Annotated in this window: 41 protein-coding genes (2 of these 41 only partly in view); 20 read left to right on the forward strand and 21 right to left on the reverse strand. The window is 53.3% G+C overall.

Annotation, left to right across the window (positions count from 1 at the left end):
• The 4 genes from ppk1 to panC form a co-directional block, all read right to left on the reverse strand.
• Positions 1-481 carry the 5' portion of a polyphosphate kinase 1 gene (ppk1, locus tag J7I43_RS18445; RefSeq protein WP_209147330.1) on the reverse strand. 1673 nt of this gene lie to the left of the window's left edge, so only the first 481 of its 2154 coding nucleotides appear in the window; its start codon is at positions 479-481; its stop codon lies beyond the left edge, outside the window.
• Positions 482-642: 161 nt separating this feature from the next.
• Positions 643-1671 carry a lysylphosphatidylglycerol synthase transmembrane domain-containing protein gene (locus J7I43_RS18450; protein WP_209147331.1) on the reverse strand — a complete coding sequence of 343 codons (1029 nt, stop codon included), beginning with the start codon at positions 1669-1671 and terminating at the stop codon, positions 643-645.
• A 27-nt stretch (positions 1672-1698) separates the two neighbouring features.
• A complete protein-coding gene (gene panD, locus J7I43_RS18455; protein ID WP_209147332.1) occupies positions 1699-2043 on the reverse strand; it encodes an aspartate 1-decarboxylase in 345 nt (114 codons plus the stop codon).
• A gap of 46 nt (positions 2044-2089) precedes the next feature.
• Positions 2090-2938, reverse strand: coding sequence for a pantoate--beta-alanine ligase (gene panC / locus J7I43_RS18460; protein ID WP_209147333.1), 849 nt, complete (start codon positions 2936-2938; stop codon positions 2090-2092).
• 110 nt (positions 2939-3048) lie between these two features.
• Here panC and J7I43_RS18465 point away from each other — a divergent pair, with 110 nt between their 5' ends.
• The 5 genes from J7I43_RS18465 (at position 3049) to J7I43_RS18485 (ending at position 13899) form a co-directional block, all read left to right on the forward strand.
• Positions 3049-3870: a glycogen/starch synthase gene (locus J7I43_RS18465; RefSeq protein ID WP_262898778.1), complete on the forward strand. Its 822-nt coding sequence runs from the start codon at positions 3049-3051 to the stop codon at positions 3868-3870.
• A gap of 114 nt (positions 3871-3984) precedes the next feature.
• On the forward strand, positions 3985-5367 hold the full coding sequence (locus J7I43_RS18470) for a DUF4270 family protein (RefSeq protein WP_209147335.1): 1383 nt from the start codon (positions 3985-3987) through the stop codon (positions 5365-5367).
• A gap of 19 nt (positions 5368-5386) precedes the next feature.
• Positions 5387-6640, forward strand: coding sequence for a methionine adenosyltransferase (metK, locus tag J7I43_RS18475; protein WP_209147336.1), 1254 nt, complete (start codon positions 5387-5389; stop codon positions 6638-6640).
• Positions 6641-6747: 107 nt separating this feature from the next.
• On the forward strand, positions 6748-7767 hold the full coding sequence (locus tag J7I43_RS18480; protein ID WP_209147337.1) for a polysaccharide deacetylase family protein: 1020 nt from the start codon (positions 6748-6750) through the stop codon (positions 7765-7767).
• A 258-nt stretch (positions 7768-8025) separates the two neighbouring features.
• Positions 8026-13899: a PKD domain-containing protein gene (locus J7I43_RS18485; protein WP_209147338.1), complete on the forward strand. Its 5874-nt coding sequence runs from the start codon at positions 8026-8028 to the stop codon at positions 13897-13899.
• Positions 13900-13972: 73 nt separating this feature from the next.
• Here J7I43_RS18485 and J7I43_RS18490 read toward each other — a convergent pair whose 3' ends face one another.
• The 11 genes from J7I43_RS18490 to J7I43_RS18540 form a co-directional block, all read right to left on the reverse strand.
• The gene (locus J7I43_RS18490; RefSeq protein WP_209147339.1) at positions 13973-15133 is read right to left on the reverse strand and encodes an acyltransferase family protein; all 1161 of its coding nucleotides are present in this window, start codon (positions 15131-15133) and stop codon (positions 13973-13975) included.
• Complete coding sequence (locus J7I43_RS18495; protein WP_209147340.1) at positions 15133-15960, reverse strand: carboxylesterase family protein; 828 nt, start codon at positions 15958-15960, stop codon at positions 15133-15135. Before J7I43_RS18495 ends, J7I43_RS18490 begins: the two co-directional genes overlap by 1 nt.
• A 13-nt stretch (positions 15961-15973) precedes the next feature.
• Positions 15974-16621, reverse strand: a complete 648-nt coding sequence (locus J7I43_RS18500; RefSeq protein ID WP_209147341.1) for a TolC family protein — start codon at positions 16619-16621, stop codon at positions 15974-15976.
• A gap of 62 nt (positions 16622-16683) precedes the next feature.
• Complete coding sequence (locus tag J7I43_RS18505) at positions 16684-18150, reverse strand: O-antigen ligase family protein (protein ID WP_209147342.1); 1467 nt, start codon at positions 18148-18150, stop codon at positions 16684-16686.
• Between the two features lie 123 nt (positions 18151-18273).
• Positions 18274-19476, reverse strand: coding sequence for a glycosyltransferase (locus tag J7I43_RS18510; protein ID WP_209147343.1), 1203 nt, complete (start codon positions 19474-19476; stop codon positions 18274-18276).
• Positions 19473-20822, reverse strand: a complete 1350-nt coding sequence (locus J7I43_RS18515) for a lipopolysaccharide biosynthesis protein (protein WP_209147344.1) — start codon at positions 20820-20822, stop codon at positions 19473-19475. The genes J7I43_RS18510 and J7I43_RS18515 overlap by 4 nt, the downstream gene beginning before the upstream one ends.
• 26 nt (positions 20823-20848) lie before the next feature.
• Positions 20849-21940: an acyltransferase family protein gene (locus tag J7I43_RS18520; RefSeq protein ID WP_209147345.1), complete on the reverse strand. Its 1092-nt coding sequence runs from the start codon at positions 21938-21940 to the stop codon at positions 20849-20851.
• A complete protein-coding gene (locus J7I43_RS18525) occupies positions 21940-24126 on the reverse strand; it encodes a GumC family protein (protein WP_209147346.1) in 2187 nt (728 codons plus the stop codon). Before J7I43_RS18525 ends, J7I43_RS18520 begins: the two co-directional genes overlap by 1 nt.
• A 110-nt stretch (positions 24127-24236) precedes the next feature.
• Positions 24237-30821: a fibronectin type III domain-containing protein gene (locus J7I43_RS18530; RefSeq protein WP_209147347.1), complete on the reverse strand. Its 6585-nt coding sequence runs from the start codon at positions 30819-30821 to the stop codon at positions 24237-24239.
• 405 nt (positions 30822-31226) lie between these two features.
• Positions 31227-32414, reverse strand: a complete 1188-nt coding sequence (locus tag J7I43_RS18535; protein ID WP_209147348.1) for an acyltransferase family protein — start codon at positions 32412-32414, stop codon at positions 31227-31229.
• Positions 32411-33625 carry a glycosyltransferase family 2 protein gene (locus J7I43_RS18540; protein WP_209147349.1) on the reverse strand — a complete coding sequence of 405 codons (1215 nt, stop codon included), beginning with the start codon at positions 33623-33625 and terminating at the stop codon, positions 32411-32413. Before J7I43_RS18540 ends, J7I43_RS18535 begins: the two co-directional genes overlap by 4 nt.
• A gap of 509 nt (positions 33626-34134) precedes the next feature.
• On the opposite strand from J7I43_RS18540, the gene J7I43_RS18545 reads away from it, so the two are divergent.
• The 9 genes from J7I43_RS18545 to J7I43_RS18585 all read left to right on the forward strand — a co-directional run bounded on the left by J7I43_RS18545 (position 34135) and on the right by J7I43_RS18585 (position 42724).
• The gene (locus J7I43_RS18545) at positions 34135-34518 is read left to right on the forward strand and encodes a response regulator (RefSeq protein WP_209147350.1); all 384 of its coding nucleotides are present in this window, start codon (positions 34135-34137) and stop codon (positions 34516-34518) included.
• Positions 34519-34758: 240 nt separating this feature from the next.
• Positions 34759-35694, forward strand: coding sequence for a sugar transferase (locus J7I43_RS18550; RefSeq protein ID WP_209147351.1), 936 nt, complete (start codon positions 34759-34761; stop codon positions 35692-35694).
• A 53-nt stretch (positions 35695-35747) separates the two neighbouring features.
• A complete protein-coding gene (locus J7I43_RS18555; protein ID WP_209147352.1) occupies positions 35748-36668 on the forward strand; it encodes a glycosyltransferase family 2 protein in 921 nt (306 codons plus the stop codon).
• 18 nt (positions 36669-36686) lie between these two features.
• Positions 36687-37718, forward strand: a complete 1032-nt coding sequence (locus tag J7I43_RS18560) for an NAD-dependent epimerase/dehydratase family protein (protein WP_209147353.1) — start codon at positions 36687-36689, stop codon at positions 37716-37718.
• Positions 37718-38881 carry a glycosyltransferase family 4 protein gene (locus J7I43_RS18565; RefSeq protein WP_209147354.1) on the forward strand — a complete coding sequence of 388 codons (1164 nt, stop codon included), beginning with the start codon at positions 37718-37720 and terminating at the stop codon, positions 38879-38881. Before J7I43_RS18560 ends, J7I43_RS18565 begins: the two co-directional genes overlap by 1 nt.
• Positions 38862-39629, forward strand: a complete 768-nt coding sequence (locus tag J7I43_RS18570) for a class I SAM-dependent methyltransferase (RefSeq protein WP_209147355.1) — start codon at positions 38862-38864, stop codon at positions 39627-39629. Before J7I43_RS18565 ends, J7I43_RS18570 begins: the two co-directional genes overlap by 20 nt.
• Positions 39629-40831, forward strand: a complete 1203-nt coding sequence (locus J7I43_RS18575) for a glycosyltransferase (RefSeq protein ID WP_209147356.1) — start codon at positions 39629-39631, stop codon at positions 40829-40831. The genes J7I43_RS18570 and J7I43_RS18575 overlap by 1 nt, the downstream gene beginning before the upstream one ends.
• A gap of 66 nt (positions 40832-40897) precedes the next feature.
• On the forward strand, positions 40898-42421 hold the full coding sequence (locus tag J7I43_RS18580) for a carbon-nitrogen hydrolase family protein (RefSeq protein ID WP_209147357.1): 1524 nt from the start codon (positions 40898-40900) through the stop codon (positions 42419-42421).
• A 3-nt stretch (positions 42422-42424) separates the two neighbouring features.
• Complete coding sequence (locus tag J7I43_RS18585) at positions 42425-42724, forward strand: thiamine-binding protein (protein ID WP_209147358.1); 300 nt, start codon at positions 42425-42427, stop codon at positions 42722-42724.
• A gap of 77 nt (positions 42725-42801) precedes the next feature.
• Here the strand turns inward: J7I43_RS18585 and J7I43_RS18590 are convergent, their stop codons facing one another.
• Together J7I43_RS18590 and J7I43_RS18595 are read right to left on the reverse strand one after the other, a co-directional pair.
• Complete coding sequence (locus tag J7I43_RS18590) at positions 42802-44061, reverse strand: YeiH family protein (protein ID WP_209147359.1); 1260 nt, start codon at positions 44059-44061, stop codon at positions 42802-42804.
• Positions 44062-44073: 12 nt separating this feature from the next.
• Positions 44074-45312 carry a nucleoside recognition domain-containing protein gene (locus J7I43_RS18595; protein ID WP_209147360.1) on the reverse strand — a complete coding sequence of 413 codons (1239 nt, stop codon included), beginning with the start codon at positions 45310-45312 and terminating at the stop codon, positions 44074-44076.
• 150 nt (positions 45313-45462) lie between these two features.
• Between J7I43_RS18595 and ychF the strand changes: the two genes are divergently transcribed.
• Entirely contained in the window at positions 45463-46566 is a 1104-nt protein-coding gene (ychF, locus tag J7I43_RS18600) for a redox-regulated ATPase YchF (protein ID WP_209147361.1), read from the forward strand.
• A 97-nt stretch (positions 46567-46663) separates the two neighbouring features.
• Here ychF and J7I43_RS18605 read toward each other — a convergent pair whose 3' ends face one another.
• A complete protein-coding gene (locus tag J7I43_RS18605) occupies positions 46664-49546 on the reverse strand; it encodes a TonB-dependent receptor (protein WP_209147362.1) in 2883 nt (960 codons plus the stop codon).
• 277 nt (positions 49547-49823) lie between these two features.
• The gene (locus J7I43_RS18610) at positions 49824-50918 is read right to left on the reverse strand and encodes a homoserine O-acetyltransferase family protein (protein WP_209147363.1); all 1095 of its coding nucleotides are present in this window, start codon (positions 50916-50918) and stop codon (positions 49824-49826) included.
• A 164-nt stretch (positions 50919-51082) separates the two neighbouring features.
• Here J7I43_RS18610 and J7I43_RS18615 point away from each other — a divergent pair, with 164 nt between their 5' ends.
• The 4 genes from J7I43_RS18615 (at position 51083) to J7I43_RS18630 (ending at position 55783) form a co-directional block, all read left to right on the forward strand.
• A complete protein-coding gene (locus J7I43_RS18615) occupies positions 51083-51502 on the forward strand; it encodes an OsmC family protein (protein ID WP_209147364.1) in 420 nt (139 codons plus the stop codon).
• Between the two features lie 14 nt (positions 51503-51516).
• Positions 51517-52713 carry a trans-sulfuration enzyme family protein gene (locus J7I43_RS18620; RefSeq protein ID WP_209147365.1) on the forward strand — a complete coding sequence of 399 codons (1197 nt, stop codon included), beginning with the start codon at positions 51517-51519 and terminating at the stop codon, positions 52711-52713.
• A gap of 140 nt (positions 52714-52853) precedes the next feature.
• Positions 52854-53207, forward strand: a complete 354-nt coding sequence (locus J7I43_RS18625; protein ID WP_209147366.1) for a hypothetical protein — start codon at positions 52854-52856, stop codon at positions 53205-53207.
• Between the two features lie 74 nt (positions 53208-53281).
• Positions 53282-55783, forward strand: coding sequence for a DUF5686 and carboxypeptidase regulatory-like domain-containing protein (locus J7I43_RS18630; protein WP_209147367.1), 2502 nt, complete (start codon positions 53282-53284; stop codon positions 55781-55783).
• Positions 55784-55837: 54 nt separating this feature from the next.
• Here the strand turns inward: J7I43_RS18630 and trhO are convergent, their stop codons facing one another.
• The gene (gene trhO, locus J7I43_RS18635) at positions 55838-56872 is read right to left on the reverse strand and encodes an oxygen-dependent tRNA uridine(34) hydroxylase TrhO (RefSeq protein WP_209147368.1); all 1035 of its coding nucleotides are present in this window, start codon (positions 56870-56872) and stop codon (positions 55838-55840) included.
• 275 nt (positions 56873-57147) lie between these two features.
• On the opposite strand from trhO, the gene J7I43_RS18640 reads away from it, so the two are divergent.
• On the forward strand, positions 57148-57291 hold the full coding sequence (locus J7I43_RS18640; RefSeq protein ID WP_209147369.1) for a hypothetical protein: 144 nt from the start codon (positions 57148-57150) through the stop codon (positions 57289-57291).
• Between the two features lie 87 nt (positions 57292-57378).
• Here the strand turns inward: J7I43_RS18640 and J7I43_RS18645 are convergent, their stop codons facing one another.
• Positions 57379-57671 carry the end of a LytR/AlgR family response regulator transcription factor gene (locus J7I43_RS18645; protein WP_209147370.1) on the reverse strand. It continues 400 nt past the right edge of the window, so the window shows 293 of its 693 coding nt (coding positions 401-693); the start codon falls outside the window, past its right edge; the stop codon is at positions 57379-57381.

The following is a 57671-nucleotide window of genomic DNA, read 5'->3' on the forward strand; positions in this document are numbered from 1 at the left end:
CTTCGTTGAAATAATTCTGCACGAACTTCTGCTGCTCGCGGTTGAGCTGTTTTTCGGTATGAAGGATGATCTTTTCGTGTTTGAGCTCTTCTTCGATCTCGTGCCAGATGCGGTTGAATTCGGCCTGCTGGCTGATCACGGTGCTTTGGATGTCTGCCAGGATCTCGTCCGGGTTTTCTTCGAGATGCATTTTGGCGGAACGGCCCATGATGTCCATCCGTTTGAGCGTGGCTACGCGCACGCGGAAAAATTCATCGAGGTTGTTTGAAAAAATACCGAGGAAGCGGATCCTTTCGTAGAGCGGCACCGTGGTATCGGCGGCTTCCTGCAGTACCCTGGCGTTGAAGGAAAGCCAGCTGATATCCCTGACGATCGTTTTTCTTTTGCTATGGATGGGTTTGCTGGTCTTCGTATTTTTTTTCACCGGTGTCTTTTTTGATTTTACCGGCTCTAAAGTGCTGGCGGCTGAATCCAATTTCATATTCACAATGATTTGAGGCGCGGGTATAGCCGCTCAACGGAAGGTATGAAAAACTCGTCACCCGCTGCCAGGAGCCAGTGTTATCTTTTCATTAAATTACATAATTCCCGCCGGATTGTTCAGAATGCGGGCGGGCAGGGCGTATCGGCTGAACGGGAAAATTATTTTGTTTTCGGCGGCGGCGGTGTGGGGTGATAATGTTTGTTGTAAACGGGAAAACCAAGTATGCTGAGCAGGCCGAGCACGATCACCAGCAGCGTTTGCGCCACCCAAATGATCCAGCTGAATGCAAAACCGATCACTTCCGGGATATGATAAAGCGCGAGGGTTTTTTGCACGATGAGCTGGTAAGCGCCGATACCGCCCTGGGTAGCGATCATGCCGATGCTGCCGAACGCGAGGATGGAAAGGCCGGCCTTCACGCCGAGGCCCATGGTTTCGGGAAGACAGCTGAACGCGATATAGACCTGCGAGAAATACAGCAGCCACATGGCCACGGTATAGAACATGAACCAGCCTTTCTGTTTCATTTTAAAAACGGAAAAGATGCCTTCCATTACGCCGCGGAGAAAGGCGCGCAATGCGATGGCCGCTTTGGTGCGGGCGAAACGGCGCAACAGCCAGAAAAAGATCAATATCACCGCCACGATCACGGCCAGCACGATCAGCAGGCGGCTGGCGCTGGCGTTGGCGTACATGTTATGCAGCGGATCGGTGAGGTAAGTCGCCACAAAGCCGGCCACTACGTCTGCCTGTACCAGGATGGTAACGGTAATAAGAACGATCAGGCAGATAAGGTCGAAGGCTCTTTCGGCGATCATGGTGCCCACGAGCTTGTCTACCGGTATTTTTTCATACCGCGCCAAAATGCCGCAGCGCGTTACTTCGCCGAGGCGGGGCACGGCGAGGTTTACGAGGTAACCGACCATTACGGCGAAAAAGGTGTTGAGCTTGCGGGGCTGGTAACCGAGCGGGAAAAAAAGCAGCCGCCAGCGCATGGCGCGCACCCAGTGGCTGAGAAACCCCAGTACGGCGGCGGGCAGCAATATCCAGTAGTTCGCCCGGCGGAAAGCGTCTTTGATCTGTTCCGCCTGCGAGGGGGTGATGTCTTTGGTAACCAGCCAGATCAGCAGAATGCCAATTCCCAGAAAACCCGTGAATTGTAGAATGGTTTTGAGCAGTTTAGGCATTTTCAGGCTGATGAGGGTGAACCAATCTTATAATTTATTGCCTTCTTTCGGAAAGACGGCGACAGGGTCGAACTTTTTGGCTTCTTCGAAGTCGAGCGTGCAGTAGGCTATAATGATCACCACATCGCCCACGGCTACCAGGCGCGCGGCCGGGCCGTTCATGCATACCACTCCCGAACCTCTTTTGCCTTTGATCACGTAGGTTTCCAGGCGTTCGCCGTTGTTCACGTTCACGACCTGCACTTTTTCATTGACGATGATATTGGCCGCCTCCATCAGGTCTTCATCAATGGTGATGCTGCCTACATAGTTCAGATTGGCTTCCGTAATAACCGCCCTGTGAATCTTGGATTTTAATACTTCGATCAACATATTTCTGGTGTAGTCCGCAAAGGTAGAGGAATTTTAAATGAAAAGGTTAATTTGTCACCATGTTATCGATCAGCCGTATCTCGCCCAGTTTTGCTGCGATCAGCATCACCATGGGCCCGCCGGGCAGCGGTTTTTCCAGCAGCTGGAGGTTATTTGCGTCCGCGATCTCCACATAATCCGGCTGAAAACCAGCATCTTCCAGCTGTTTATGCGCATTCCGCTTAATTTCACCGAACGGCAGCTTTTGCAGGTTTTCCTTCATGTACAGCAGCGTGCGGCTCACCTGTGGGGCGACGGCCCTTTGTTCGGGGGTAAGCCGCATATTTCGGCTGCTCATCGCCAAACCGTCGGTTTCGCGCAGGGTAGGGCAAATGTGTAATTTTGCCGGAATTCCCGTAATTTCCAATAACTTCTTGATTATCATGCACTGCTGGAAATCTTTCTGCCCCATGAACAGGTCGTCCGGCTGAACGGCGTCCAACAGCTTGTGAACGATCATTCCAACCCCCTGGAAATGCCCCGGGCGGTAGGCGCCCTCCAGCACGGTTTCAAGGTAACCAAAGCCATAGTGGCGATGTTCGCCGTTTACACCCTCGGGGTACATCTCCTCCACGGATGGTAAAAAAAGAATATCCGTGCCGGCGGCGGCGAGGCCGAGGATGTCTTCCTTGATAGTGACGGGATATTTTTCGAAATCTTTAGGGTCGTTAAATTGCGTAGGATTTACAAAAATAGAGCTGACTACAATGTCGCACTGCGTTTTAGCCGCATCGACGAGGGAAATGTGACCCTGGTGCAGGGCGCCCATGGTGGGAGCGAAACCAATCCGTTTTCCTGCCTTTTTTTCCTGCCCGAGCGCCTCCCGGAGATCCGCTACCCGTTTGAATAGATACATAAACCTTTGCTTAAAAGGATGTTAAAAGTGACAATTTGGCCCTTTTTACCTAAATTTTTCGTAGTTTTGCAAGCCAAATTAAAAATAACTGCATTAATAATCAGCAATAAATGTCCACAAAGAAAAGAATTCTTTTTATTGCCCAAGAAATGTCGCCATACCTGGATCTGAGTGATTATGCGGCGATGGTCAATAAAATGGCGATTAAATCTAATGAGGCCGGTCTTGAAGTGAGGGTTATCATGCCTAGGTTTGGGAACATCAACGAACGAAGGCACCGGCTGCATGAAGTGGTGAGATTGTCCGGCATTAACATCGTGATAGACGGGGACGATTACCCCCTGATCATCAAGGTGGCTTCTTTGCCGAATGCAAGGCTCCAGGTCTATTTCCTGGACAACGAAGATTATTTCAAGCGGAAAGCCGTGTTTAACGACGACGACGGCACGTTTTACGACGACAATGCCGCGCGCATGATATTTTTCTGTAAGGGAGCGCTCGAGACCGTGAAAAAATTCGGCTGGCCTCCGGACATTATCCATTGCAGCGGCTGGATGACCTCGCTCATCCCCGTTTATCTCAAGACCGCCTATAAAAAGGAACCGGTCTTCGCCCATTCCAAGACCGTTTTCTCCCTTGAGCCGAACTCCTTCAAGGAAAAACTGGGCGCCAGCTTCCTCAAAAAAGCCGTGATCAGCAACCAGATCAAGGAAAAGGACCTTGATTTGTATAAGGACGGCACCAACGCGGCCCTCAATAAAGGAGCCGGTAAATACGCCGATGCCGTGGTGCTTACCAGCGACAAAGCGGATAAAAAGATCGTGGAGGAGCTGAAAGCAGAAAAAGGAAAGATCATTCTCCCCTACAAAAAGGACAATGAAGATCTCGCGGATTACATCCAGCTTTATCACCAGCTGTTAGGCGCTAAATAAGACGGAAAGACAAAAAATGAAAAGTTAAAACTGTAACGTGTTCATCGTTTCCTGCGTTTAACTTTCTATTTTTAGTTTTTCATTATAAGTCAACAAACCGTTCAATTCAATTACGTGAAGATCAATTTCAGGAACCTGGGCTTTGCCGCTGCTTTTTTAACTGCCCTTTATGCATTTTCCGGTTGTAATGAAGCTACCGTGCTCGGTAAGGACCTCATTCCCGGCGCGGACAAAGTGGTGGTAAAAGATACAACCATCAACACCCTGATCACCCACAATATCGCCAACACCGATTCCAGCATCTTCACCGGGCAGGATAATTTCGTAGGCGCGCTGGGCAGCTTTTATGACCCGCTGTTCGGCAAAAGCTCCGGCTTTTTATATACGCAGGTGGGCCTTCCCAAAGCGGAGTTCACTTTCGAAGGCACCGGCTGGACGGTCGATTCCGTGGTGCTGTACATCGGCTGCGATACCGTTTGGTACGGCGAGAACGCCCCGCAGAACCTGAAAGTGTACAGAATGAACGAGCCGGACTTCAAGATCGATTCCAATTACCGGTACGACCGCGCATTGTCTTACGACCCTACCAAACTGCTGGCTTCCGCCATGGTATACCCGGTTTACCCGAAAGACTCCATCGATATTTACGGCACCAAACAGGGGCCGCAGCTGCGCATCAAGCTGAACAACTCCTTCGGCAACGAACTGTTCCAGCAGCGTGCGGACGGTGCGTTTTTGTCCGATTCCGCCTTTAACAAATGGCTGGGCGGCCTGGCCATCGTGCCGGACACGACCCAGGGCGTCAGCAAAACCATGCTGTTTCCGAACCTGAATACGGGCGATACGCGCATCGCGGTATATTATAAAAACACCGAAAAAGATTCCATCATCGCCAACTTCCCGTTTGTGGGCAGCCCCGGCGTAGGCGGCAGCGCGCATGCGAACTTCTTCACCCGCAATTACACCGGCACCGAAGCAGGGAACAATATCAACACGAACAAACCCGGCGGCGACAATGTGCTGTACCTGCAGGAAGCGCCCGGCATTTACGCGCAGATCCAGCTGCCTGAGATAGAGAACATCCCGAAAGCCGTGATCAATAAGGCGGAACTGGTGATCACCGAGATCAACAGCGGCAACGCCGGCAGGGACGACCTGTTCTCCGAGCCGGACCGCCTGTTCCTCATGCGTTACATCACGCACGACAGCCTCGGGTTCATTATCGATTACGGCAATCCTTCACAGCCCGACCTGACTTACTTTGGCGGTAATAAAACTGTCATTAGTGACCTAGGCCCCTTCAAAGTAGTTCAATATAAGTTTAATATTGCACGGCATCTGCAGTTCATCCTGGACAAAAAACTGGAAAACTCGGTGCTGAAACTGGAAGCACTGTCCGGCCGTTACCCGATGGACATGAGGAGACTGAAAGCGGGCGGCGGCAACGCGACGCCTCCGGCGAACGTGAAGTTAAGGATCATATACACTCAACTATAATCATAAGAATCCAACTTTTATGCCTTATTTATTTACCTCAGAATCGGTGTCCGAAGGGCATCCGGACAAAGTGGCCGACCAGATTTCAGACGCCCTTATCGATAACTTCCTTGCATACGATATTACTTCAAAAGTAGCCTGCGAAACGCTGGTGACCACCGGGCAGGTGGTGCTGGCGGGAGAAGTGAAGTCCGACGCCTATCTCGACGTACAGGACATTGCGCGCGACGTGATCCGCCGCATCGGTTATACCAAAAGCGAATACATGTTCGAGGCAAATTCCTGCGGTATTTTCTCCGCGATCCACGAACAGTCTCCCGACATCAACCAGGGCGTTGAGCGCAAAAGCCCCGAAGAGCAGGGCGCGGGCGACCAGGGCATGATGTTCGGCTACGCCACCAAAGAAACTGAAAACTATATGCCGCTGGCGCTGGACCTGGCCCATAAGCTCCTCATCGAGCTGGCTGCCCTCCGCCGCGAAAATAAAGACATCAAATACCTGCGCCCCGACGCAAAATCGCAGGTAACCATCGAATATTCCGACGATAACCAGCCCATCCGCATCGACACCATCGTGATCTCCACCCAGCACGACGACTTCGACAAAGAAGCGGCGATGCTCGAGAAGATCAAAAAAGACATGATCGAGATCCTGATCCCCCGCGTGAAAAAAGACCTGAAGCCCGAGCTGCAGCAGCTGTTCACCGACAAGATCACTTATCATATCAACCCGACCGGCAAGTTCGTGATCGGCGGCCCGCACGGCGATACCGGCCTCACCGGCCGCAAGATCATCGTAGACACCTACGGCGGCAAAGGCGCACACGGCGGCGGCGCATTCTCCGGTAAAGATCCTTCCAAAGTAGACCGTTCGGCTGCCTACGCAACCCGTCACATCGCTAAAAACCTTGTAGCGGCAGGCGTTGCAGACGAAGTGCTCGTGCAGGTTTCTTACGCCATCGGCGTGGCCAAACCCTGCGGCGTGTTCGTAGATACTTACGGCACCGGAAAGGTAGGCCTGAAAGACGGCGAGATCGCGCGTAAAGTGGAGGAGATCTTCGATCTCCGCCCGTACGCCATCGAACAGCGCCTGAAACTGCGCAACCCGATGTACGGTGAAACCGCCGCTTACGGCCACATGGGCCGCGAAAGCAAAGTGGTGACCAAAGTATTCAACGCGGGTAAAAAGAACGAAAAGAAAGTAGACGTGGAACTGTTTACCTGGGAGAAACTGGACTATGTGGACAAAGTAAAAAAAGCGTTCGGGCTGTAAAGCCTTGCACCGCGAAACCATATGGAAAGAGAGGCCTGCACAGGTCTCTCTTTTTTTATGCGAATAGATCTGTTTGATTAATTTTACTGCCGTTCAATCCCCGCTTCATGCAATTCAAAAAACGACTTTTTTATACCCTTTCCACCGCCTGCCCCATCGGCCTGCTGCAGAAAGCGCCCGCTTCGAGGTTGTTATTGCCTTATCACCACCTGGTGAGCGACCGCGATGTGCCGCATATCGCGCATTTATATCCATATAAAGGCACGAAAGCATTTGAGGAAGACCTCGATTACCTGTTGAAACATTTTAATCCCGTGAGCCTGGAAGAAGTGATCGCCGCGAAGCGGGAAAACCGGCCGATGCGCGGCAATTCCTTTTTGCTGACGTTCGACGACGGTTTGCGGGAAGTGACGGAAACCATCGCGCCGATGTTGCGGCGCAAAGGCGTGCCGGGCGTGTTTTTCCTGAACAGCGCATTTTTGGATAACCGTTCGCTTTTTTACAAGTTCAAGGTCAGTCTTGCGATAGACGCGTTGCGGAAACAAACGCCGGGCCGTTCCGTTGAGACGGCGCTTGCGGAGGCGTTGCAGGCGCCGCAGGGGGAAGACGCGGAAATTTCGTTGCGGCGGATTACCTGGCGCAGCAGAACGTTGGCGGACAAGGCGGGTGAAATATTGGGCCTGGATTTTGACGCGTACCTGAAACATGAGAGACCTTTTATGACGCTGGATGAAGTAGGAGAGCTGGTGAAACAGGGCTTTTCGATCGGCGGGCATAGTATCGACCATCCCTATTACAAAGAATTAAGCCTTGAAGAACAAGTCGGACAAACCCTGGGGTCGGTAGACGTCCTGGCGAACCGTTTCGGTATCGGCTACCGTGTGTTCGCATTTCCGCATACGGATGCGGGCGTGAGCAGGGCGTTTTTCAAAACCGTTTTGGAGGGTGAAAACCCGCTGGACCTGGTGTTTGGCACCGGCAACCAGCAGCGTGACATGTTACCCGGTATTTTGCACCGTTTTAACTGTGAGCGGCCGTACGTGCCGATCGGTGAGAGCGTAAAGGGCATCTTATTGCTGAACGGTTTGAAAGCTCTTGCGGGCCGTGACGTGGTGAAAAGAAGGTAATATACATTAAGGAATTGTGAACTCTAACTCATTTAAGCTGAATCGACTATAAAAATGTTTGTTATTTAGTGTTATATGCATTATATTTAATTATGAATTATCGGAATTTTTATATTTGTTTTTCCGATGCCCTGTGGTATTAATTATTATTTTTGCAAACAGACGAATTTGAGAACAGTAAAATAGGTATGAGGATTTTTTACTAATTGTGTCCAAATTTTAACCGACTTGAAGAACCACCTGAACTTAAGCGCTGTATTGAAAAATACTGTAATCGCCGTTATTTCTATCCTTTTCCCCTATGCCACTGTATCCGCGCAGGGTAGCCAGGAGAAGATCACAGTAAACATCGCCCCGGGGAACACGACCGGTGCATGGTTGCATCTGCCGGGCGACTACGGTCAAACGACAACCAAGTACCCTTTGTTGATCTTTCTTCATGGCGTAGGCGAAGGCGGTACTGATGTGAACAAGGTATTAACGCATGGCGTACCGAAAGAGATTGCTGCAGGAGCCAACATGGAGTTCACCGTTGGCGGAAAACTTTTCAAATTTATCGTGGTGTCTCCCCAGATCCCCAATGGATGGGCCAGCGCCGGCATGGTGCAAAGCGTGCTGGACGACATTAAGCAGAGATACCGCGTGGATGCGTCGCGCATATACCTCACCGGCCTGAGCGCGGGAGGGTATGGTGTGCTGAATTATGTCGCTTCCGGGAAAAGCTATTCCGATAATCTTGCCGCTATCGTTCCCGTATCCACCGCTGCAATCGATGCCGATAAAGTGGCCGGTTTGTGTAACGTCGCCGCCAGCAATGTGCCCGTGTGGATGTTGTGCGGATCGTCTGACGGGTTTCTTTCCAACCAGGAAAAATACGTTGCGCAGATCAACAGCTGTAATCCGGCGGTAAAACCCAAAGGCACTACCTTCGCCGGCGGGCACGACGGCGCGTTCTGGTCTAAAGCCTACAACACCGCGCATACTTACCAGCCGCAGAACATTTACGAATGGATGCTGCAATACCAGCGCGGAAACGTAGATCCCGACCCGGAACCCACGCCACAGCCTCCTGTGGTTACTTTTGTTTCTTCCAGCATTACGATCAGGCTTCCCACTACTACGGCCGTAGGCGACGGCTCCGGTTCCACCGTACCGGGGAGCACTATCAGCAAATATGCATGGGCGCAGGTTTCCGGTCCCACCACCGCCACCATCCAAAGCCCAACCGCCGCAAAAACCAATTTCAGCAATCTTGCGGAAGGCACGTATAAATTTTCCCTGACGGTTACCGCCGCAAACGGTCTCAGCACCAAAGGAGAAGTGACCGTTACGGTTCAGCCCGCAACGGCACAGCCGCCCGTGGTCGCTTTCGCCGCTTCCAGCATTTCGATCAAACTTCCCACCAATACGGCCGCGGGAGACGGCTCCGCCTCCACCGCACCGGGAAGCACCATCAACAAATACGCATGGGCACAGGTTTCCGGTCCTTCCGGCGCAGCGATCGAAAGCCCCGCCGCCGCGAAAACCAATTTCAAAAACCTTGCGGAAGGCACCTATAAATTTTCACTGACCGTTACCGACGCGAATGGTCTCAGCACCAAAGGGGAGATCACCGTAACCGTTCAGGCGGCAGCGCCCGCTCCGGGCAGCGGCGGCTCCGTAGCCTGCGCAAGCTGTAAGCTGTTGATAGAGCCGGGCGCAGACGGCGGCGCGTATATCAGCGGCGATGGACGTGGCATCGGGCCGGGCGACACCGTATGCATCAAAGCCGGTAATTATTCGTACATCCAGTTCTTCAATTTCACCGGCTCCGCCGATAAACCGATCGTGTTCATCAATTGTGGCGGCCAGGTGAAAGCGGGCAACGGCGGTAACTACGGTATCATTTTCAACAACGTAAAATATTTCAAGCTGACCGGTTCCGGCAGTGGCGATAAATACGGGTTCCGTGTGGACGGTGTAACCAAAAAGATCAATACCGGCGTGGCCATGGGTAAAGGCTGTACCGATTACGAAGCCGAAAGGATCGAGATCACCGGTTCGGAAGCCGGCCTGATGGCGAAAGTAAACCCGGACTGCGATCCCGCCAACCAATACCCGAACTTCGCCATCCGCAACGTAAAACTGCACGACCTGTATATCCACGACGTGATAGGCGAAGGCATGTACATCGGCAACACCGCGCCAAACGGAACGCCTACCGATTGTAACGGTACCACGGTAGACCTGCTGCCGCCGCGCATCTACAACCTGAAGATATACAACGTGATCACGGAGAACACGGGCTGGGACGGCATCCAGGTGGCTTCGGCGCCGGAGAACGTAGAGATCTACAACAACAGCGTGTACAACTACGGCACCGTGAATAAAGGCAGCCAGCAGGCAGGCATTATCCTCGGCGGCGAATCCAACGGCCGGGTGTACAACAACAAAGTGATCAAAGGCACCGGCAACGCGATCGAAGTATTCGGCGTGGGGCTGTGTTATGTTTACAACAACATCGTGAGCGAAGGCGGCTTTGACGGCACCGCGGAAGGGCAAGACGCCGTTTTCGTGGACGACAGGCCCACAAAATACAACAACAAACCGCTGCAGGTTTACATCTTCAACAACACTGTCGTAAACTCAGCCAGGGATGCGATCCGCATTCTTAATTCCAAAGGCACCATCGGCTCGGGCAACCTGCTGTACAACAACCTGGTGATCAATGCCGGCTCTGTGGCGAAATACGGAGACCGCGGTTATATCAACATCGAAGCCGGTATCGATTATACTTCGGAGGACAATATTACCGGGGCGAACATCAATGGTTTCGGTTTTGTAAATCCAGGCGCAAAAGATTTTCACATCGGCGCAGGCTCGCCTGCTATCGATAAAGGACGTGACCTGAGCGCGTATTTCACTACGGACTACGACAGCGATCCCCGCCCGATGGGCGCGGCTTTCGACGTGGGCGCAGACGAATATACCGCGGGCGCGCCGGTGAACAAACCGCCGGTAGCCAGGGCGGGCAACGATATCACTATCACGCTGCCGGCTTCCACCGCAACGCTCGACGGCACCGGCTCCGACGATCCGGACGGTTCGATCTCTTCTTATCTCTGGGAGCAGGTTTCCGGCCCGAAGACCGCTACTATCGGGAACGGCTCTACGAATAAAGCGGCTATCACGAATATGACCGTAGCGGGCAGTTATGTTTTTAAACTGACTGTAAAAGACGATAAAGGCGTTTCCGCTTCAGACCAGGTAACCGTGACCGTTAACGCCGCTGCGGCGCCGCCCACCGCGAATGCCGGGCAGGACGTAACGATCACTCTTCCCGCGAGCACCACCACGCTCACCGGCAAAGGCACGCCCGCTTCCGGCAGCACTATTTCAACTTATGCGTGGACGCAAACCGCGGGCCCGGTAACCGGCACTATCGCCGCAGCTGGCAGCGCGAGCACTTCCATCAGCGGTTTGACGCAGGCAGGCACGTATACTTTCCGCCTGACCGTAAAAGACGATAAAGGCCTGACCGATACGGACGATGTGACGGTAACGGTGAACGCCGCGGCCAGCCAGCCTCCGGTAGCGGATGCGGGCAACAATATCACCGTAACGCTGCCCGCCACGCAGGCAACGCTTTCCGGCAAAGGCACGCCCGCTTCCGGCAGCACCATTTCTTCTTATGCGTGGACGCAAACCGCGGGCCCGGTAACCGGCACTATCGCCGCAGCCGGCAGCGCGAGCACTTCCATCAGCGGTTTGACGCAGGCAGGCATGTATACTTTCCGCCTGACCGTAAAAGACGATAAAGGCCTGACCGATACGGACGATGTGACGGTAACGGTGAACGCCGCGGCCAGTCAGCCGCCCGCAGCGGATGCGGGCGCGAACATCAGCATCACGCTGCCCGCCACGCAGGCCACGCTTTCCGGCAAAGGCACACCCGCTTCCGGCAGCACCATTTCATCTTACGCGTGGACGCAAACCAGCGGCCCGGTAACCGGCACCATCACCGCACCGAACAGCGCCAATACTTCCATCAGCGGTTTGACCGAGGCAGGCACGTATATTTTCCGCCTGACGGTAAAAGACGATAAAGGCCTGACCGATACGGACGATATGGTCGTAACCGTGAACTCGGCGGCCAGCCAGCCACCGGTAGCGGATGCGGGCAACAATATCACCGTAACGCTGCCCGCCACGCAGGCAACGCTTTCCGGCAAAGGCACGCCCGCTTCCGGCAGCACCATTTCAACTTATGCATGGACGCAAACCGCGGGCCCGGTAACCGGCACTATCGCCGCAGCCGGCAGCGCGAGCACTTCCATCAGCGGTTTAACGCAGGCAGGCACGTATACTTTCCGCCTGACCGTAAAAGACGATAAAGGCCTGACCGATACGGACGATGTGACGGTAACGGTGAACGCCGCGGCCAGCCAGCCTCCGGTAGCGGATGCGGGAAACAATATCACCGTAACGCTGCCCGCCACGCAGGCCACGCTTTCCGGCAAAGGCACGCCCGCTTCCGGCAGCACCATTTCAACTTATGCGTGGACGCAAACCAGCGGCCCGGTAACCGGCACCATCGCCGCACCGAACAGCGCCAATACTTCCATCAGCGGTTTAACGCAGGCAGGCACGTATATTTTCCGCCTGACGGTAAAAGACGATAAAGGCCTGACCGATACGGACGATATGGTCGTAACCGTGAATGCCGCGGCCAGCCAGCCACCGGTAGCGGATGCGGGCAACAATATCGCCATTACGCTGCCCGCCACGCAGGCCACGCTTTCCGGCAAAGGCACACCCGCTTCCGGCAGCACCATTTCATCTTACGCATGGACGCAAACCAGCGGCCCGGTGAACGGTACCATCGCTTCGCCCGGCAGCGCAAATACTTCCATCAGCGGTTTGATGCAGGCTGGCACTTACACTTTCCGCCTGACGGTAAAAGATAATAAAGGCCTGACCGATGCGGACGATGTGACCGTAACGGTGAACGCAGCGCCCAGCCAGCCGCCCGCGGCCAATGCAGGCGGCAATATCACCATTACGCAGCCCGCTTCGCAGGCGACGCTTACAGGCAGCGGTACCGCCGCTTCCGGCAGCACCATCGAATCGTATGCGTGGACGCAGACCAGCGGCCCCGCGACAGCCAACATCCTGAGCGCCGGTTCCGCTTCTTCCGGCATCAGCCAGCTGACGGAAGCAGGGCAATACACTTTCCGGTTAACCGTAACCGACGACAAAGGCCTTAAAGGAACAGACGATGTGACCGTGACCGTACAACCCGCTGCCAACCAGGCGCCGGTTGCCGATGCGGGAAGCGACCGCGAGATCGTGCTGCCCGTATCCACTTCATCGCTCGACGGCTCCGGCTCCCGCGATGCAGACGGGACCATCGCGTCTTACCGCTGGGTACAGATCTCAGGGCCGGTAACCGCTACCATCGTGAATAACGCGGGCGTTACCACAAACCTGCAAGGCCTCACCGCAAGAGGCACCTACGTATTCGAACTGACCGTAACGGACAATGATGGCGCGACTGCCACAGACCGGGTGACCGTAGTGGTAAATCCCGCGCTGCCCGTGTATGTTACCGCGCATGCGGGATCAGACAAAGTGCTGGTGCTGCCCGATTCGAGGGTTACGCTCAACGGTTCCACCTCCACCGGCACTAACACCACCATCACCAGCTATTCCTGGATCATTGCGGAAGGGAATGCGGACGGTTACCTCATTTCCGGCGGCAACACCGCAACGCCCGTGATCGACTTCACCAGGCGCGGCAGGTACGTGTTCAGGCTCACCGTGAAAGACGCGGCAGGCCACGAATCGAGCGACGACGTGGTGGTAGAGGTTACGGACAACGACAACGACAATCATTCGGAAGTGACGTTGAACATTTACCCGAACCCTGTGTCTACACAGCTTCGCGTAGAGATCAACTTGCCATCGCCGACTTTCGTTACCATACAGATCTTCAGCATTGGCGGCCGCAAGGAAATGGAAATTTCCCTGGGCAACATCCAGAACGTTCAGCGTTTCATTGATGTAAGCGGGCTGGCGGACGGATTGTATGTGTTGTACGTAACGGACAACAAACATTTCAAGGAAATGAAGAAGTTCGTAAAAGCGAATTAATACCGTCTTTTTTATAAACAGCGCGGCCATGCATCAATTGCATGGCCGCGTTCGTTTGGGATGTTCATTAAACTTACAGGCGCGTTTGCACTACTGCGTACCGGGTTTTGATCTTCAGGAAACGTTTTTCAAACATTTCGTAAGACACATAAGCCACGGCGCAGGTGAGCACAAGGCATGCCAGCGGGTATGATATTTCGTAAATGATCACATCGGGCGTGCGCCCGAAAAATTTCAGGAACACGATCAGCACGAGCTGGCATACAGGTGTATGGAAGAGGTAAATGCCGTAGGAAACTTTGCCGAGGGTTTTGAACAGCGGCTGCTCCAGGTGCAGTATGCTGTTGGGCGCCACGGCCATCAGCATCATGTAGCCGAACAGAACGGCGTGGATAAAATGATCGAAATATGTATTGCTGAGCGCTTCGATCTTGATGACGGAAAAAACGAACAGGAACGTGATGACCAGCACCACCAGCTGTACGACTTTGTTCATCAGTATGCTGAACAGCTTTTTGTATGATTCTTTGTGGAAAAGGAGATAAGCCGCGAACATGCCCGTTCCGAACAGCTCCAGCTTGTCGAACAGCAGCACATAATTGATGCCGAAGAGTTGGGGTGTGGTGAGGGAAGGGAAAAAATACGGCAATACGAGGCAGAGCAATTTGCTGAGGAAACCGATGCCGAGCATCAGGATAAATAATGTTTTCAGCCGGTTCCTGAACAGGGTGATGAGCAGCGGCCAGACCAGGTAAAACTGTTCTTCGATACAAACCGACCACGAGATCTCGACGATGCCTTTATTATAGGGGAAAAACGCCAGCTGGATATTCACTGCGAACAGCAGCAGGAATACCAGGTTGGTGATGATCGTGGCGAGACCGTAATCCGGGGCGACGCCGAGCATATGCAGCACGTAAGGCGCAAATAACACCATTGTGAGCCCGAAGGCAAAATAGAGCGGCCATATACGAAGGATCCTGCGGATGTAAAAGTTCCTGAAGTTAAGCGTGCCGGTGTCCTGGCGTTCTTTCATCAAAAGATAGCTGATCAGGAAACCGCTGAGCACAAAAAAGAGATTAACGCCCATTCTCCCGGTTTCGGCCAGGGCGCCGTCCATGAATTTCCACACATCCACGTTGCTTTCTTCCTTGAAAAACTGCGCGTGATGCAATACGACGAGGAATGCGGCGATAAAACGGATCGCATCCAGATTTTTGAAATAAACTCTCATTATTGGTCTTTAACTTTTCCCTGGTATCTGTCTACCCTGTGATATTGCAACATCCATTCGTAGATCGTATGAACACCGTCTGGTTTGGTCCTGGGGTCGTACAGCGTTCTCCAGGAATGATGTGTGAATCCTTCTATGACGGTCATTTTCGCCAGGCCTGGCGCATAAATGTTCGTACTGTCCGCATATGCCCGCGTATCTTCCATGAACCGGCCTTCGGAAGAGCCGGCGATATACCAGCAGTGTGTACTGGCTCTTGCCACGTTAGCGAACTGGCGGAGGTTCTTTTTGTCTATCGCGGCAACAGACATCGGCACCGCCGCGGCGATCCTGCCGGAAATAGCGGCCGATTCGGTGATGGCGGACACTACGCTCCAGCCGCCGGCGCTGTAGCCGGTCAGGTAGATCCTGCTACGGTCTACCCGGTATCTTTTTTCCAGGTCGTTCAGCAGCGTTATCACTTCACTGGGCCTGAAACCCCAGCTGGGAGACTGCGGCGCCACCACGATGAATTTGTAGGTTTTGCCGTCTTCCGGGCTGGCCGCCTGTATTTTCGACCCGTGGCTGATCCAGTAGGGAATGCCCTCGATGAGCAGTTTTCGCAGATCGTTGCCCGATTTGCTTTTCCCGTGGAAACAAATGATCAGCGGGTAATTTTTTTTGCCGCTCCGCTCATAGTCGTCCGGCAGATGGACCAGCGCGCCCACTTTTGTACGCTGCAGCAATTGTATCTTGATGCTGTCCATATTGATCTGGCCCAATGCGCTCAAAGGGCACAGCATACTGCAGATAAAAAATACCCGCAGGATATTGGTCGATATTTTCATATAGGGATTGTGCTTACTTGGCATTAATAACGTCGTCCAGGTTCACGCCGATGATCTCTTCCACCTCGAGTTTTGCGATGGCGATATCTCTTTCCAGCGTGATGATCTTGGCCTGGCCTTCTTTATACCGTTTAGAGGCGGCGTTGTATTCTTCGTAAGTAATGCTGCTGGTGGAATATTTGGCTTCAGCCTGTTCGAATGCGGCCTGGTCTTCGTCTACCGATTCCTGTTGCAGCTGCAGCAGCGCTTTGCTTTTTTCGTAATCCCTGTATTTGGAAAGCACCATCGCTTTGATCTGGCGGCGCGCGGTTTCCTGCTGGGCGGTGGCGATGTCCAGGTTCCTGCGTGCGATCTTTACATCGGAGCCTTTGCCGAAAAGGGAGCCGAGCGGTACATTAACGCCAACGTTCCACAGCGGGTAATACAGCTGGGTGCCGAGCTCGGCCTGGTCTACGAGTTTGAGGGTAACGGCGTTGAAGTTCGCGCTGGCGGTTATGTAGTTCAGCCAGTTAGACCCGGCTTTGTTCAGTTCAGAAACGGTTTTAGCCCTTTCGTAATCTCTTACTTTAACGGCAGGGTTGGCCATCGCCAGCTCCACGAGCCGGTCTTCGATGCTGGGTTTGCCTGCCGCGGGCTGGGTTGGTTGGGTTTGAGCGAACATAGGCAGGGAACATAACAAAAATGCTGTCACTAGAATGCTATTTTTCATGAGTTGCTGTTTTTTCAGGTTGTTTTATGTTGTTGTTTGCTTTCGATATTTCCCATGTTGATAATGACGGCCATGGCGCTGTAAAAGAACAGGCTTCCGGGCATCTGGCCGATGGCCACCTGGGCGTAGTTGGCTACGATATACGAGTAGAGGCTGGCCACGATACCGAGGTATAGCAGCCTGTAATCATTGTTTTTACTCCGGTAATAATTTCTCACGCCCATGTACAGCACGATAAAATAGATCAGGCAGGTAAGGCCCAGGCCAACGTAGCCGGTTTCGATGGCCGTGCGCAGGTAACCGCTGTCCGGCGGGAAGCCCGCCAGTGGATGGCCGGGGTTGTATTCAAGCCCCAGCACGCCGCTCGTGCAAACGCCCCCGCCGATGGGGTGATTAAGTATATAAGGCTGTATCCTCGCGCGGTTCTCGTCCCGCACGTTCAGCGATTCGTCGTCGGAGAACTCGAAGGTGGACCTGATCCTGTTGATCGTGCTGTTGCCGTAGAACGGGCCGAACACCAATGTGCAGAACATCATCAGGAAACCGATGGCGAACAGCATCGTTTTTTTGTTGGTGATCGTCATCAGGATGTAGACGGACAAACCTGAAGGGATCATAAAAAACGCCGTGCGCGTACCGGAATACGCCATGCCAAGGCTCATAAAAAGGATCGCGGCAACCAGGCCGATGCGGTATTGTTTATTGGTCGTATTCAGCAGCAGGATCACGCAGAACACCACGGTGTTGGCCATCAGGATGCCGTAAGCCGTGGGGTCGGAGAGGAAGGAGAACTTGCGGAAGTCTCCCCCCTGGAAATACAGTTTGTACCGGATCGGGTCGGACATTACCCAGTCAAGCTCGAAGCCCAGCAAACCGTGCCATTGCTGGAAGCAGCCATAGGCGCCGGCCAGGCCCGACAACACCACCCAAAGTTTGATGTATTCGATAATATCCTGCCGCGTTCTGAAAAGATGCAGCCCGATGAAATAAATCATCAGGAAGTTGAAGAACTTCCGCACGGTGAAGATCCATCCGTCGATGGAATCCATGGCCGGGTTGAACGCCTGCATGAACAGGTAACCCACATAGATCAGGTAGATGTAGGTGATGGGGTTTCCCGAATACAGCCAGAGACGTTCTTTGTACACGGATTTTTTCAGATAGATGCCGAGGAACGTGACCGCGATAAGCAGGTCTACCGCAACACCCATCGGTAATGCATCGTTCGTGAACCTTTTGATATAAAACACGAAGAAGCCGATCACCGTGGTAATGAAAAAACCGAGCTTGGTGTTGAACAGGCAGATGCTGGCAGCGGTAAGACCCAGTAATCCGCCGATAATGCCCAAACCGATCAGCTCGTTCTTGAACACGAGAAAACCGATCACGCCGGCCATCAGCGCCATCAATATGTACATCAGCGGCGTGTGGAGGAACTTCGCCGCCTCGAATGTTTTTTCTCTATATAACAATTTGTTCATCGGTCCGTTTTCAGAAAAAGATTGTTTTCAGGAAAAGGAAGATCATCGTAAACGCCAGGAAAGTAACCACCATGGCCGCCATGATCTTGTCGTTCGAAAATTTGTCGTCCTCTTTCATATCGGTCAGTTTGATCGGTTCAATGCAATAAATTTTTCACCCAGCGCCGCAATGCAGTTTTCCCAGGTATGGGAAAGCGCAAAATTCTTCCGTTTCACGGCCATCCCGTTTTCACGCCCCTGCTCGCCCAAAGCCGCGTCTATGCCCTGCTGGTACGATTCGGCGCCGTTGCAGAGGTATACGTAATCCGCAAACATGTGCATGGCTTCGGTATCGGTGGCCACCACGGGTTTGCCGAAAAAAAGATATTCGTCGATCTTCCGCGGATAATTGCCGATGGTCATTTCATTCACGGCCTGCGGGTTAAGGCATACGTCGAAACGGCTGATGTAGTCGCCGAGCTCGCCGGCCGGTTTGCTTCCGAGGAAGTGCACGTTGGGCAGCCGGTGAAGCCCGCTTGTTCTGAAAGTATCGTCTTCAGGGCCTACCAGCACGAAGCTGTACCCCGGCTTCGCCCGCGCGACATTTTCGATCAGGGTTACATCGAGCCTGCTGGAAATAAGCGCGCCCACGTAGCCGATCACCGGCCGGGAAATATTTTGCATGTCCCGGGGCAGGGGCCTGGGAGCGGTTTCGGTACCGAAGTCGCAACCCTGGCCGATATCATACGAATGTGCGTTGTATTGCCGCGCATAACGGGCGAGGTAGGCGGAGTTGGCCGCTACCATGGTGGCTTTGCCCATCAGCTGTTTTTCGAGCCGCGCGCCGTGGCGCTTGAAATACGGCTGGCTGGTAAGATTGTCCCTGATATAATAGATCGTTTCCGTTACGCCTTTCAGCATCTCGGGCAGGTAAAACGCGCGGAAAAAGTCGTTGTCGATAAACAGGATCGGGTCGCGGAAGCCCAGCCTGGCGGCCGCGCTGTTGATCTCGCGGGCGAGGCGTTTGTTGTTCACGCGGTTCAGCATGTCGAACAGGAACGCGAAGGGCACCTTGTTGATGGATTCCAGCACGGTCCTGGGGTCCAGTGTAAACAGCGAGCCGTTCACCACCTGGATGTCTGTCGTTTCGCCTTTCAGGCTGCTTTTCCGGCGCAGCGTTTTGGCGTCGTTGCCGGCGCGGAGAGCGGTGATGCGGTCCAGCGCGCGGTTCACATACAATACTTTGTTGTGGCGGGAAAGCTCCAACGCCATGTTTTTGCAATTGCTGCCGATCTCAATATCCCAGGGCTGCAGGCCCACCACGATGATATGACGGTTCCTGATCATTTTGTGCCTGGTTTAAGGATGAAACGTTGTCTGAATATGCGATACATTTCGGGGTAAAAACGGAACATATATTTCCAGATATTCACGGGGTTTATTTTCAGTTTGCGGATGAGGATCGTTTGTGTGATAGCGAGGCAGACCGCGTAAGAAAGCATGCTGCCGTACGCCGCGCCCATGATGCCGAAGAAGTGGCTCAAAGTGATGCAGCTCCCGATATTGAACACCGCGGTGAAAGTGATCACAAAAAAGTTCAGTTTCGGCTGGCCGATGGAATCCATGATGGTGCCGAACTGTTTGATGAAGGGGAGGAAGAGCCCGTAAAAAATGGTGACCTGCAGGATGGCCGCAGCTTCCTGGTATTCTTTCCCCGCGATGATGGTGAGCACCAGCCTGGGAAGCATCATTATGCAGAGACTTGCAGGCACTGCCAATGCCAGGATGACGCCCACCGCTTTTTCATAATAATATTTAACGCCTTCGAGATTGCCGGTTTCCATCATCTTCGCACTTTTGGGGAAAAGGATGTCGCCCAGTACCTGCGAAGGCACGTCTACCAGGTTGGAGATGCGCACGCATACGCCGTACAGCGCCACCGCCGAAGTGGAAACCATGGAGGCTACCACCACCTGGTCGGTGTTCCTGAAAATACTGGAACTGATGTTCGTTCCGAACACGTATTTACCGAAATGCCAGAGTTTTTTAACCCATTCGCCCGTGAGGTTCATACCGGTATGTAGGAATTTGCGTGCAAAGATAAACGACAGAACCGTTCCTCCTGCAATACCAAAGTTGTAGTACCAGATAAGATTTACGAGCTGGATATGACGTACCGTGAGCAAGTGCGCCACGATCAGGAAAAACGACAGACCCTGCCGCAGGCTGTATGCCCAAAAGATGCCCCGGAAGTCCGCATGTGCGTTCTGCAGCCATTCGAAGTGGGAGAAGGGGATGAGCAGCAGCAGGCCGGGGAGGAAAATGTAAATGATCTCGGACAGCTGCGGGGCGTTCAGCATCCGGCTGGCGGGGAAAATGAGCGCGGCCAGCAGCAGGCCGATCAGCAGGGTCACTACAACGTTGATGGCAAGCGCGGCCGACTGGATGCCGGGGTGCTCTTCACTGCCATGACTGTTGATATATTTGATCACCGCGTTTTTGATCAGCGACTGGCGTACGATCTCGATGATGCCTGCGAACAACAGGAACAGGTTCCAAACCCCCATGTCGGATTTGGTCAGCGACCTGGTGAGCAACAGCACGCTGCCGATGCCGAAAAGTAATACGGCAACTTTCTGCATCCCGCTGTAAATGCCGGATCTCAGCCAATAGGTGTATTTTGGTTCGCTCATTTTACTTGTTTCCATCTCAGTTCTAGTCAATTCATTGCCGGCTTCGCCTGGGGGCGCTCAAGACTGTACAGCCACCACATGCCGGCTTTCATCGCCATCCGGTAGATCAGCACCGGCACCGTTACCGCAAACAGGAGGCATACGATCAGCAGCCAGGGCAGGTATGTTACGCCCAGCACTTTCACCATCACCATCCGCACGGCCGAAGCCACCAGTACATGCGATACATAAATGTAGAGGGAATGGAATCCCGCTACGCGCAATAGTTTCAACACGTCGTACTTCTGGAGGATGAACGATATGCTGATCATAAAAGCGCAGCCCGAAAGGGCGATCAGCGCAAACAGCAACGGCTGGTGCTCTTCCACGAACAAGGTGCTGTTGTGCGACAGGTTAACCACCAGGAAATATGCCTGCCCCGCCACGAACACAGGCAGCAGCATCAGCATGAGTTTCCAGGAGCTGAACAGCCGGAAGTTCGCGCCGTTCAATATTTTATCGGATACGAGCTCGCCAATGGCGAAGAACATATAATAATGCAGGATGTCGTACACAAAACCGAGGTCGATGTGTTTTACCGCTACGTAGCTGGACAGCAGGTACATGGCCCCGCCGAGCGCCAGCTGGTGCCATACGCTGAAGCGGAGCTTCTCCCGCGTAAGGATATACAGCACGGTTACGTTGAAAAGCGCGTAGAGGTACCAGAACTGGTCTATCCGCCGCGGGAACGCCAGCACGTAGGCATAGTCCACCAGCCCGCGGTCCGCGTTCACATAGCCGCTCAGCACGATCTGTATCGTGATCTGTATCGCCGACCACAACAGGTAAGGGTACAGCAAAATGTTCACCTTGTTCAGTATCAGTCCCTTCACCTTCCGTTTGGCAAGGCTTTTGGCGATAAACACGCCGGAGAGGATAAAGAAAAGCGGCATCCGGAAGCTGTAGAAAATGATGTTCGCGTTTTCGAGCCACTGGAAATTCGAGGCGTCCACGCCGGAGCGCGAAATACCTTCGAAGATGTGGCGGTACAGCACCAGGATGATGGCGATGCCGCGCGCATAATCGATCCACGCGAGCCTGTTGGCTTTCAGCTCTAAACCCGGCAACTCCCTGCTCATCAGATATCGATGTTTTCGTGTTCAACCATGTTCAGCACCGCGCCGCTGAATTTCCCGTTGAGACTGGTCAGGAACCCGATGCTTTCCTTGTCGGTCTGCTTCACGCTCGATTTGGCGGATACCACGGCGATGATCGTTTCCACGTATTCCATCAGCTCCTTGGAATCTGACCGCTTATTCAGCGGCGCGCCTTCCAGGAAAATAAAATCGTAGCGTGTTTTGAGCAGGTCCATATGATCCAGCAGGTTGCCGGGCTTCAGGATCTCGTCCGGCGTATATTCGCCGCCCTGGCAGCCGATGATGTCCACATTGGGAATACCGGTGGCGCTGATCAGCGACTGCAGCTGCTGCTCCACGGAAGCGGAATTGGTGGAGTGGAACGTTTCCAGGTTGGGTTGCGCTTCAAACTGCGCGGTAAGCGTGTTATGAGAGAAATGCGTATCGATGATGAGCACCTTTTTGTGACTAAGGCTCAGGCTGTGGGCAAGGGCGGTGATGATGGACGATTTGCCTTCGCCGGGCCTTGCACTGGTGAAAAGGAATACCTGTTTGCCGCTATGGTCGATCTCGTAACGGAGCTTGCGCAACAGCTCACGGAATACCACGTTGCCTTCCTTTTCATTTTCTTCCTGGAAGATATTTTCGAAAGTGATCTTTTTGAGATTGATGCTGTTCACCACGCCCAGCAAACGCAGGTCGGTGAGCTTCTGGAACTGCGACGGCGTTTTGATGGACAGGTCGATGTATTCCATGAAGATGATCACGATGCAGCAGAATACGAACATAGACATGGCGGAGAGCGCGAGAATGATCAGCCTTTTGGACGGTTCGGGCTCTACCGCGGGCTGGCCGTACAGCAGCTGGCGGAAGCTGTCCATCGGCGCGATCCGGTTGTTCAGCGCCGCGTCGTAGCGGGTTTTAACGCCTTCATATTCCTGTTGCGCCAGTTCCACTTCTTTCTGCAGCGCGAGGTTATTGGCGTTTCTTGACGCCGCCGCCCCGATGCTGGAATTTAACTGGCGGATCTTTTGTTCGTAGTCCGAGATGTTCCTTTCCGAGCTTTTGATCTGCAGCTCGAGCTCGCTTTTTTTCTGGTTCAGATCAGCCTGCGAAACGACGCCTGACGAAGTAGGAGCGGCGGATGCCAGCGAAAGCAGCTTGTTCTTATATTCCGTTTTTTTCTGCTGGTATTTGTTGTACAGCTCCTGGTTGTTGGAACCTTTGGAGGTATAATCGTTGTACGCATCGTTCATCTGCGCTTTCGCAATGGCCAGATCGTTGCTGAGGGCTTTGGCGGCGGAAGCGTTCTGCGTCGTCGTTTTTTCCATCTCCGTCAGTTTGCCGTTGAGCTGCTGCAACGCCAGTATGGCGCTGTTGTAGATGCTCTTTTCGTCCGCCAGGCGGTTTTCGAAATTGCTCACCTGCTCCAGTTTGCTGGAACTTTCAACAGACACGTCCATGGTGCCCATCGTTTTGATGTTGCCGATCTTCAGGTCCAGTTCTTCTCTTTTCTGGTCCACCAGCTTTTTCAGCGTTTCGATGTTCTGCACGTTCTGCTGGCTGCGGGAAGATTCGTGGTTCCTGAAAAATTCGGTAACGATCTGGTTTACGATGTAGGCAGACAGTTCGGGATTGGTGGAACGGTAGGTGATGTCGATGAAATCGGTACGCTGCACCCTGGCGGCGTACAACACGTAGCGGAGCGTTTCGAGGTCGTATTTATAGAGTTTCAGCAGCTCGAGCACTTTCCGGTCTTCGGGATCGTAGGAGCTGAGGAGCTTTTCTTCGTTATACTTTTTTGTAAGCACCTCTATTACTTTCGCTTTGTTCATCGTGCGGTAAACATCGCTTTTTTTGTTCTCCGCGGTAAGCTCCCTGAACTCTTTTCCCGGGTTCTGCAGGTCGTGCAGCAAAAGGTTGTAAGAGGTCATGCTCAGTACACGGGGAGATTTGAGCGATTCGATCACGTTGCTAAACTTGGAATCGATCTCGTAGATGTTAAAGCTCTCGTCTTTCAGCTTCACCTGTTCGGTGCTCGTAAAACCAGTCGCGATCTGCGCGGTGGATTTGTACAGCAGCTCCTGTTTCATTGTCAGCAAAAAGGCCACAGCAACGGCGATCAGCGTACTGATGATTATCAGCCACTTTCGCTTCATCAATGCTTTGAACAAATAAATCAGATCCATATTCTCTCTTTCATTAAAGTGTAAAATAATTTAATCTGAGTAGCCCGAAAAAATCCGGTGTTGAGCCGGATTTTTTCGGTAACAAACCTTAAGTCTGGTCAGAAGGTGCGCTACTTGCTCTTAACTAGTTTAACAGTTTTTACAGTATTGTTTCCATCAACAAGGCTCAGTACAAGCATGCCGCTCGGGATGGATTCGCCGCCCAGGTCAAGCGTAACCCTGTGGTTGCCCGCGGGCAGTTTGCCGAGCATCTTCGTATACAATACCCTTCCGCTAACATCTGATACGTTGATCAGCACATTGTTATTGGATTTGCCGTTGGAAGTCACATCCAGGTTCACGGTGCTCACGAAGGGGTTCGGGTAAGCCCTGGTCACTTCGAAGTCCGTTGCGCCGGCAGTGGTTACGGCATTGGTCAGTCCGCCTTTCGCCATCAGGAGCGACGGGTCGATCTCGCCTGCTTCCGGCGTGTAAGACTGGATCACCAGTGCGCCAATGTAACCGTAGATGGATGCGCCGCCGTTGGTTACGGAGATCACCACTTCGCCGTTCTGGTCGGGCGATACGTCGTTGATCTGCGTGGTATTGTTGATATTGAAGGCTGCGTTCAGCGATACCGTGGTGGTGCCGATAGTGTAGTTCGTGGTTCTGTCCCCGCTACCGTCGCGGCTTGCAAAGAATACGAAGTTGTATTTTTTGGCGAGGTTCAGGCCTTTGATCTTCAGTTCGGCGGTCTGCCCGGCGTCTACCCAATAAGTGCTGCTGATCACGTTGTCCGGATAGATACCGGAGTTGTTGCCGGTGTTCATGCCGAACGGATTGTCGCCGGTAAACGCTTTCTGGATCACCATGGTCATACCGGTGTTGTCGTTGTTGTCGTCTTTCAGGTTCGGGAATTCAAGACCCTGTGCAGGAGGATTGTTCGTGTTGTTCCACGGAGCGCCTGCGGGGTTGAATACGTTCATGTTGATGTACACTGCGTTCCTGAAGGTGGCAGCGGAAGCAACATTGCTGAAGTCTGACTGAACCGCGTTCTTCAGCGCCCTTACTTTATAGTAGTAGCGGGAATCCACTGCGAGGCCGTTGTCTGTGAACGTGGTCACATTGTTGCCTACGGTGCCGCGGAGCGTGAAGGTCGCGTTGTCTGTTGAACGGTAGATCTCAAAACCGGTCTCGTTGTTGGAGTTGTCCATCCAGTTCAGCTGGATGCTGGTCTTGGATTTAGCCTGTGCTTTTGCATCGGCGGGAGCCAGCGGCGTACCGTCGTCCAGGTAGTATTGCAGCACGATGGCGTTGATGTAACCGTATTGGGCGCCGGTGGCTTTGTGTACGGTGAACTCGATGTTACCGGATGCGTCCGCGGCGATACCGTTGATCTTGGCGGTATTGGTGCTGTTGTTGGCAGCGTTCAGCGTCACGGATTGCGCGCCTACGGTAAATACGGTGTTCTTGTTATCGTTGCCCTGGCGGCTGTTGAAGAACGTGATGTTGTAGCGGTAGTTGGTCGGCAGGTTAGACAGCCTGATCCTTCTCGCGGTAGCTTCACTGGTGTAGTAGTTGGTGGCTATCACGTTGTCTGGATATACGCCGCTGTTGTTGCCGGTGGTGGCGCCTACGGCGTTGGTGCCGGTGAAGCCGTCCAGCAGCTGGATCCTGATGCCGCTCAATGCGCCGGTTTCATCCGCCAGGTTGGCGATGGCTGCGTTAGCGCCCGGGTAGCTGTTGAAGTTATTCCAGGGTGCGTCTGCAGACGGCGACTGGTTGAAGTTCACGTATACGGACGTGATATTTTTGTCGCGGATCTGGATCGTGAACGTACGGGTGCTGCTGCCGCCCTGGTTGTCTGTCGCAACCACGTTTACGTTAGCGTACCTGCCCACATCGCCCGCTGAAGGAGTGATGCTGAGGGTGCCGGTACCGTCGCCGTTGTCGGTCAGGTGAGCGAAAGACGGCAGGTTGGTAGACTTGAGGGTAATGATGTCGCCCGCATCATCTTTAGCCAGCAGGTTGATCGAGAACGTTTCGTTGTTTTTGATCGTTACGTCGGCGATGCTGTCCAGTTTCGGGTTGTTGTTGCCGGTCTGGATGCTCAGGGTATCGGTGTACGCTGATGCGCCATGATCGTTCGTGGCCCTGATGGCGTAGAAGTATTGTTTGTTCGCTTTGGCAGACGTATCCAGGTAGCTGGTTGCGTTTGCATTGCCGCCTGCGGGGTTCAGCAGGGTGAACGGACCGGCTGCGGTGGTAGCGGAGCGGTATACTTCGTATGCGGTTTCGTTGAAGGCTACGTCTTTCCAGGTTACGTTCACACCGTTGCTGGTGGAAGCGAGCGCCAGGTTGGCCGGTTTAGCCGGGGCGTTGCCGTCGTCGTAGCTCACCTGGATCACGAGCGCGTTAATGTAAGAGTAAACGGAACCCGTGCCATTTTTCAGTTTCACCACGATCTCGTTGTTGGCGTCGGGTGAAATGTTGTTGATGGAAACGGTGTTCGTTTTGTTGTTGGCGCTCTGGAGAGACACGGTGGTTGCACCAACGGTGTAGTTGGTCATCCTGTTGTCGCTCACGTCTCCGCGCGCGCCAAAGAATGTCAGGCTGTATTTGCTCGTCGTGCTGAGGCCCACCAGTTTGAAGGTCTGCTCCCTGGTGTCTGACCAGTAAGCGGTCTTCATTACGTTGTCCGGGTATACGCCGGAGTTGTTGCCGGTAGTGGTGCCAAAGTAGTTGGAACCATTGCCCAGCGCCTGCCATGCGCTTACGATGCTGATGCCTACGGTGGTAGCCACATTGTTGTGGTCTTTCAGGTTGGCAAAAAGATCGTTGGCCACAGGCTGTTTGTTGGTATTGTTCCACGGAGCGGGCGCCGGGTAAGAACCATCGGTGAAGTTCACGTAGATGGTGCGGCTCGGGTTCACATCGTTTACAGTGATGGTGAACGTTTTGGTATCGATGCCGCCGCGGCCGTCGTTTGCTTCGAGGGTTACGTTATAGGTGCCTGCGTCGATGAAGGTGGGTGCCACGTTGATCGTTGCGCTGTTGCCGTTCGGCGTCAGCGTAGCGAAGCCGGGCAGGCCCTGTGCGCTCCAGGTTACGGTTTCACCGGCGTTGTTGTCTGTCGCGGTGAGGTTCAGCGCCTGGGTCGCGTTTTCAGCAACGGTCACGTTGGATACCGCTCCGATAACAGGGCTGTAGTTGTCGTTCACGGTCAGGTTGAATGATGTGGACGCGCTGCCGCCGTTCTGATCGGCTACGGTAACGGTGATGTTGTTGTATACGCCTTCATGCGCCATCGTCGGGTTGAAGGTAAGGGTGGCTGTGCCAGCGGAAGTGCTGAATGTGCCGAATGCTGCAGGCACATTGGCAGACGTGATGGTCAGGTTGCCGCCGTCTGCATCGGTTGCGGTCAGGTTCAGAACCAGCTGGGTGCCGTAACGAACGGAACGGTTAGACAGCTGCGTGATCACCGGAACGTTGTTCAGCGTAGCGGTGCCGGCGGTATTGCTGAATGCTGAGCTGCCGCCTTCGTTTTTGGCGAGCACTTTATAGAAGTACTGCACGTTCGCGAACAGCGCGGTATCCGTAAAGCTGCCCTGTGCGGTGCCGTTGGCACCCACAGTGGTGAACAGCCTGAAGTTGTTCGCGTCGTTTGCGGAGCGGTGGATCTCGAACGCGGTTTCAGTGGTCGAGTTATCCGCCCATGTCAGCTGGATCTGGCTGGAGCTGAGCGCCGTTGCCGCAAGGGTAGTGGGCGCCGGGGGAGCGGGAGGCATTGCCAGCGTGGTGGCTTGCGAATTTTTATTCGCGAACACGCTGTCGGGAATAATGCGTTTGCTGATGCCCGGGCCTGCATAGCTGGCGGAAAGGGTTTCGCCACCGTTCTTTTCAAAGAAAGTAACGTAGAACGGATGTTTGCCCACTGCCAGGGTTTTGGTGCCTGACCTTTCGGTCGGGCCCTGCAGGTAGTCGTTGTTCACCACGCGGTCTGCTTCTGTGAAACCGCCCACATACAGCTTGCTGCCGTCGTCGGAAGTAGTGTAGAACGTGTAGGTGCCTGCTGTGGAAATATTAATGTACCCGCCAAACTTCAGGGCGAAATAATCGTCGCGGTCTCTTACGCCCAACGTAATGTTCGGCGTAACGCCGGTTTTGGTCGGGGTAAGCGTGCTGAAGTTGGGCAGTGCGCCGATGGAGGTCGGTACTGCGTACACGGAGTACTCAAGGCCGCCTGCTTCCGCGGCGCTGAAACCGGAAGGACCGTATTTGTTGATCGCCTGGATGCGGTAGTAGTAAGTGGTCTGCGCAGTCAGGTTGCTATCCAGGTAAGACACTTTGTTCGCACCGGTGGTAGCTACAATGTTGTATTCGCCGGACTGGCTGTCTGCACGGTAGATCTCAAAGCCGCTTTCGTTGTTGCTGTTGTCGTTCCAGGTCAGCTGGATCTTGCTGTAAGATACCGTGGTGGCTTTGATGTTGGTTGGAGCAGCCGGAACAACGCCGCCGATACCGGAAATATCTTTAAAGTATTCCGCGGGGATCAGCTGTTTGGTGCTGCCTACGCCGCTCGCTGTATTCCTCCAGTAAACGCCGCAGCTTTCGCCGCCGCCCTGCTCGAAGAATGCCACAGCGATCTTGTGCATACCGGCCGTGAGGTATTTGGTGCCTTCACGGTCTTGTGCGCCATGCAGGCCGTCGTTGTTCACGAGCGGCGTGGCAGCTGCATTGTAATCGGTATCCAGCCACAGTTTGCTTCCGTCGTCAGAGTTGGTAACGAAGGTATAGTTGCCGGTTACGGGGATGCGGATCATGCCTTCCCAAACGATACCGAAGTTGTCGTTCTGGTTTTTAACGCTTACGTCCACGATCGGGGAGTTGCCGGTTTTAACAGGCGTGAGCAGGTTAAAGTCGGGCAGCGCAGACCATGTGCCGTTGTATACTTTGTAGTTCAGGCCGTTTGCAAGCGCTTTGGAGCTTACCTGGTTGCTTCTCGGGGAGATGTTGCCGGCAAGGTCGCGGGCTTTTACTACGAAAGTATAGAGCGAATCTTTGTTCAGGTTGAATACGGTGAAGTCCGATTCGGTCGGGTCTACCGTGTAGGATTTGATACCGTTCACGAAGATGTCGTATTTGAAGATGCCGACATCGTCGAAAGACGGTCCCCATGACAGGGACACGGAAGAAGCGGTAGTACCGGTGATGGTGAGGCCGGTCGGAGCGGTCGGCGGGTTCGCATCTACCTGCGTGGTAGCGGTGGCTTCGTTGCTCAGGCCTGATGCCGCGGTGGCATTTACCGCTCTCAGTACGTAAAAATATTTGGTATTGGGAGCCAGTCCTTCGTTAGTGAAGGAGGTAGCGTTAGGATCGGTGATTTTCACCAGCTCGTACGGGCCGCTTGCGGCGCCGCCACGATAGATCTCGTAGCCGGTTTCGTTGTACGGAGCGTTCGGGTTATCCGTCCAGTCGAGGGTGATGGCAGTTTTTGATATAGCCGTCGCCGTGAGACCGGATGCGGGAGCCGGCGCGTTGGGGCCGTTCGCGGGGATCACGGTGAAGGGGGCAGACCATGCGCTGGAGCAGCCGAACTGCTCGGTCACTCTTGCCTGGTATTGGCCGGTGGTGGTGGCGGTGAGTGTTCTGCTGGTGCCGAGTACTTCGGTAGAACCTACCTTCTGCCAGGTGTAAGAAGTATATCCTTCCGGCAGCGACAGCGTTACATAGTTTTTGCCATCGGCGGCGGGCAGCACTTTACTCATCAGGCCTTCAATGCTGATAGGCGGAGTTTGCGTAGCTGCTTTTTCTTTTACGACTACGGGTTTGGGAGACCAGGGAGACCATTCCGTGCCTCTTTTGATCCTTGCATCGTAGGTGCCGTAAGAAGTAACCGTGTATTCGTTGGAGTTAGCGCCTGGGATCACCACGCCGTCTTTCCTCCATTCGTAACCATCGAAGCCGGCGGTGAGGCCGAGCACCACGTTTACGGTTTCGCCGGGGCAAAACTCGTTATGGCCGTTGCGCGGCCAGGGGTTGGCTTTATGCTGCGCAACCAGGAAAGGCCAGAAGCCTGCATCATCCCATGCATTGTTCCAGATACCGTGACCGCCGTTGGGGTATAGCGTCTGTTTTGCGTTAGCGCCGATAGCCAGCGCTGCGTCTACTACAGCCTGGGTGGTGTTGGGGTGGGGGTTGTTGTCCAGCCCGCCCTGGAAGATCCACATGGGGATATAACGGAAAACATTTACCTGGTCGCGGTATGCGATAGAGCAACCGCTGATAGGCAGGAAACCGGCGATCATTTTGGGATAACGGAACATGAACTCCCATGTTTCGGTACCGCCGGCGGAGAGGCCGTTTACAAAGATCCTGTTCTCGTCGAGCTTGTTGTTGGCGATCAGCTCGTCCAGGATCTGTTTGATAAAATCATACTGGGGATTACCAAAAAAACCGGAAGTGCTCTGCGGAACAAGAATAAACCCGTCGAACTTACCGTTGTCTACAGCTGCGCAGAATTTGCCGCCGCCGTGGTAAAGGGAATACTCGTTGTCGTAGATGCCACCGGATTCGCCACGACCGTGCAGGAAGATCATGAGGGGATATTTTTTCCCGTCACTTACGCCCTGTACATAGGTTTTAGGGAATTTCAAACGGAAGGGCATCCCGCTCAGGTAATAAGCCTTGTAGGAATCCTTGTTTGAAAAGTTCACTGCGCTTCGGGGGGTTCTAACCCACTTTGCAATAGTGCCCCAAGCCGGGGTAGCAGGGGGATTGTTGGGGTCATAGTTAACTACATTATCCCCTGAATTGAATATCTGCGCAAGGCCGTCGTGGAAAAAGCCAAGGCAGAATAAAAGGAGAAATAAGTAAAGTTTACGCATATGGTAAGTGTTTCAGTTATAAACCGATTTTTGCTTACCCAGCAACGAATTGAAAAGATTTTATTCCACTCAATGCTGAGTGGCTTTTCATGAGAGGATGGTCAAAAATAAATGTGTGCAGGCTTTAAACGAGGATAAGGTTGGGGTATATTTCAGGATGTAAAAGTAGATAATTTTTTGGATCGTACAACTATTTTTAGGCAATTAACAAATAATTTAAATATATAGCGCAGACTAAGCCTCCTTCACGGTTACAGCCACGCTTCGTTTTCTCGGCCCGTGCAGGTAGTTGCCGATGATCGTATACCGTACCAGCCAGTGATAGCTCAAAAGCCCCGCGGCCAGGGCAATCGCAATGCTGATAAAAAATTTCCCCGGGCCCCATAACGGCATTGTTCCCAGCCAGGGTTCCACCGCGTTCAAAATACCCACATGCACCAGGTAGATCCAGTACGAAGAATCCGACAGGTAACGGAATGCCGGCTTCTCGGCATTCACCCACCGCAGAAATACGCCCATAATGCCCGCTACCAGCAGCACCGTGGCCGCGGTGGCCAGTACTTTGATCACGACAACCGGCGTATGCAGATGCGCGGCGGCTTCCGTCAATCCCAGGTATACAGCAATGGCGGCGCCGGCGAATGCAAGCGGCAGCGCGTATTTTTTCAGCAGCGGGAAATAGGTTTTCATGTCCGCATGCAGCACCCAGCCCGCGTAAAAGAACAGCCCGTAATACAACAGGTATTCGATCTTCGGCACCAGTCCCGGCGCATATTGAATGAACGGCGTATTAAAAAGCAGCAGCGTTAAAAAAGACAACACTGCCAGCAACAGCAGTGCCGCCGCGGGTTTCATGCGGAACATCACGAAGTTGGCGATAACTTTATTTTTGCTGATCACGGGCCAGCACCATTTTACCATGGCGAGCCCCGCGAGGTACATCAGCATCAGGTAATACAGGAACCACAGGTGCAGCGGCCCGCGCCAGATAATAATATCCCTGAAAATAGCTGCAGCATCGGCGCCGGTAAAATGCGCGCCGCCGTCTGTTACGCGGTTGTAAACACCCGGCAGGTAAGTTAAAGGGAGGATCACGATCAGCCCGGCGATAAACGGAATGAGAATGCGCTGCGTCCGGTGTCTCAGGAAAGGGCGGGCGCCGATCTTCAGGTACAGCAGCCGGAAAAAGAAACCTGCGATCAGGTAAAACAGCTGCATCCTGAAGATATGTATCAGGAAATAAGTAAGGTCAAACGCAATGTTGCTATATGCCGGGTCGTGGTAAAAACCCGGGAAATCCTTTACGGTAAAGGGCATGGCGGCATGCAGGGCAATGCCGAGGAACATGGCGAGCGCCCTGAGCGCGTCCATGCTGTATATGCGGGCCTGGTTGCCGGACGGGCCGGAAGGAGTTTGTGTCATATGCTTCGGGTGGCGGGCGTTCTTGCTGCTTTCGCCCAAACAGACGATTGCGTTTTCGTGATGTAACGGTAAAAGCCGTGGAACACCGCCAGGTTCATGAATGTAAAATAAAACGGGACGTACAGCAGTTTTACTTTCTTTTCGCGCAGCGCCATGGCGTAACCCAGTGCGGAAGCGGCATAGAAGCCGGTCTGCAACAACAGCAGCAGGGTATAAAAACCGCCTGCCTGCTGCAGCACCAGCACAATGTTGGCAACCAGCGCCAGCACGAGGCTGAGCGGCGCCAGCGTCCAGCGGAGCACGCGGTGGCCGATGTATTGAAAAGAAAGTATGCCGTAACGGAAAATATTCAATAGGGGAGAAAGCATCACGATGGACTGGAAACCGCCCGCCGAGATGCGCACCTTTCTTTTATATTCTTCCCTGATAGACGCCGAAGGCGCTTCCATCGCATATGCGCCGGGCTCGTACGCGATGCGGTAACCTTTCATGTTGGCGCGCAGGGAGATCACAAAATCGTCCAGGATCACTTCGGGCTCTACCGGGCTGTACAGTTCCCTGCGGATGGAGAACAGCTCCCCGGCCGCGCCCACTACGGAATACAGCGCGGCGTCCAGCCGTTTGAGCGCGGATTCGTATTTCCAGTATACGCCTTCCGTGCTTTCCGCGCCGTTGCCGTCTGCGGCGATCACTTTCTTTTCGCCCGCCACGCCGCCGGTAAGCGGGTCGCCGTAATGCCGGGCGATATTAATAATAGCATCGCGGTTGAGCAGGGTATTGGCGTCGCAGAAAATTACGACCGGGGCGGTCACTTCTTCCATCGCCCGGTTGAGCGCCGCGGTTTTCCCGCGGCGGAACGGTTCGTGCATGAGGTGAACGGCGGGGTATTCGCGGACGACGTCCGGCGTGCCGTCGGTGGAACCGTCTGTTATAAATATAATATGCAGCAGTTCCGGCGGGTAATCCAGCGCCAGGGTATTTTCGATCTTTTCACGGATCACCGGCGCCTCGTTGTATGCCGCGATAATCAGCGCTACGGGCGGGATGAAAGGAGCGGCGGGCTGCTGCGGGCCGGCGAACAAACGTTTGATCTTCACCAGCGCCCACAGGAGGATGCCATATCCTATGTAGCTGAAAAAGAGGATAAATAAACCGGAAAATAATATGATCTTGGTAATGCTCATGTAAGGCAGGGGTAAATCAGGCGGCAAGTTAAAAAACAATTTTGAAACGGAATTTTAAAACGGCAGCCTTCAGGAATGGTTTCCCGGCCGTTTACGAATGATATTACACCATTCACCCGGAAAATGTGCGCACTTGCCAAATTCAGGTATTAGAAATAAATATTTATTATACTTTTACATCCGGTTAGACACTTTAAAGGGATTTAATACCAGAATTAACACCGGGCACGTACTGAAAAATAATTTTTCTTGCGCCGTTCAAAAAAATTCAATTAAATTTACCTCGTTTTTAACCAAGACCTCATTAGCCATCTCCTCTGAAATTCTTCATTAACTATTACCTGGTTTGCTGACTGACTGACTTCGTTTGGCTTTTTTTTTGCCTTCCGGTCACAAAGCATACCTCCATTTTCGACCTATCCCCTGGAAAATCAAAGATGACCGTTAACCGCTTGCGCATCTTAAAAAAAACAACAAAAGATGTTCGCGGCAATGGTGAAAAAGTTAGTCTTTAATTTTCTAAACATAAGAGAACGATGAAGAAATTAGTACTTGTAGTAGATGATAGTCCCGCATTGAGAATGTTACTGGAAGCGATGTTAAAGCAGCAATACAAGGTAGTGGCTGCGGGAGACGGATTGAGTGCTCTGATGTGGTTGAATAATGGAAATACGCCTGATCTGATCATCACAGATATACAAATGCCCCAAATGGATGGTTGGGAACTGACCGGCATCCTGAACGACAATCCGCTGTACAACGACATCCCCGTGATGGTATTGACCGGCACCCGTGTAGACAACCTGACGATGGTTCCCTCTAACGTCGTAAATGTTATTCAGAAACCGTTCGACCCTACTCATCTTGTGAACTTGGTAGATGTGCAATTAAATTCAACACCTATTGAAGCGATGTCCTGACCCCGCGGTCTCGACGGCGCAATTTAAGAACCCATAAATCGAATCGGCATGATGTCAATTTTAACAGTACCTGTACCAGATTCGCAAAAAATTGGACCCCGAATCATTAACATCTCGAGAAGCGCAACACAATCGTACATTCTTTGTATCGGCAATAGTGCGTTCCTGCACGAAGTGGCCGACCAGAGTGAAGAGAGGATGCTGACTGCTCAAACTTATCAGGCTGCCCGCATTATATTAATGGAGCAGCTGATGCTGGGTCTCAGGCCCGCTTTCGTGATCTGCAACATGACCGCAGGCATGGAAGCAAAAACATACCTGGCGCTGATCCGCAGTTTCAACGAGCTGCAGGACACGCCGTTTATGGTATATGTGGAAACGCTGGATGTGAGTAAAAAACAACAGCTGAGAACCATGGGCGGGATCGATCATGTGTTTACGGCGGGTTTCAGCGCCGATGATTTCCTGGACAGGGTGAAGTCTGTTAAAAGAGTGAAGGAGCTGGTAAAAAGCAACCGCCCGAAAAAAGTGCATTCCCGCAACCTGGGCAGCATGGTAAACTATTGCCTGAAAAGAACGCTGGACATTTCGATCGCCGCGACCGGCCTGCTGCTCGCAAGCCCGGTATTGATCGGCATCGCCGTAGGCATCAAACTTGAAAGCCGCGGCCCGGTATTTTATATTTCAAAACGGGCCGGCCAGGGTTACAGGATCTTCAAATTCTATAAGTTCCGTACCATGGTAGCGGAGGCAGATAAACAGGTGAGCCAGCTGAGCCACCTCAACCAATACGATGCCAACGCCGCCGGCCCCGTGTTCTTTAAAGTGAGCAACGATCCGCGGGTAACGCGTTTCGGCGCATTCCTCCGCAATACCAGCCTCGACGAGATCCCGCAGCTATTGAACGTGATCCTTGGCGATATGTCGCTGGTAGGCAACCGCCCGCTGCCGCTGTACGAAGCCAAATCGCTCACCACCGATTCGTATGCCGGCCGCTTCCTCGCGCCCGCAGGCCTTACCGGCCTCTGGCAGATCAAAAAAAGAGGCAGCAAGGAAATGAGCGTAGACGAACGTATTAAACTGGATATCGAATATGCAGAGAAACATTCCGTGATGTACGATATGTGGATACTGGCGAATACGCCGAATGCCCTGTTGCAGAAAGACAATGTATAGTCGTATAGATGATTGTTAGCCGTCAGAAAAGATTTAATTTATAACCGAGTACAATGAATAACACCGTAGACAAGCAGGCCGCCCCGCTGGTTTCAATCATTGCATTGAACTATAACCAGACGACGGTTACCTGCGAATTCCTGGAAACTACCAAACAGCTTACTTACAGGAATTTTGAGACCATTGTTGTAGACAACGGCTCCTCCATAGACCCCAGCGCGCAGATTGCAGCGGGGAACTACCCTAACCTTAACCTGATATTGAGCCCGGTGAACCTCGGTTTTACAGGCGGAAATAACCTGGGCATGCAACATGCCTCAGGCGATTTTGTGTTTATTGTCAATAACGATACCGAAATGACACCCGACCTGATCGAGCGGCTGCTGGCGCCTTTCGCGGAAGATCCCTCCATCGGCGTGGTTTGCCCCAAGATCCGGTTCTACCATCACCCCAACGTGATCCAGTACGCGGGCTTCCACCCCATGAACCTGCTCACCGGCCGCACATGGGCCGTAGGCAGCAAGGAGGAAGACAACGGGCAGCATAACACTTCCGGCCCCACGCATTGCGCGCACGGGGCGGCCATGATGGTGAAACGCGAAGTGATCGACAAAGTGGGCCGTTTTGCGGACAAGTTTTTTATCTATTACGAAGAATCCGACTGGTCTGCCAGGATACTGCGGGCCGGGTACAAAATATACTACACGGCACAGGGATTGATCTACCACAAAGAATCGATCACCATGGGCAAGGAAAGCCCGCTGAAAGTATATTTCCATACCCGAAACCGCATACTGTACATGCGCAGGAACACCAATAAACAACAGCTGGCCGTGTTCCTCCTGTTCTTCAGTTTCCTGACCTTTCCCAAAGCCGTGGCTTCGTATACACTGAAAGGACAGTTCAAACACCTTAAATCTTTCCTGAAAGGCACGTTCTGGAACTTTACCAATTCGAGCTATTCACCTGTTTAAACCGTAAAAATCATTATAATGGCAAAAATAGTTTCCCTTGTTACCGGCGGCGCCGGATTTATCGGCTCACACGTAGTAAAACATTGTCTCGCGCTCGGGCACGAAGTTGTAGTGCTCGACGACCTCAGCGGCGGCTTTGAAGATCACATCCCCGCGGGCGCGATCTTCGTGCAGGGCTCGGTTTCAGACGAAGTGATGGTTACCAGCCTGTTCGAACAATACAAATTCACCTACGTTTATCACCTCGCGGCATACGCAGCGGAAGGGCTTTCCCACTTCATCCGCCGCTTCAATTATAACAACAACCTCATCGGCAGCATCAACCTGATCAACGAATCGGTAAAACATAAAGTGAAATGTTTTGTGTTCACTTCTTCCATCGCTGTATACGGCGCAGGCCAGCTGCCGATGCGTGAAGAAATGACGCCCATGCCGGAAGATCCGTACGGTGTGTCCAAATACGCAGTGGAGCTGGACCTTAAAGCCGCGCATGAAATGTTCGGCCTCGATTACATCGTGTTCCGCCCGCACAACGTGTACGGCGAAAATCAGAACATCGGCGACAAATACCGCAACGTGATCGGCATCTTCATGAACCAGATCATGCAGGGCCTGCCGCTGACCATCTTCGGCGACGGCGAGCAAACGCGCGCTTTCAGCTATATCGACGACGTGGCCATCCCCATCGCGCACAGCGTGAACACGCCGGCCGCTTATAACGAAGTGTTTAACATCGGCGCGGATAAACCCTACACCGTGAACGAACTGGCGAAAGTGGTAGGCGGTGTGTTCGGCGTAACGCCCGACATCAAATACCTGGCGGCCCGCAACGAAGTGATGCACGCTTATTCCGACCACTCCAAAGCGCACCGCGTATTTGGCGAAGGCACCGGCATCAGCCTGCAGGAAGGCATCGAGCGCATGGGCGAATGGGCGAAGGTAGTAGGCGCCCGCAAAAGCAAGGAGTTCGGCGAGATCGAAATATACGAAAAGCTGCCGCAGGGCTGGGAGCGCAAGATTGATCAACCCGTTCCAGCAACCGCAGGCTAATGGCAGCTTCCAGAAAAATAAGAATATTGCAGGCCATCCGGCAGGGCCAGATCGGCGGAGGCGAATCTCATGTGCTGAGCCTCGTGGCCGCGCTCGACAAGGAACGTTTCGAACCGGTGGTACTTTCTTTTACAGACGGCCCGATGATAGACCGTTTGCAGCAGATGAAAATCCCCAGCCATGTGATCAGTTCCGCCAAACCGTTCGATCCCGCCTGCGTCAGCAAGGTAAGCGCCCTGCTGAAAAAGGAGGAGATCGATCTCGTTCACGCGCACGGCACACGTGCGGCCAGCAATCTTTTCCTCCCGGCGAAGCTCAACAGCCTGCCGATGATCTATACTATTCACGGTTGGTCTTTTCACCAAGACCAGCCGTTTTTCAAAAAACATCTCAGAATATTGTCCGAGCGCATGCTCACCGGTCTTGCCAAAAAGAACATCTCTGTTTCCGCCAGCAACCGCGAAACCGGCACACGCCACTTTTCCGGCTTCCGTTCGGAAGTGATCAACAACGGCATCGACCTCGATCATTTTAACCCGGCCCGCCAAATAAAAGACCTGCGGGAAGAACTGAACATCCCCGCAGACCACACCGTGATCGGGTACATAGCGCGCATTACGCTGCAGAAAGACCCGCTCACTCTCATCCGCGCTTTCAGCCTGGCTTTGCAGCAAAACAGCAACCTGACGCTGCTGGTGGTGGGAGACGGCGACCTGAAAAAGGAAATGGTGGAACTGGCGGAACAGCTGGGCATTTCAGCGAACGTGCGTTTCCAGCCGTTCAGAACAGACGTGCCGGAAGTGCTGAACGCGATCGACGTGTTCTGCCTGCCTTCCCTCTGGGAAGGAATGCCCATCGGCCTGCTCGAAGCCATGGCTATGGCAAAAGCGGTGATCGTAACGGCGGTAGACGGCTCGCGGGAGATCGTGCAGCACAACCAGAACGGGCTGATCGTGCCCGTAAAAGACCCGGAAGCGCTGGCCGCGGCAATGACGCTGCTTCACCACGACGCTTCGCTGCGCGGGCGTTTGCAGGTAGCGGCATCCGCCACCGTAAGCCGCGAGTACTGCATGAAAAAAATGGCGAGGAAAGTGGAAGGCATTTATTCAGGGATTATACAAACACCTCAACGCATCAACATTCATGAACCGAATCACATATGAATACGACCGCCTGGCAGACAGGAAACGGCTCGATTTTATCGCCGGCGCCGTGCAGAGCAGGTTTTCGGATAAAGCCCGCATTCTCGACGTAGGATGCGGCAACGGCGTGATCAGCAGGCACCTGGGCAAGCTGGGATTTAACGTGCTCGGCATCGATGTCAGCGAAGCGGCCATCGAAAAAGCGAGGCAGCTGAACAATATGGGCAACGTGAAGTTTGAAGTGCTCAGCGCCGAACAGCTCGTAGCCGACGGTCAGACTTTCGACGCCGTGATCTGCAGCGAAGTGCTCGAGCATCTTTCTCAACCTTCCGCATTGCTGAAAGTATTGCACCAGTCCATCAAACCAGACGGTATCCTGATCGTGACCGTGCCCAACGGCGCCGGTCCGCGCGAGCTGCTGGTAACGAGGCCGGTGCTGAAAATGCGCGAGCAAAACGGTGTGGTTTGGAAAATGGTGCAGAAAGTGAAAAGCGGTCTCGGCTACAACGGCACCACCGTTCAATCCGCCGCCAGCAACCTCGATCACATCCAGTTCTTTAAAAAGACCGATCTCCGCCGCCTGTCTGAAGAAAATAATTTTAAGATCGTGGGGTTCGGCAAGGCGAATTTTATAGAAGACGTATTCCCTTTTTCGTTTGTTACCAAAAGAGTGCCCGCCCTTCAATGGCTGGATTGCAAAGTGGCAGACCTGTTGCCGTACCAGTTCACCGGTGGCTTTTTTTCAGTTTGGGAAAAAAAAGATAAATAATGTACACAGTGTTTTTCGTCCTGTTCCTCATTGTGCAGGTGATCATCGGTTTTTACCTGCTGCAGCCGCTGCTGTTGCTGCTGCTGCATTTGCTGGTAAAACCGTTTCGCCGGAAAAACGATGCGACGCCCGCTGAAAATGCGGCGGACGATCTTGATATAGCCGTGATCGTTACCGCCTACAAAAATCTCGGGCTGGTGACGCCGCTGGCCGATTCGTTGCTGAAGCAGCGTTACGGCCGTTTTACGGCTTACATCGTGGCCGATGCGTGCGAGGGGATGGAGCTCGGTGAATTTAACGATGAAAGGATCGTGCTGCTGCGTACGCCGTCGCCGCTGAACGCCAAGATCAGGTCGATAGATTATGCGCTGAAGAACTTCCGCAAAGAACACGACGCGATGGTGATACTCGACGCAGACAACCTGGTGCATCCCAACTATCTCGAAGTATTGAACGGTTATTTTAAACGCGGCTACCAGGCGGTGCAGACCAACCTGATGGCGAAGAACCTCAACAACGCCTACGCCCGCATGGACGCCGCCGGTAACTATTTCTACAATTTCACCGACCGCAAAGTGAGAATGGAATTCGGACTGTCTGCCAACATCTGGGGACTGGGCATCGCGATGAGAACGGAACTGTACCGCTCGGTGATCTACCGCAACTTTCTCGGCGGTTTTGATAAAAAGATACAGGCAGACATCGTAAAAATAATCCCCCAGCTGGCGTACGCCGAAGAAGCGTACGTGTACGACGAAAAGATCGATACCGGCGAGGCCCTGGAAACACAGCGCACCCGCTGGATCAACGCTTATTTTAAGTATTTCAAATACGGCTGGGAAGTATTCGAGACCGGTATCAGGAAGGGCAGCTTCAACCTCGTTTATTTCGGCATCAACCTGCTGCGCCCCCCGCAATTCCTGCAGCTGCTGGGCGGGATATTGATGCTGCTGGTCAACATCTGGGTATCCCCGGCCGCCGCATGGCTCTGGCTGGCCATCCTGGCGCAGTTTCCCCTTACTTTCCTGTCCATCGTGGCCGTAATGAACCCCCGCAGGGGCGTGCTGCGCTCGCTTACCTGGCTGCCGCTGGTGTTCGTACGGCAGCTGAAAGCATTTTTCCAGATCAGGAAAGCCAACAAAACGTTCCTCCAGACCTCCAACAACAAAGTGATCTACATCGAAGACGTGATCAACCAGTAACACAAACGCCACTTTGCTGTATTCAAACATGAAATGCTTAAATTGCCGTAGCAAAACGGCAAAATTATGGCAGAAGAAACAGTAGAAGTGCGCCTGCTGACGGCGGAAGATTACCTCGACCTGAAAGAATCCATGGTATCTGCGTACCAGGACATGCAAGGCAGTTACTGGCGCGAAGGCACCATTCAGAAATTGATCGGTCTTTTCCCCGAAGGGCAGATAGCCGTTACCGTAAACGGGAAAGTAGTGGGATGCGCGCTCGCCATTATCGTGGATTACGAGAAATTCGGCGACGATCACACCTACGAACAGATCACCGGTTATTACACCTTCAACACCCACAACCCGAAAGGAGACACGCTGTACGGCATCGAAGTATTCGTGAACCCGGAATACCGCGGCAAACGCCTCGCCCGCAGGCTGTACGACGCCCGGAAGGCGCTGTGCGAGAACCTCAACCTCGAAGGCATCATCGCCGGCGGGCGCATCCCGAATTACGAGAAGTATGCAGACCAGATGAGCCCGCGCATTTACATCGAAAAGGTGCGCGACAAGGAGATCTACGATCCCACGCTGACATTTCAGTTCAGCAACGACTTCATCGTAAAAAAGGTTCTCCGCAATTATCTTCCCAACGACGCGGCCTCCAAAGGTTTTGCCACGTTGCTGCAGTGGTTTAATATCTATTACGAAAAAGACCGCGATACGATCCGCTATAATAAATCCACCGTTCGTATCGGGCTGGTACAGTGGCAGATGCGTACTTACAACGGTATGCCGGGCCTTTTGCAGCAGGTGGAGTTTTTTGTGGACGCGGTAAGCGATTACGAAGCGGATTTCGTAGTGTTCCCCGAATTTTTCAACGCGCCGATCATGATGGAGTTCAATGAGCTGCAGCCCGGCGCCGCCATCAGGGGCCTCGCGAAATATACGGAACAGCTGCGCACGGAATTTTCACGTTTTGCGGTGAGTTATAATGTGAACATCATTACCGGCACTATGCCGATCGTAATCGACGAGCAGCTGTACAATATCTCGTACCTCTGCCGCCGCGACGGCACCTGGGAATCGTATACCAAAATACATCCCACGCCAAGCGAAGTGTACGCCTGGGGCATGAAAGGCGGCAACGAAGTGCCTGTGTTCGATACGGATTGCGGGAAGATCGGCATCCAGATCTGTTACGACATCGAGTTCCCGGAACTGGGCCGTATGATGGCACAGCAAGGGGTGCAGATCATTTTTGTGCCCTTCCTGACGGATACGCAGAACGGCTACAACCGCGTACGTTTCTGCGCGCAGGCCAGGGCTGTGGAAAACGAATGTTACGTGGCCATCGCCGGCTGCGTAGGCAATCTTCCCCGCGTAACGAACATGGACCTGCAATATGCGCAAAGCGCCGTGCTCACGCCTTCCGATTTTGCCTTCCCCGTAACCGGTGTAAAGGCAGACGCTACGCCGAATACGGAGATGATCGTGGTGGCAGACGTAGACCTCGTGCTGCTGAAAGAGCTGCATGCATTCGGAAGCGTGCAGAATTTGAAAGATCTTCGGAATGATCTATACGAAGTAAAGACGAAGAAAAAATAAACCATGCATCAACACAACATCAACCTTGCGCTGCAGATATTGCCGCAGGTGCCGTCAGAACAGGTATACGCCGTGGTAGACGAAGCCATTGCCGTTATTCAGCAATCCGGCGTAAAATATCGCGTTTGCCCGTTCGAAACCGTCATGGAAGGCCCGTACGACCAATTGATGGACATCGTGAAACGCACGCAGGAAGTCTGCTTCAAAGCAGGAGCGGGGCAGCTGCTCGTGTATATCAAGATCCAGAACAATTCCCTCGGGCCGGTGACGATTGAGGATAAGACGGGGAAATATGACGGGTAATGAAAGAGATTATAAAACTGAAACGGCTGTCCCGATTTGAGACAGCCGTTTCTTATTTTCTATAATCATTAAAGTTATCACCCGAAAACCCCGCCAAACACCAAATACGCCATACCCAAAGTAATCAGGATATTCACCACCTGCGCGGTAATAAACGCCATCGCAGGGCGGCCATTCTCCATTTTGAAAATATCGACAAACTTCGTTTCCAGGCCGATGCAGGCGAATGCTACCGCGAAGAAACAGGTCTGCAGGTCTTTGATGTTCCCTTTTATTTCCTTTACTAACGCCGGCGACAGTACGAAAGAAAACAGCAGCGACACCACGATGAACCCGAGCACGAATTTCGGGAAACGGTCCCAGATGGTGCGCAGGCCGGGTTTGGGCTGATTGGTCTCTTTTTTGGAATACGTCCACCAAACGGAGATGAAAAACGCGGCAACGCCCAGCAGCACGTTTTGGGAGAATTTCACCAGTGTAGCATAAGTGAGCGCTTCGTCGCCGAGCATGGTGCCCGCGGCCACCACCGCGCCGGAAGTATCGATCGTTCCGCCTAGCCAGGCGCCTGCCACTTCGGGCGGCATGTCCATCCAGCGGGCGATGTACGGCATAAAGATCATCATGGGGATCGCCACGATCAGTACCAGCGATATTACATGCGACAGTTTTTTATTGTCCCCTTCGATAGCACCCGACGTAGCGATGGCCGCCGAAACGCCGCAGATAGACACGGCGCTGGAGATCATCATCCTGAACTCATCGTCCAGCTTGAACTGCTTGCACAGCCAGAATGTAAAATACCATACGCTGAACACCACAACTACCGACTGTAAAACGCCCAGCCCGCCGCCTTTGAGCAGCTCCTGGAATATGATGCCCGAGCCCAGCAGCACCAGGCCCGTTTTGATAAAAAGCTCCGTTTGCAGCACGGCCTGCATCCACTTCGGCACGCCCAGCACGTTGCTGATGAAAAGCCCCAGCAGCAGGCTGAACAATACAATCTCTATCCCAAGGTCCTTCACTTTGGCATTGCCGGTAAACACCTGCGCAAACATAGAAATGGCCATCACGGCCAGCAAACCGGTCACCAGCTGGAAACTGATCTTTTTCCCGCCCAGCAAAAAAGCGATCAGCAAAGCGCCCAGCACCCAAAGGTACAGACTGCCCATCCTGGCAAGGTTGGTGGTATCGGTGAGTTTGGCGGTGAGCGACGGCCCGTCGTTCCAGTCGAATTTAGGCATTGCCGGGCGCAGGCCGAGACAAATGAGCGCAATGGCGGCAAATGCAAGGATCACGCTGATCCAGTCTTCATGCAGTGGTTTTTTTTGAGTAGTCATCAGTTTTAATGGTTAATGGAAGAAAATATACCCGATAATAATGGCGGCCACGATGCCGACGAAGTCCGCGATAAGGCCACAGGTAAGGGCATAACGTGTTTTTTTGATATTTACGGAGCCGAAATATACGGCAAGAATGTAAAAAGTGGTTTCGGTAGAGCCTTGCAGGATACAGGCGAGGCGGCCCACAAAAGAATCGGGGCCGTAGTTCTGCGGCAGCATCAATTCCGCCATGATGGCCCTGGCGCCGCCGCCGCTGAAGATCTTCATAATGCCTACCGGCAGGGCGGGCACAAAATCGGTGTTGAAGCCCAGCCAGCCGAAGAAAGCGCCGATGCCGTTGTTGATGAAGTCCATACAGCCCGTAGCCCGGAACACCGCGATGCCGACAATAATCGCCACCAGATAAGGGATGATCATCACCACGGTGGTAAAGCCTTCTTTTGCGCCGTCGATAAACGCTTCATAGACGTTGATCTTCTTTTTCATACCCAGCAGCAGGAACGACACGATCACGCTGAAAATGAGCAAACCACCTACCATCGCGGTGTTGGTGGCGATCTGGTCGGGCGGCATGTTTTTCATCCAGCTGTAAAAACCGAACAGGATAAGCAGGAAACCGCCCACGAACACGAGTACCGGCAGGCGGAACAAATTGATGCGCTGGTAAAGCGCCACGGCGATCATACCGGATATAAAGGATATAAACGTGCCGATCATGGTGGGAATGAAAATATCCGCCGGGTTGGCTGAGCCTGCCGCCAGGCGCAACGCCATTACGGAAGTAGGGATCAGCGTGATGCCCGCGGTATTGAGCACCAGGAACATGATCTGCGCATTGGTGGCCGTGTCTTTCTCCGGGTTCAGGTCCTGCAGCTCTTTCATGGCCTTTAGTCCCATGGGAGTAGCCGCATTGTCCAGCCCGAGGGCGTTGGCGGAAAAGTTCAGCACGATGCTGCCCATGGCCGGGTCTTTTTTCGGGATGCCGGGGAAAAGTTTGGAGAAAAGGGGATTCACAAAACGCGCGAACGCCTCGATCATGCCGGCCCTTTCGCCCACTTTCATGATGCCCAGCCAGAAGGTCATGGTGCCGGTAAGGCCAATGGCCAGCTCGGCGCTGCTTTTGCCACTTTCGAAAAGGCTGGTGACCATTTTCCCGAAGATCTCCGTATTGCCGAAGATCAGCAATTGCCCGAGGGCCACAACGAACGAGATCACAAAGAAGCCGATCCAGACATAGTTTAATGCCATAATGCGTGTTGGTTGAATATAAGAGCCAAAATACGCAATTCGTAATATCAATGAAGAAAAATTATTACCTGTAATTCATTCTAAACATTCATGATCTGTCATTCCTGTTTTCCCCATACTTTCATTATCTTTGCGCAAATTTTTGAGAAAATGGCTTTGCAAGCAGGAATTGTCGGATTGCCCAACGTAGGAAAGTCCACTTTGTTTAACGCGGTTTCCAATAGTGCTAAAGCGGAAGCGAGCAACTACCGCTTTTGTACGATAGAGCCGAACGTAGGCCTGGTGGACGTGCCGGACGAGCGTATCGCCAAGCTCGAAGAGCTGGTGAAACCCAACCGTACCGTGCCTACCACGATCGAGTTCGTAGACATTGCCGGCCTGGTAAAGGGCGCCAGTAAGGGAGACGGCCTGGGCAACAAGTTCCTGGCGAATATCCGCGAGGTAGACGCCATCGTGCATGTGATCCGCTGTTTCGAGGACGAAAACATCCTCCGCGACGAGGGAGACATCAATCCCGTGAGCGATAAAGAGATCATCGATACCGAACTGCAGCTGAAAGACCTGGAAAGCGTGGAGAAAAAGATCGCCCGCACCGAAAAAATGGCCAAAACCGGCGGCGACGCAAAGGCTAAAGCCGAATTTGAAGTACTGAAACGTTGCAAAGACCACCTGGAAAAAGGTAAAAATATCCGCGAAATGGGCCTTGCCAAAGAAGAGGAAACGGCCATCGCCGACCTGTTCCTGCTCACGTCCAAACCGGTGCTGTATGTGGCGAATGTAGACGAAGCGTCCCTGCTTACGGGCAACAAATACTCCAAAGCGCTGGAAGAAGCCGTGAAAGCGGAAAATGCACAGGTGATCGTGATGAACAATACGATCGAAGCGCAGATCTCCGAGCTGGAAGACCCGGCAGACAAAGAAATGTTCTTCTCCGAGTACGGCCTTACCGAGCCCGGCCTCAACCGCCTGATCCGCTCCGCTTACAAACTGCTCGACCTGATCACCTACTTCACGGCGGGCGTGCAGGAAGTGCGGGCATGGACGATCCACAAAGGCTGGAAAGCGCCCCAGGCCGCCAGCGTGATCCACACCGATTTCGAAAAAGGTTTCATCAAAGCGGAAGTGATCGCTTATGATGACTATGTAAAATATGGCTCCGAAGCAGCCGCCCGCGACAATGGCCGCCTGCGCATCGAAGGGAAGGAGTACGTTGTGAACGACGGCGATGTGATGCATTTCCGTTTCAACGTATAAGCCAAAGATACCCATGAGCGATCATGAGGGTTACAACAAATCAGAAGGCCCCGGTGTAAAACCGGGGCCTTCGCTATTATGGCAATCTTAAAAAAAATTACAGGTTGTAACCGACGGAAGCATACGCCTGCGTGCCCACCGTGGGGTTGCCCCAGGACTGGATGTACTTGTTGCCGGTCAGGTTCGCCGCACCGATCTTTATGGTAACCTTCGGCTTGGGGAACAGTTTGGACACCTGCGCGTCGAGCGCGCCGTAAGCGGGGATCTCGCCGAGGTTGTTCACACGCACCAGCGGGCCAACGAACGAGGAAGACCAAACAAATGCTTCCTGCCAGCGCCATGAAATATTGAACCCGAAATTGCTCTGTGCGATGTTGCGGTTGCCGACATTGAGGTTGTAACGGAACCGGGGCGTATTGTACATCGCCTGGAAGCTGCCGAGCTCATCTTCGTTGCGCAGTTTGTTATACGACACGTTGCCGCCCACCGTGAAGTTGGCCGGCAGGCGATAATCCAGCCCCAGCGCCCAGCCCCACGACTTGAGGTCGTTCTGGTAGTTCACCGGAATGCTGTACACTTCCTGGCCGGTTTGCGTCACTTTCACGAGCACCTGGCTGCCGTTGAAGTTTTTGAAGGTATTGGTGTACACGTAGGCGTCGATGAACAGTTTGCCGGCCACCAGCGATTTGTACCCGATCTCGAAGGCTTCCACTTTTTCAGGCTTGAACTCCCTGAAGGTATAAGGCTGGGGATTGCCTGCCTGGATGGATTCCAGCGAAAATACATTGGGACCGTTCAAACCGTAACGCTCGCGCAGGAAGGGGAGGCCGCCGAGCAGGCGGGCCTGCGGCGTCAGCAGGTCGATGTACTGGTCCTGGCAGTGCGGGATGCGGAACCCCGTCTGGAAAGACGTACGGATATTGTGTGTTTTCAGGAAAGTATACACCGCGGAAAGACGCGGGCTGAACTGACCTTCGAAATTTTCGTTTTTGTCGTAACGCAACGCGGCGCTGAGTTTCAGGTTGTCGTTCAACAGTTTTTTCCCTGCCTGTACATAACCGCCGTATTCGTTGATGCGGAACTCGTCGCCGTTGTCGTCTACCGCGAAGATCGTTTTGTCCGAATTGAGCGCATACACCCGGTAATTGCCACCGATCATCAGGTCCATGAAGCTGATCTGGTTCTTGAAGTTGTACATGAACTCGCCCTGGTAAAGGTTCGTTTTGTCCGTGAATTTTGCGCCGATGCCCGTGGCTACATCGCCGGGAATAGGTTTGTTTTTTACCTTGCCGGCAGCTTCATCGAACTGCGGAGTGCCGGGGATCAGGCGGCCGCGGTCCGCAAATTCGCGGGCTGCGCTATGGAATTGGGTAGACCCCCCCTGTGCCGCAGCCGTTGCCGCCGCGAATGCCTGGGCGGGCGTTTGGCCGCTTTGCAGCGACTGCTGGAATACGGTAGAGAACGCGGTAAGCCCCTGCGTAGCGTAGTTGCCGAAATATTCGGGGAACCATTGGGAGGCGCTGGGGCTCCAGGCCTCGTTGATGCCCGCGCCGAGCGTTCCCACGGCGTAGGAATCACCGGAACGCTCCTGCGTCGTATAAGCGCGAACATAAAAGTTGTCTGCCCTCAATTCGATTTTGTATTGTCCCATCCTGAAGTTCTTAATGGAATAGCGGTCTGCGCCGGTATACACCGTGGTGCCCGTACCATAGCTGCCCTGCGCGAGCAGCTCCAGGTTGGAATGGAACCGGTAATGCAGGGCCGCGTTCACTTTCAGGTTCTTCGTGTCGTAATCGGCAAGGTCGCGTTCGTTATAACCCGTGCGCGATACAAAGGAGCGGGCGCTGTCGGGCATGAAGGCTTTGTAGATCTGTTCAGGGGTAATAGCGCCTCCTGTAGCGGCAGACAATGCGGCGATTCCGTTCCCGAGGGGATTGCCGGGCGTGAGCGCGGCGGGTTTCAGGGCGCCGTACATGTTCACGTTGGTTTCGTCGCCATAAGTATTTACGCCGTTATACCCGGGGTTGATGCGATTGCCGGTTTTCAGGTCGTAACCGTTGAGCAGGCTCTGGTCGCGGTCGTCGTACGCCTGCCAGTCGTCGGCTTTGATATATCCCAGGTTGATCTTGAAGGCGAATTTGTCGTTGAAGGCTTTCGCGTAACGAACGGCCACGTCGTAATAACCTGTCGTGCCCTTGCTTCTGCCGTCGTCGCTCAGGATGCCGGATTTCACGATAGCGCTGAGGCCCTGGTACTGGAAGGGGCTTTTGCTGTTGAGCAGCACGATGCCGTTGAGGGCGTTCGGTCCATACAGCGCGGATGCCGCGCCGGGCAATACTTCCACGTTGTCCATATCCAGCTCCGTGATGCCTACGATATTGCCCACGGAGAAGTTGAGACCGGGGGCCTGGTTGTCCATCCCGTCGATCAGCTGCAGCATGCGGGTATTGCCGTTGCTGTTAAAGCCGCGGGTATTCACGGATTTGAAGGTAAGGCTCTGGGTGCTGAGCTCTATACCTTTCATATTCGCTAACGCGTCGTAGAAGGTGGGCGCGGGCGTGGCTTTGATAGCGCGGTTATCCAGCTTTTCGATGGATACCGGCGATTCCAGGATGCTCTGGGCGGTACGGCTCGCCGATACCACCACTTCCTGCCCGAGTATTTCCGTAGACGAAAGCTGAATGTTCACGGCCGCGGATGTGTCCGTTACCGTTACTTCCTGCGTGCTGAAGCCGATGTAGGTGAACACCAGCGTGAGCGGGAGGGAACGGCTGGTTTTGATGGTGAATTCGCCGTTGTTGTTGGTTACGGCGCCCGCAGCGGCGCCTTTTACAGACACCGTTACACCCGGCATAGCCTGGCTGGTGGAGGAATTGACAACGGTTCCGGTAATGGTGCGCTGGGTCTGACCATAAGTTAAATGTCCGAGCAGCAGGAACACTATAATGAGCCAGTGATGCTTTTGTCGAGTTAATTTCATAAAGTGAGAATTTGATGATAGGATGGGCGGTCTGGATACTGTTATTGCCTGTTTTTGATTGATGATAAGGATTACAAAACTGAATAGGAATATCTGGTTGTTTGAACAGTTGTATTTTCTACAGAGAAGTTAAGGAATTTTTAGAATACCAACAATTTTTCCATTACAGAATAGGTTAATACCTGGCAGGCAAGCGGGTTGTAAATCAGTGTTTTCCGTTCAGGGCACGGGGCTTCGTGCCCTCAAACCGGGAGTTGCGTCAGCAGTGCGGAAATGGCTAATTTTCGTCGAGGAAACCTGCCAGGATCCGCCCGATCTTCTCGAATTCGATCAGGAAACCGTCGTGGCCATAAGGGGAATCGATTTCGTGGTAAAGACAATTATGCATGTGTTGCGCCAGCAGCATCTGTTCTTCCGGCGGGCATAAAATATCGCTCGTGATGCCGATCAGTAGCGTTTTTTGCTCGATCTGGCGCAGGGTGGTGGCTACGTCGGCATGGCGGCCGCGGGCGATGTTATGACTGTCCATCGCTTTGGTGAGCAGCCAGTAACTTTGCGCGTTAAAACGTTTCACCAGTTTTTCGCCCTGGTATTCAATATAGGAGGAAGCACGGAAGCCGTCGGTCTTTTCTTTGTCCGGGTCGGTTTGCGTGGCCATGAAGGTCTGGTAATTGCGGTAAGTGAGCATCCCGATGGCCCTGGCGGCTTTCAGCCCGGCCGCGCCCGCGTCTTTCCGCGGTTCCTGCCAGGTACTGTCTGCCTCGATGGCAAGCCGCTGCGAGGTATGCACGGCAATGCCCCAGGCGCTTTCGGCCGCGCCGGTGCACAGCAGGAACAGCCTGCCGATGCGCTCCGGTTCCATCAGCGACCATTCCAGTACCTGGTAACCGCCCATGGAGCCACCCGCGAGCATATAAATATGGTCTATGTTCAGGTGTTTGCGCAGCAGGATGTGCGCGTGCACGATGTCACGGATGGTGATCTGCGGGAAATCGCGGTAATACGGCGTTCCTTCCCCCGGTTCGTTTTCTTCGCCAGGCTCAGGCAGCAGGCTGCCGCTGAGCACGGCGCCCTTTTGCTTCCTGGGCTGCGCGGCCGCGCGGTTGGAAGAAACAGGGCCGGAGCTGCCGTAACAGGAGCCGAGGATGTTGGCGCAAACGATGAAATATTTGGAAGGGTCCATCACATTGCCTTCGCCTACAAGGCCTTTCCACCAGTCCGCCGCGTCTGAGTTCGCGGTGAGGGCATGGCAGATCCATATCACGTTGTCCGCATGTTTGCTGAGGGTGCCGTAAGTATGAAAAGCGATGTCGATGCCGGGCAGCACTTCCCCGGATTCCAGTGTAAATGGCTGGCTGTTATGATAGATCATTACTGACAATTCGTCTGCTGTATTTTCGCAAACTTACAAAAGCCCGCCCGATTTTCCTATGCGCTTTTATGAACGCCATTTGTCAATCACAGTTATTACATGTAAAGAATTATCTTTGTTTACAAGGTTTACTTCTAATTTTGCATAAAATATCAGCATCGAATATGAAGATCGCTTTAAAACGTATAGACGACGGATTCAACATGGAAGCGGTGGACGAACAGGGCCACAAGGTATTAATGGATTCCTCCGTGGAAAACGGCGGGAAAAACAACGGCGTGCGCCCGATGCAGATGTTGCTGATGGGCCTGGGCGGCTGCTCCGCCATCGACGTGGTGATGATCCTGAAGAAACAACGGCAGGAAGTCACCGATTTCCGTATCGAGATCGACGCCGAACGTGAAAAAGGCAAAGAGCCTTCCCTTTGGGAAAAGGCGCATATCATCTTTCACATCAGCGGCAACGTGGATGCGGACAAAGCGGCCCGCGCCGTGGAGTTGTCCATGACCAAATACTGCTCCGTAGCCGAAACCCTTCGCCAGGGCAAAACCCGGCTTACCTGGGAAATCAAACTCAACGCCTGATATCAAGCCATACAATGAACAAGAGAGAGAACAAGCCAACCTGGCATGCGGAAACGCAGGCCATCCGGATACAATCTGAAAGAACTTCGCACAGGGAACACAGCGGCCCGCTGTACCTCACTTCCAGTTTTTGTTACGACGACGCGGAAGCCATGCGCGCGGCATTCGCCGACGAAACGGACGCGTTTATCTACACTCGTTTCAGCAATCCCACCGTGGAAGAGTTCATCGACCGTATGCGCGCCCTTGAAGGCGCCGAAGCCGGCTTTGCCACCGCTTCCGGCATGAGCGCCGTATTCGCCAGCTTCATGGCCTTCCTGAAAACGGGCGACCACCTTATCAGCTCGTCTTCCATTTTCGGCTCCACCCACACCGTGATCACCAAATTCCTGCCCAAATGGGGAATTGAACATACGTATTTCGATCTCACCAAACCGGAGACGGTGGAGGCGCTGATAAAGCCCACCACCAAAATGATCTTCGTGGAAACGCCTTCCAATCCCGGGCTGGACCTGGTAGACCTGGAAACGCTGGCGCAGATCGCGAAAAAACATAAAGTGATCCTGAACGTAGACAACTGCTTCGCTACGCCCGCGCTGCAAAAGCCCATCGCGATGGGAGTAGACCTGGTGACGCACTCCGCCACCAAATGGATCGACGGCCAGGGCAGGGTGCTCGGCGGCATCGTACTGGGCCGCCAGGAGCTGGTAGACGAAGTGTACGCCTTCTGCCGCAGCACCGGCCCCAGCATGAGCCCGTTCAACGCCTGGGTATTGAGCCGCAGCCTTGAAACGCTGCATGTGCGCATGGAACGCCACTCCGCCAGCGCGCTGAAACTCGCGCAGGCGCTGGAAAACAACGCTCACCTGGAATGGGTGAAATATCCTTTCCTGCCCAGCCACCCGCAATACGCCATCGCCCGCAAACAAATGACGGCAGGCGGCGGCATCGTTTGTTTCGAGCTGAAAGGCGGGCTGGAAAGAGGCCAGCGTTTCCTGGACAAACTGGAATTGCTGAGCCTTACGGCCAACCTGGGAGACAGCCGCAGCATCGCGTCTCACCCGGCCAGCACCACCCACGGCAAACTGAGCGAGCCGGAACGGCTGAAAGTAGGCATTACGCCCGGCCTGATCCGCATTTCGGTAGGCCTGGAACATATCGAAGATATCATACAAGACATCACACAGGCGCTGGACAACAGCCGTGATTAGTTTTAAAAATAACATCAGTATTATTTTACGATAACCGGAATAATAAATCTCCGGTTGTTTCCCGGGTGATGCGGGTTAATTGCGAAGAATACCTTAATTTTCTTCCCGATTACCCTGCATCACTTTTTTAATTTGCGCTTATGCGTTTTGTACTTGCGTTGATCCTCACTGTTATACTCGGTTACATCCTCGGGCTTTTCCTGGACTGGTGGAGCATTTCCCTGGCGGCATTTATTGTGGCGTTTTTCTGGCAGCAATCTCCCGCCCGCGCCTTCGGCAGCGGCTTCCTCGCGGTCTTCCTGCTCTGGGGCACGCTCGCGCTGGTGATCGACGTACGCAACGAGCACATCCTTTCCAGCCGGATGAGCGAGCTGATCCTCAAAGCCGGCCTGCCGATGGTCATGATCCTGATCACCGGCGTTATCGGGGGACTGGTAGGCGGCGTAAGCGCCCTCTCCGCCAGCGTGCTGCGGCCCGCCCGCAAATCCAAATGATCTACTCTGTTAAAATTGCCCTAAAACGGCCCGGAAGGCATATATCGTTTATCGGTATCCGTTACTTTTGATATATGACGAAATATTTACCCCTATCGCTTTTATTCCTGTTTGCCATACCCGTTCACGCTGCGCTGATCAAAGGCACCGTTACCAGCAACAAAGGCGAGCCGCTGCCGTTCGCCACCGTGATGATCAAAGGCACCACGCAGGGCACCACCGCCAACGCCGAAGGCGTTTACCAATTCGATATTCCCCCGGGCACGCATGTGATCGTTTGCCAATACATGGGCTACCGCAAGGAAGAAAAAACCGTGCAATCCGCCGGCGCCGCACAGGAGCTGAATTTCGTGCTGCAGCCGGTCAGCATGCAGATCAGGGAAGTAGTGGTGAAATCCGGCGGGGAAGACCCCGCGTACGCCATCATCCGGCAGGCCATTAAAAAACGCTCGTTCTACCAGTCGCAGGTAAAAAACTTCACCGTCGAATCATACATCAAAATGCTGGCGAAGCTGCGTAAAACCCCGAAACGCATATTCGGCCAGAAGATCGATATGGACGACGTTGGCGTGGATTCCACCGGCAAAGGCATCGTATCGTTGTCCGAATCCATTACAAAAATTTCCTGCCGCGCCCCGGATACCAAGCTGGAAGTGATTTCCAGCAGGCAAAGCGGGGGAGGCCTCGGCTTCAGCATTCCCACCATCATCAGTTTTTACGACAACAACGTGGAGGCCGTCGCTTCAGAGCTGGGCCCGCGCGGGTTTATCTCGCCCATTTCAGAGAACGCGTTGTTCTATTACAAATACAGGCTGGAAGGCACTTTTATGGACGACAACCAACTGGTCAACAAAATCAAAGTGATCCCGCGCCGCAAATACGAGCCTGTTTTTTCAGGGTATATTTTTATCACGGAAGACGACTGGCGCATTCACAGCACGGACCTGATGCTTACCAAAGAATACCAGCTGGAACTGCTGGACACATTGGTGATCAGGCAAACGCATGTGCCGGTGAACCCGGAAGTGTGGCGCACCAAAGACCAGGTGGTGTACGTGGCTACCAAACTTTTCGGTTTCGACATCGTAGCCAATTCCGTGAACGTATATTCCAATTACGATCTCAACCCCGTTTTCCCGAAGGGATTTTTTAATAAAGTAGTGATGAAGTATGAAAAGGAAGCGGAATTCAGGGGCATCAATTATTGGGACAGCATCCGTCCCATTCCGCTGGAGGCGGAGGAACAGAAGGACTTCCGCGTAAAAGACAGCACCGCCAAAGCCCGCAGGGATTCTGCCAAGTCGCGCTACCATCTCGATTCGCTCCGGAAAAAACCGCAGCCCGTGAAGATCGATGCGGTGATACTCAACGGATGGGGCCACAACTGGTATTTCCAGCGCAGTTCCGATTCCACGATCTCATCGCACAGTTTCCGGATGGGCTCGCTCGTGAGAGGACTGAGTTACAACACGGTAGAGGGCGTTTCCTTGTATATCACACCAGGCTTCACTTTCAGCCTGCCCAATAAAAGAGTGCTGGCCTGGAACAACAACATCCGGTACGGTTTTAACAATACTCACCTTAACGCATATACGACATTAAGTTATTCGGGAAGCGGGGAAGGGGAATACGGCACGCGCAACGTGTGGAGCCTTTCCGGCGGCAAACGTATTTCCCAATTCAACGGCGCCGGGCCGATCGGGCCGATCATGAACTCGCTGTACACGCTGCTGCTGAAAGAGAATTACATGAAACTGTACGAAAGCTGGTTCGGGGGGTTGAACTTTTACCGCAACTACCAGCGCACCTTTTCCTTCAGCCTGAACGCCAATTACGAAAGCCGCATTCCGGTTGAGAATACGACGGATTTTGTGTTGTTCAAAAACGCTGATAAAACCTTTACGCCCAATCATCCGCAGGAACTGGCGAACATTCCGTTCACCCGCGAAGAGGTGCTTGCTTTCGGCGGCAGCGTGAGTTTCCAGCCGGGGCAGCGTTTCATCGAATACCCGAACCGCAAGGTGGCCTTCGGCTCCAAATACCCGACCTTCACGGCATCGTACCGCAAAGGTTTGCTGGACGCTGACTTTGATAAATGGAACATCGGCGTGAGCGACAACATGAATTTCAAGCTGTTCGGCGAGCTGCGTTATCATTTTACGGGGGGCGGTTTCCTTAACAATAAAAAAGTGAGCATCCCGGATATGCAGCATTTCAACGGCAACCAGACTTTCCTCAACATCCGTTATGTGAACAGTTTCCAGCTGGCGCCGTATTACCAGTACAGCACCACGGCGAAATTGTACGGCACGGCGAACGTGGAGCATCATTTCAACGGCCTGCTCACCAACCGCATCCCGCTGTTTAACCGTCTCAAATGGCACCTGGTGGCCGGTTCCAACGCGTTTTACGTGAACCGGGACAATAATTACGTGGAAGTATTCGCCGGTTTGGAGAATATTTTCAAAGTGCTGAGAGTAGATGTGGTAGCGGGTTATCAAAGCCAGGCGGATACGCGCGTGGGCATCCGGCTGGGCTTCGGGGGCATCCTGGGGCAGGCGTTCCGGTTCGAATAGAAAAAGGAATTGTGTTATAAAAAATGCCGGGAAAAGATCGCCCGGCATTTTTGTTTATGTTTCGTTTGAAGGAGAATTTCTCCTGCGTTTTCGTTTGTTGAAGAGCATCAGCCCCTTATCGATGCCTTTGCGCAGTTCGGCCTGCTGTTCTTCCGGCAGGGCGATCACTTCGGTGCAGGCTTCGCTGCAGCAGCCTTTGTATTTGGCGGCGCATTTTTCGCACTGGATGAACAAAAGATGGCAGCCTTCGTTGGCGCAGTTAGTATGTTCGTCGCAAGGCTCGCCGCACTGGTGGCACTGGCTGATGATCTCGTCGGAAATGCGCTCGCCCAGGCGGTCGTCGAACACGAAGTTTTTGCCCCTGAACTTATTGGGCAGCCCCATTTCCCGCGCTTTGTTGGTGTATTCGATAATGCCGCCTTCGAGGTGGAACACGTTTTTGAACCCGGCGTGCAGCATGTAGGCGGAGGCTTTTTCGCAGCGGATGCCGCCGGTGCAGTACATGATGATGTTTTTGTCTTTCTGGTCCTTCATCATATCCACCGCCATGGGCAGCTGCTCCCGGAAAGTGTCGGATGGCACTTCCAGCGCCTTGTCGAAATGCCCTACTTCGTATTCGTAATGGTTCCGCATGTCTATCACCACCGTTTCCGGGTCGTCCGTGAGGCGGTTAAATTCTTCCGCGTTCACGTACCGGCCGCGGTTGTCCATATCGAAGGAAGGGTCGGTAATACCGTCCGCCACGATCTTTTCCCGCACTTTGATCTTTAAGACCCAGAAAGATTTGCCGTTATCGTCCACCGCCACATTCAGCCGGATGCCTTTGAGGAAGGAAATGGAATCGAGGTGTTGCCGGAACGCCTCAAAATGATGTTCGGGAATACTCACCTGTGCATTTATGCCCTCATGGGCCACGTAAATGCGTCCGAAAACGTGAAGCTGGAAAAGGGCCTGGTAAAGACCGTCGCGGAAGGCCCGGGGGTCTGTAATTTTGGCGTACTGATAAAAGGAAACAGTGACGCGTTTGAATGTTTCTTCCGCCAGTTTTTGCTTAAGCGCTGTGGCAGACAATCTGTTATGTAAAACCATGTTTGAATTTTAAGGACCAACGCCGGTGGAACAAAATTCCTGTCATAGCACATCCGTGTTATGACGCCGCAAAGTTACGACAATTTTTTTTGAGCCGTTTTACCCCTTTCCTAAAAGTACTGGGAATCAAAACACATAATTCTAAACATTCATTTATAGTTGTTTTGCATATGGCCCCGCATTAACAAAAATGGCACGCTTTTGGAAAATAAGGTACCAGAGTAGGACGAGACCTCCGTGAGGACAGTAACTTAAATAACCCTAAAAGAACCTATATGAGTATGTATACGTATTATTTTATTGCCGCCATTGTGGCCCTGTGGTTATACCGGCTGGCGGCTTATCATTTCGGCAGCAACGATCAGAAGGCGAAAAGCCAGGAAGCGAGAAGCAGCAAAAGAAGGGCGGGCCGGTATTAATCTGAATATTATTTCATTTGGCAAGCGAAAGATGAAAAGCTGTCCGGCAAGGCGCCGGGCGGCTTTTTGTCTTTTTACGGGCTGGTTTCAGCGTTTGAGGAAGCGGTTGTGGAGGATCTTCTCCATCACCTCGTCTTTCAGGTTGCGGCTTACGGGAATATGATGACCGCCCACGATCACTTCGTTACCTTCGATGCTTTCGATCTTGCCGAGCGCTACGATGAACGATTTGTGCACTTTCAGGAAATGTTCGCCGGGCAGGTATTCTTCCACGCCTTTAAACGTGAGATAAGTAATGTATTTCCGCGCCTGTGTATGAATGGCCACATAATTCTGCAGCGCTTCCGCGTACAGCACGTCCGCCAGCGCGATCTTCTCCA

Source organism: Chitinophaga chungangae (genome assembly GCF_017742215.1).
Classification (GTDB): domain Bacteria; phylum Bacteroidota; class Bacteroidia; order Chitinophagales; family Chitinophagaceae; genus Chitinophaga; species Chitinophaga chungangae.

Bases quoted from the DNA above. Each gene is read 5' to 3' on its own strand.
- J7I43_RS18605 (WP_209147362.1), bottom strand. From the start codon at position 49,546: ATGAAATTAACTCGACAAAAGCATCACTGGCTCATTATAGTGTTCCTG.
- ychF (WP_209147361.1), top strand. From the start codon at position 45,463: ATGGCTTTGCAAGCAGGAATTGTCGGATTGCCCAACGTAGGAAAGTCC.
- J7I43_RS18495 (WP_209147340.1), bottom strand. From the start codon at position 15,960: ATGAAAATATCGACCAATATCCTGCGGGTATTTTTTATCTGCAGTATG.
- J7I43_RS18640 (WP_209147369.1), top strand. From the start codon at position 57,148: ATGAGTATGTATACGTATTATTTTATTGCCGCCATTGTGGCCCTGTGG.
- J7I43_RS18550 (WP_209147351.1), top strand. From the start codon at position 34,759: ATGGAGCAGCTGATGCTGGGTCTCAGGCCCGCTTTCGTGATCTGCAAC.
- J7I43_RS18535 (WP_209147348.1), bottom strand. From the start codon at position 32,414: ATGACACAAACTCCTTCCGGCCCGTCCGGCAACCAGGCCCGCATATAC.
- J7I43_RS18525 (WP_209147346.1), bottom strand. From the start codon at position 24,126: ATGGATCTGATTTATTTGTTCAAAGCATTGATGAAGCGAAAGTGGCTG.
- J7I43_RS18585 (WP_209147358.1), top strand. From the start codon at position 42,425: ATGCATCAACACAACATCAACCTTGCGCTGCAGATATTGCCGCAGGTG.
- J7I43_RS18590 (WP_209147359.1), bottom strand. From the start codon at position 44,061: ATGACTACTCAAAAAAAACCACTGCATGAAGACTGGATCAGCGTGATC.
- J7I43_RS18505 (WP_209147342.1), bottom strand. From the start codon at position 18,150: ATGAACAAATTGTTATATAGAGAAAAAACATTCGAGGCGGCGAAGTTC.
- J7I43_RS18545 (WP_209147350.1), top strand. From the start codon at position 34,135: ATGAAGAAATTAGTACTTGTAGTAGATGATAGTCCCGCATTGAGAATG.
- J7I43_RS18480 (WP_209147337.1), top strand. From the start codon at position 6,748: ATGCAATTCAAAAAACGACTTTTTTATACCCTTTCCACCGCCTGCCCC.
- J7I43_RS18570 (WP_209147355.1), top strand. From the start codon at position 38,862: ATGAACCGAATCACATATGAATACGACCGCCTGGCAGACAGGAAACGG.
- J7I43_RS18595 (WP_209147360.1), bottom strand. From the start codon at position 45,312: ATGGCATTAAACTATGTCTGGATCGGCTTCTTTGTGATCTCGTTCGTT.
- J7I43_RS18610 (WP_209147363.1), bottom strand. From the start codon at position 50,918: ATGATCTATCATAACAGCCAGCCATTTACACTGGAATCCGGGGAAGTG.
- trhO (WP_209147368.1), bottom strand. From the start codon at position 56,872: ATGGTTTTACATAACAGATTGTCTGCCACAGCGCTTAAGCAAAAACTG.
- J7I43_RS18520 (WP_209147345.1), bottom strand. From the start codon at position 21,940: ATGAGCAGGGAGTTGCCGGGTTTAGAGCTGAAAGCCAACAGGCTCGCG.
- J7I43_RS18500 (WP_209147341.1), bottom strand. From the start codon at position 16,621: ATGTTCGCTCAAACCCAACCAACCCAGCCCGCGGCAGGCAAACCCAGC.
- J7I43_RS18625 (WP_209147366.1), top strand. From the start codon at position 52,854: ATGCGTTTTGTACTTGCGTTGATCCTCACTGTTATACTCGGTTACATC.
- J7I43_RS18555 (WP_209147352.1), top strand. From the start codon at position 35,748: ATGAATAACACCGTAGACAAGCAGGCCGCCCCGCTGGTTTCAATCATT.
- J7I43_RS18515 (WP_209147344.1), bottom strand. From the start codon at position 20,822: ATGAGCGAACCAAAATACACCTATTGGCTGAGATCCGGCATTTACAGC.
- J7I43_RS18510 (WP_209147343.1), bottom strand. From the start codon at position 19,476: ATGATCAGGAACCGTCATATCATCGTGGTGGGCCTGCAGCCCTGGGAT.
- J7I43_RS18450 (WP_209147331.1), bottom strand. From the start codon at position 1,671: ATGCCTAAACTGCTCAAAACCATTCTACAATTCACGGGTTTTCTGGGA.
- J7I43_RS18490 (WP_209147339.1), bottom strand. From the start codon at position 15,133: ATGAGAGTTTATTTCAAAAATCTGGATGCGATCCGTTTTATCGCCGCA.
- panC (WP_209147333.1), bottom strand. From the start codon at position 2,938: ATGTATCTATTCAAACGGGTAGCGGATCTCCGGGAGGCGCTCGGGCAG.
- J7I43_RS18465 (WP_262898778.1), top strand. From the start codon at position 3,049: ATGTCCACAAAGAAAAGAATTCTTTTTATTGCCCAAGAAATGTCGCCA.
- J7I43_RS18565 (WP_209147354.1), top strand. From the start codon at position 37,718: ATGGCAGCTTCCAGAAAAATAAGAATATTGCAGGCCATCCGGCAGGGC.
- J7I43_RS18630 (WP_209147367.1), top strand. From the start codon at position 53,282: ATGACGAAATATTTACCCCTATCGCTTTTATTCCTGTTTGCCATACCC.
- J7I43_RS18615 (WP_209147364.1), top strand. From the start codon at position 51,083: ATGAAGATCGCTTTAAAACGTATAGACGACGGATTCAACATGGAAGCG.
- panD (WP_209147332.1), bottom strand. From the start codon at position 2,043: ATGTTGATCGAAGTATTAAAATCCAAGATTCACAGGGCGGTTATTACG.
- metK (WP_209147336.1), top strand. From the start codon at position 5,387: ATGCCTTATTTATTTACCTCAGAATCGGTGTCCGAAGGGCATCCGGAC.
- J7I43_RS18575 (WP_209147356.1), top strand. From the start codon at position 39,629: ATGTACACAGTGTTTTTCGTCCTGTTCCTCATTGTGCAGGTGATCATC.
- J7I43_RS18620 (WP_209147365.1), top strand. From the start codon at position 51,517: ATGAACAAGAGAGAGAACAAGCCAACCTGGCATGCGGAAACGCAGGCC.
- J7I43_RS18560 (WP_209147353.1), top strand. From the start codon at position 36,687: ATGGCAAAAATAGTTTCCCTTGTTACCGGCGGCGCCGGATTTATCGGC.
- J7I43_RS18580 (WP_209147357.1), top strand. From the start codon at position 40,898: ATGGCAGAAGAAACAGTAGAAGTGCGCCTGCTGACGGCGGAAGATTAC.